Source organism: Nocardioides sp. Leaf374, from assembly GCF_916862475.1.
GTDB lineage: Bacteria > Actinomycetota > Actinomycetes > Propionibacteriales > Nocardioidaceae > Nocardioides > Nocardioides kribbensis.
This window is the reverse complement of the sequence record NZ_CAKASO010000033.1, coordinates 1-49,446: the sequence shown is the minus strand read 5'-3', so window position 1 is coordinate 49,446 and position 49,446 is coordinate 1. Positions and strand designations below refer to the sequence as shown.

At 69.1% G+C, this 49,446-nt stretch carries 38 protein-coding genes; 16 read left to right on the top strand and 22 right to left on the bottom strand.

The genetic code is table 11. The features are described from left to right. Positions 1 to 24: 24 nt before the first annotated feature. The 5 genes from LPA27_RS14395 to LPA27_RS14375 all read right to left on the bottom strand — a co-directional run bounded on the left by LPA27_RS14395 (position 25) and on the right by LPA27_RS14375 (position 5,230). Positions 25 to 192, bottom strand: a complete 168-nt coding sequence (locus LPA27_RS14395) for a hypothetical protein (RefSeq protein ID WP_193664439.1) — start codon at positions 190 to 192, stop codon at positions 25 to 27. Positions 193 to 260: 68 nt separating this feature from the next. Beyond that, positions 261 to 2,495 (bottom strand): MMPL family transporter, encoded by a 2,235-nt coding sequence (locus LPA27_RS14390; protein WP_228942886.1) that lies wholly within the window; start codon positions 2,493 to 2,495, stop codon positions 261 to 263. Positions 2,496 to 2,578: 83 nt separating this feature from the next. Next, positions 2,579 to 3,412 carry a sulfite exporter TauE/SafE family protein gene (locus LPA27_RS14385; RefSeq protein WP_228942885.1) on the bottom strand — a complete coding sequence of 278 codons (834 nt, stop codon included), beginning with the start codon at positions 3,410 to 3,412 and terminating at the stop codon, positions 2,579 to 2,581. 40 nt (positions 3,413 to 3,452) lie between these two features. Next, entirely contained in the window at positions 3,453 to 4,919 is a 1,467-nt protein-coding gene (locus LPA27_RS14380; RefSeq protein WP_228942884.1) for an MBL fold metallo-hydrolase, read from the bottom strand. A 5-nt stretch (positions 4,920 to 4,924) separates the two neighbouring features. After that, entirely contained in the window at positions 4,925 to 5,230 is a 306-nt protein-coding gene (locus tag LPA27_RS14375) for a rhodanese-like domain-containing protein (RefSeq protein ID WP_228942883.1), read from the bottom strand. Between the two features lie 137 nt (positions 5,231 to 5,367). On the opposite strand from LPA27_RS14375, the gene LPA27_RS14370 reads away from it, so the two are divergent. The 6 genes from LPA27_RS14370 (at position 5,368) to LPA27_RS14345 (ending at position 12,789) form a co-directional block, all read left to right on the top strand. Beyond that, entirely contained in the window at positions 5,368 to 5,778 is a 411-nt protein-coding gene (locus tag LPA27_RS14370; protein ID WP_228942882.1) for a DUF302 domain-containing protein, read from the top strand. After that, positions 5,778 to 6,041, top strand: coding sequence for a metal-sensitive transcriptional regulator (locus LPA27_RS14365; RefSeq protein ID WP_056862644.1), 264 nt, complete (start codon positions 5,778 to 5,780; stop codon positions 6,039 to 6,041). The genes LPA27_RS14370 and LPA27_RS14365 overlap by 1 nt, the downstream gene beginning before the upstream one ends. A 316-nt stretch (positions 6,042 to 6,357) precedes the next feature. Then, positions 6,358 to 7,920 (top strand): DUF3375 domain-containing protein, encoded by a 1,563-nt coding sequence (locus LPA27_RS14360; RefSeq protein ID WP_228942881.1) that lies wholly within the window; start codon positions 6,358 to 6,360, stop codon positions 7,918 to 7,920. Continuing rightward, positions 7,917 to 8,726 (top strand): DUF4194 domain-containing protein, encoded by an 810-nt coding sequence (locus tag LPA27_RS14355; protein ID WP_228942880.1) that lies wholly within the window; start codon positions 7,917 to 7,919, stop codon positions 8,724 to 8,726. The genes LPA27_RS14360 and LPA27_RS14355 overlap by 4 nt, the downstream gene beginning before the upstream one ends. Continuing rightward, positions 8,723 to 12,250, top strand: a complete 3,528-nt coding sequence (locus tag LPA27_RS14350) for an ATP-binding protein (protein ID WP_228942879.1) — start codon at positions 8,723 to 8,725, stop codon at positions 12,248 to 12,250. Before LPA27_RS14355 ends, LPA27_RS14350 begins: the two co-directional genes overlap by 4 nt. 2 nt (positions 12,251 to 12,252) lie before the next feature. Further along, positions 12,253 to 12,789 carry an RBBP9/YdeN family alpha/beta hydrolase gene (locus tag LPA27_RS14345; protein WP_056862645.1) on the top strand — a complete coding sequence of 179 codons (537 nt, stop codon included), beginning with the start codon at positions 12,253 to 12,255 and terminating at the stop codon, positions 12,787 to 12,789. A gap of 237 nt (positions 12,790 to 13,026) precedes the next feature. Here LPA27_RS14345 and LPA27_RS14340 read toward each other — a convergent pair whose 3' ends face one another. Then, a complete protein-coding gene (locus LPA27_RS14340; protein WP_056862646.1) occupies positions 13,027 to 13,692 on the bottom strand; it encodes an AIM24 family protein in 666 nt (221 codons plus the stop codon). A gap of 203 nt (positions 13,693 to 13,895) precedes the next feature. On the opposite strand from LPA27_RS14340, the gene LPA27_RS14335 reads away from it, so the two are divergent. Together LPA27_RS14335 and LPA27_RS14330 are read left to right on the top strand one after the other, a co-directional pair. Next, positions 13,896 to 14,270, top strand: a complete 375-nt coding sequence (locus LPA27_RS14335; RefSeq protein ID WP_228942878.1) for a YciI family protein — start codon at positions 13,896 to 13,898, stop codon at positions 14,268 to 14,270. Positions 14,271 to 14,368: 98 nt separating this feature from the next. Next, positions 14,369 to 15,367: a hypothetical protein gene (locus tag LPA27_RS14330; protein WP_228942877.1), complete on the top strand. Its 999-nt coding sequence runs from the start codon at positions 14,369 to 14,371 to the stop codon at positions 15,365 to 15,367. 77 nt (positions 15,368 to 15,444) lie between these two features. On the opposite strand, the gene LPA27_RS14325 is transcribed toward LPA27_RS14330, so the two are convergent. Then, complete coding sequence (locus LPA27_RS14325; protein ID WP_228942876.1) at positions 15,445 to 15,984, bottom strand: YaeQ family protein; 540 nt, start codon at positions 15,982 to 15,984, stop codon at positions 15,445 to 15,447. 182 nt (positions 15,985 to 16,166) lie between these two features. On the opposite strand from LPA27_RS14325, the gene LPA27_RS14320 reads away from it, so the two are divergent. Next, positions 16,167 to 17,282, top strand: coding sequence for a hypothetical protein (locus LPA27_RS14320; RefSeq protein ID WP_228942875.1), 1,116 nt, complete (start codon positions 16,167 to 16,169; stop codon positions 17,280 to 17,282). Between the two features lie 147 nt (positions 17,283 to 17,429). Here the strand turns inward: LPA27_RS14320 and LPA27_RS14315 are convergent, their stop codons facing one another. Both LPA27_RS14315 and LPA27_RS14310 read right to left on the bottom strand, forming a co-directional pair. After that, on the bottom strand, positions 17,430 to 18,251 hold the full coding sequence (locus tag LPA27_RS14315; protein ID WP_228942874.1) for an ABC transporter permease subunit: 822 nt from the start codon (positions 18,249 to 18,251) through the stop codon (positions 17,430 to 17,432). Next, positions 18,248 to 19,147, bottom strand: coding sequence for an ABC transporter ATP-binding protein (locus LPA27_RS14310; RefSeq protein ID WP_228942873.1), 900 nt, complete (start codon positions 19,145 to 19,147; stop codon positions 18,248 to 18,250). Before LPA27_RS14310 ends, LPA27_RS14315 begins: the two co-directional genes overlap by 4 nt. A 208-nt stretch (positions 19,148 to 19,355) precedes the next feature. Here LPA27_RS14310 and LPA27_RS14305 point away from each other — a divergent pair, with 208 nt between their 5' ends. The 4 genes from LPA27_RS14305 (at position 19,356) to LPA27_RS14290 (ending at position 22,006) form a co-directional block, all read left to right on the top strand. Beyond that, the gene (locus LPA27_RS14305) at positions 19,356 to 20,543 is read left to right on the top strand and encodes a sensor histidine kinase (RefSeq protein ID WP_228942872.1); all 1,188 of its coding nucleotides are present in this window, start codon (positions 19,356 to 19,358) and stop codon (positions 20,541 to 20,543) included. Further along, the gene (locus LPA27_RS14300) at positions 20,540 to 21,196 is read left to right on the top strand and encodes a response regulator (RefSeq protein WP_228942871.1); all 657 of its coding nucleotides are present in this window, start codon (positions 20,540 to 20,542) and stop codon (positions 21,194 to 21,196) included. Before LPA27_RS14305 ends, LPA27_RS14300 begins: the two co-directional genes overlap by 4 nt. 80 nt (positions 21,197 to 21,276) lie before the next feature. Next, positions 21,277 to 21,645, top strand: a complete 369-nt coding sequence (locus LPA27_RS14295; RefSeq protein WP_228942870.1) for a TetR/AcrR family transcriptional regulator — start codon at positions 21,277 to 21,279, stop codon at positions 21,643 to 21,645. A gap of 1 nt (position 21,646) precedes the next feature. Next, positions 21,647 to 22,006 carry a hypothetical protein gene (locus tag LPA27_RS14290; protein ID WP_228942869.1) on the top strand — a complete coding sequence of 120 codons (360 nt, stop codon included), beginning with the start codon at positions 21,647 to 21,649 and terminating at the stop codon, positions 22,004 to 22,006. Between the two features lie 583 nt (positions 22,007 to 22,589). Here LPA27_RS14290 and LPA27_RS14285 read toward each other — a convergent pair. From LPA27_RS14285 to LPA27_RS14250, 8 genes are all read right to left on the bottom strand, one after another. Beyond that, the gene (locus tag LPA27_RS14285) at positions 22,590 to 26,213 is read right to left on the bottom strand and encodes a hypothetical protein (RefSeq protein ID WP_228942868.1); all 3,624 of its coding nucleotides are present in this window, start codon (positions 26,211 to 26,213) and stop codon (positions 22,590 to 22,592) included. A gap of 273 nt (positions 26,214 to 26,486) precedes the next feature. Further along, complete coding sequence (locus tag LPA27_RS14280; protein ID WP_228942867.1) at positions 26,487 to 29,564, bottom strand: hypothetical protein; 3,078 nt, start codon at positions 29,562 to 29,564, stop codon at positions 26,487 to 26,489. Positions 29,565 to 29,959: 395 nt separating this feature from the next. Then, positions 29,960 to 33,019, bottom strand: a complete 3,060-nt coding sequence (locus LPA27_RS14275) for a type III restriction-modification system endonuclease (protein ID WP_228942866.1) — start codon at positions 33,017 to 33,019, stop codon at positions 29,960 to 29,962. Positions 33,020 to 33,026: 7 nt separating this feature from the next. Further along, a complete protein-coding gene (locus tag LPA27_RS14270; protein ID WP_228942865.1) occupies positions 33,027 to 34,982 on the bottom strand; it encodes a site-specific DNA-methyltransferase in 1,956 nt (651 codons plus the stop codon). A gap of 1 nt (position 34,983) precedes the next feature. Next, complete coding sequence (locus tag LPA27_RS14265; protein ID WP_228942864.1) at positions 34,984 to 36,927, bottom strand: site-specific DNA-methyltransferase; 1,944 nt, start codon at positions 36,925 to 36,927, stop codon at positions 34,984 to 34,986. A gap of 28 nt (positions 36,928 to 36,955) precedes the next feature. Then, positions 36,956 to 37,612 (bottom strand): DUF4391 domain-containing protein, encoded by a 657-nt coding sequence (locus tag LPA27_RS14260; protein WP_267477217.1) that lies wholly within the window; start codon positions 37,610 to 37,612, stop codon positions 36,956 to 36,958. Then, positions 37,612 to 40,863 carry a helicase-related protein gene (locus LPA27_RS14255; protein WP_228942862.1) on the bottom strand — a complete coding sequence of 1,084 codons (3,252 nt, stop codon included), beginning with the start codon at positions 40,861 to 40,863 and terminating at the stop codon, positions 37,612 to 37,614. The genes LPA27_RS14260 and LPA27_RS14255 overlap by 1 nt, the downstream gene beginning before the upstream one ends. Before the next feature lie 3 nt (positions 40,864 to 40,866). Further along, positions 40,867 to 41,055 (bottom strand): helix-turn-helix domain-containing protein, encoded by a 189-nt coding sequence (locus LPA27_RS14250; RefSeq protein WP_228942861.1) that lies wholly within the window; start codon positions 41,053 to 41,055, stop codon positions 40,867 to 40,869. An 80-nt stretch (positions 41,056 to 41,135) separates the two neighbouring features. Between LPA27_RS14250 and LPA27_RS14245 the strand changes: the two genes are divergently transcribed. After that, on the top strand, positions 41,136 to 41,843 hold the full coding sequence (locus LPA27_RS14245) for a hypothetical protein (protein ID WP_228942860.1): 708 nt from the start codon (positions 41,136 to 41,138) through the stop codon (positions 41,841 to 41,843). 467 nt (positions 41,844 to 42,310) lie between these two features. Here LPA27_RS14245 and glnA read toward each other — a convergent pair whose 3' ends face one another. Then, the gene (glnA, locus tag LPA27_RS14240) at positions 42,311 to 43,735 is read right to left on the bottom strand and encodes a type I glutamate--ammonia ligase (RefSeq protein WP_228942859.1); all 1,425 of its coding nucleotides are present in this window, start codon (positions 43,733 to 43,735) and stop codon (positions 42,311 to 42,313) included. 207 nt (positions 43,736 to 43,942) lie between these two features. Between glnA and LPA27_RS14235 the strand changes: the two genes are divergently transcribed. Together LPA27_RS14235 and LPA27_RS14230 are read left to right on the top strand one after the other, a co-directional pair. Next, the gene (locus LPA27_RS14235) at positions 43,943 to 44,368 is read left to right on the top strand and encodes an RDD family protein (protein WP_056862684.1); all 426 of its coding nucleotides are present in this window, start codon (positions 43,943 to 43,945) and stop codon (positions 44,366 to 44,368) included. An 89-nt stretch (positions 44,369 to 44,457) separates the two neighbouring features. After that, entirely contained in the window at positions 44,458 to 45,339 is an 882-nt protein-coding gene (locus tag LPA27_RS14230; protein ID WP_228942858.1) for a DUF6612 family protein, read from the top strand. 77 nt (positions 45,340 to 45,416) lie between these two features. Here the strand turns inward: LPA27_RS14230 and LPA27_RS14225 are convergent, their stop codons facing one another. The 4 genes from LPA27_RS14225 to LPA27_RS14210 form a co-directional block, all read right to left on the bottom strand. Continuing rightward, entirely contained in the window at positions 45,417 to 46,154 is a 738-nt protein-coding gene (locus LPA27_RS14225; RefSeq protein WP_056862686.1) for a DUF4191 domain-containing protein, read from the bottom strand. A 34-nt stretch (positions 46,155 to 46,188) separates the two neighbouring features. After that, positions 46,189 to 47,130: a lipoyl synthase gene (gene lipA, locus LPA27_RS14220; RefSeq protein WP_056862687.1), complete on the bottom strand. Its 942-nt coding sequence runs from the start codon at positions 47,128 to 47,130 to the stop codon at positions 46,189 to 46,191. An 87-nt stretch (positions 47,131 to 47,217) separates the two neighbouring features. Then, the gene (locus tag LPA27_RS14215; RefSeq protein ID WP_228942857.1) at positions 47,218 to 48,210 is read right to left on the bottom strand and encodes a hypothetical protein; all 993 of its coding nucleotides are present in this window, start codon (positions 48,208 to 48,210) and stop codon (positions 47,218 to 47,220) included. After that, complete coding sequence (locus LPA27_RS14210) at positions 48,210 to 49,202, bottom strand: ABC transporter ATP-binding protein (RefSeq protein ID WP_228942856.1); 993 nt, start codon at positions 49,200 to 49,202, stop codon at positions 48,210 to 48,212. Before LPA27_RS14210 ends, LPA27_RS14215 begins: the two co-directional genes overlap by 1 nt. Between the last annotated feature and the right edge of the window lie 244 nt (positions 49,203 to 49,446).

The following is a 49,446-nucleotide window of genomic DNA, read 5'->3' as shown; positions in this document are numbered from 1 at the left end:
CGTGCCGGGCGGGGCGCCCGGTGCTCAGCGCGTGCGGCCGAAGAGCCGCCCGAGCAGGCCGGGCCGCTCCTCGCGGGGGTGGCCGGCGCACCGGTCGGCGCGTGGCACGCGGGCCATGACCTGGTCGACGTGCTGGCCGCAGCCGGCCCAGGTGGTCTTGCCGCACTGCTTGCAGGTGACTGCTCGGCACACGGTGGTGCTCCTTCGTTCGAGGTGGTGGTGGGGAGGTGCAGGTGGTGCGTGGTGTGGTCGGGAGGTGGTCAGCCGTGCGAGAACGTGATGGTGGGCAGCACCCGTCGCAGCCAGGCGGGGGTCCACCAGGCGGCGCGACCGGTCAGCCGCAGCATGACCGGCAGCAGCACGAGCCGCACGAGGAAGGCGTCGAGCAGCACCGCGACGCCGAGCACGATCCCCATCTCCTTGGGCGGCAGCGGCCCGGAGAGCGCGAAGGTGAAGAAGACCGCGACCATGACGGCGCCGGCGGCGAAGATGACGCGTCCGGAGTGGGCCAGCGAGCCGACCATCGCGTCCTTCGGGTCACCGGAGCGCTCGTAGTGCTCCTTGGCGGAGGCCAGCAGGAACACGGTGTAGTCCATGGCGATGGCGAAGATCATCGCGAAGAAGAACACCGGCGCCCAGGCGTCGAGGAAGCCCTGGCCCTCGAAGCCCAGCAGGTCGGCGCCGATGCCCTCCTGGAAGACCAGGCGGGCGACCCCGAAGGCTGCTGCGGTGGACAGCAGGCTCGCCAGGGTGCCGAGCAACGAGATGAGCGGGGCCTGCAGGGCCACGAGCAGCAGCAGGAAGCCGAGCACGAGCACGACGGCGACCACCAGGGGCGTGGACTCGTCGAGCTGGTCCTTCAGGTCGAGGTTCTCCACCGCCGCGCCGCCGACGAGCGCGCTGCCGGGCAGGTCGGCGCGCAGGCGGTCGACGGTGTCGGCGAGGGCGGGGTCGGAGGGGTCGACGGTCGGGACGGCCTGCAGGAGGACCAGACCGCTGTCGTCGGCCGCCGGCTGGGCGGGCATGGCGCCCGCGATCCCGGGGTCGGAGGCGAGCACGCGGCTCGCGGCCTCGGAGTCGGCTGCCGCGGTCACGACCTGGAGCGTGCCGGGCGCGCCGTCGCCGAAGGAGTCCTGGACCAGGTCGTAGCCGATGCGGGCGCTGGCGTCCTCCGGCAGGACCTTGATGGACGGCATCGCCGTCTTCAGGCCGAGGACCGGCGCGGCGAGGGCGAGCAGCACGATCAGCGCGCCGAGACCCCAGACGACGGGGCGCCTCCAGAGCCGCTCACCCCACGCGGCGAAGGCCGCGGAGCGGTGCTCCCCGGTCCTGACCCAGGGCAGGGACAGCTTCTTGATCCGGTGGTCGAGCGCGAACAGCACCAGCGGCAGCAGGGTGAGGGTGGCGGCCAGGACGAAGACGACCGAGAGCATGATGCCGCCGGCCATCGACCGGAACGACGGCGAGGGCACGAGCATCACCGCCGACAGCGAGACCAGGACGGTGGCGCCGGAGAGCAGCACCGCCTTGCCGGCGGTGTCCATGGTCTCCGCGACCGCCTGGCGTGCCGAGCGGCCGGCGCCCATCCGGGCGGCGCGGTAGCGCACCACGAGGAAGAGCGCGTAGTCGATGCCGAGCGCGAGGGCGAACATCATCGCGAAGTTCATCGCCCAGATCGAGACCGGGACGAGCTCGTTGATCAGCACCAGCGATCCCGCGGAGGCGACCAGCCCGGCGAGGGTCAGGATCAGGGGGAGGCCGGCGGCCACGAGGGCGCCGAAGGCGAGCACCAGGATCGCCATGGTCACCGGCCAGGAGACCATCTCGGACTTCAGCATGGCCTCGAGGTTGGCCTCGTTGAAGTCCGACCACAGCAGCGAGGAGCCGGTCGGGTTCACCTGGACGCCGTCGACGGAGAGGTCCTGGAGCTCCTCCTTGAGGTCGGTGGCCACCCGCACCATCTCGTTGGTGTCGACGCCGGCGCCGGCCAGCACGATCGCGGTCGAGCCGTCCTGGCTCAGGGTGGCGCCCGGCTGCGGGGCCACGACGTCGGCCAGACGGGGCTCGCGCTCGAGCACGGCGGTGACCCGGGTCAGGACGTCACGGCCCGCGCCCTCGGTGACGGGTCCGTCGGTGGAGTGGACGACGACCTGGATCGCGGAGGAGGCGTTGCCGCCGAAGCTCTCGCGGGCCAGCTCGCGTGCCGCGACCGACTCCGAGCCGTCGGCCTGCCAGCCGGCGCCGGAGAGGTTGTGCTCGACCTGCGGGGCGAAGGCGCCGAGGCCGACGACGAGCAGCAGCCAGACCCCGGTGACGAGGCGGGCGTGGTCGGTGACCCAGACGCCGAGGCGCCCCAGCGGCCCGGGTCGCGTCTCGGAGGCGTGGCTCGCGGCGGGGCCGGAGTGTCGGCCGGCGCGCCGGGCGGGTCGCCGGCCGGCCTCCTGGTCGGGCGGGGTGTCGGCGTCGCTGGCGCGGCGCGGGCTCGTGGTGCTCATGGTCGGTCCGTTCCTGGTGCGTCGGATGAGGGACTGGTCGGGTCGCGCGGAGCGCGTGGTGCTGCGGTCGCGATGCGGCCGGGTCACAGCAGCGCGGGGAGGGCCTGGGTCGCGGTGTAGGCGGCGACGGCCAGGACGAGGGCGGTGAAGGCGGCGGAGAGCCGACGGGTGTCGACTCGGTCGGCGAGTCGGGCTCCGACCACGGCGGTGAGGGCTGAGGCGGCGGTGAGGGTGAGCACGAGACCCCAGTCGGGGGCCGGTCCCACGCCGGCACGGGTGCCCAGCGCGGCGGCGCTGGTGATCGTGATGACGACCAGCGACGTGCCGGCGGCGTAGGGCAGGGGGAGGGCGAGGGCCAGCAGCAGGGCGGGCACGACGAGGAAGCCGCCGCCCACGCCGAGGAAGCCGGTCAGCCCGCCCACGAGGGTCGCGGTGAGCAGGACCTTCAGCGCGCGCGGGCAGGCGCAGGCGAAGGTGGGGGAGAAGGTGAGGATCGGGTCGTCCAGGGCGGGTCGCGCGGCGTGGGAGGGCCCGTCTGCGGGGCGGCGCACGAGGCGCACCGCCATCAGGGCACCCACGAGGAGCATGAGCGCGGCGAAGGCCGCGAGGAGGACGTCGTCGTCGACGTGGGCCGAGGCCTTGGCGCCGAGCACCGCCCCGCCGGTCGCCACGGCCCCGAAGGCGACCCCCCGCGCGAGCAGCACGTGGCCGGACCGGGCGGCCGCGACGGCCCCTGCCAGGGAGGTCGTCGCGACCACCACCAGTGAGCCGGTCGTGGCCTGGGCGGGCGACTGGCCGAGCAGGTAGACCAGCACCGGCACGGCAAGGATCGACCCCCCACCGCCCAGCGCGCCGAGGCTGAGCCCGATGAGGGCGCCGGCCAGGAGGGCCGCCAGCAGGGTCGTCTCGGGGGTCACGGCGCGCCCGGTCGGTCGGGTCGCCGCCCGGTCGGGCGGCTCATGCCGAGGGGCCGACGAGGTGCAGGCCCACCGCCTCGGCCTGGTCGAAGGTGTCGTCGATCGCGACGGGGCTCCGGCCGTGGGCGTCGAGGATCGACGCCGCCACCGACGCGCGGTAGCCGCCGGCGCAGTGCACCCAGACCTCTCCGGGCGGCACCTCGCCGACCCGGTCGAGCAGCTCGTGCAGCGGCACGTTGACGGCGCCGGCGACGGCGGCCGCGGCGTGCTCGTCGGCGCGGCGCACGTCGAGCACCACCACGTCGCGGTGGTGGCGCACCTGCGCGAGGTCGGCGAAGGTGGCGGTGGCGAAGCTCGCAGGGGCGCCGGTGCTCCACTGCCCGGGGTCGCCGGTGGCGTGGGCGGCGGGCCGGTCGATGCCGATGCGCACCAGCTCGCGCTGGGCGGCGGCGACGTCCGCGGCGCTCTCGCCGAGCAGGGTGAGCGGGGTGCCCCAGGGCACGAGCCAGCCGAGGTAGGTCGCGAAGCCGCCGTCGAGGCCGAAGTTCAGGGTGCCGGGGGCGTGGCCCGCGGCGAAGGCGGTGCGGTGGCGCAGGTCGACGACCCACTCGCCGGCCTCGATGCGGCGGCGCAGCTCCTCGGCGTCGGCCCGGGCGGGCGGGCTGAGGTCGGGCGCCGACGGGCCGGCGGCGTTGGCCGGGGCCATGTGGGCGTAGTAGGCCGGCCAGGCGCCGAGACCGGCGAGCAGCTCGTCGACGTAGGACTGCTCGTCCTGGGTCAGCACGGGGTTGGTGGTGCGCTCCCGGCCGATGGTCGAGGAGGTGGCGTCGGACTGGGTCGCGGAGCAGAAGGACCCGAAGCCGTGGGTGGGGAAGACCTCGGCCTCGTCGGGCAGCAGCGCGGCCAGCCGGTGCGCGGAGGCGTGCTGGTGGCGCACCAGGTCGTGGGTGTGCTCGGACCCCAGCAGGTCGGGGCGACCGGTCGCGCCGAAGAGCAGCGAGCCGCCGGAGAAGACACCGACGTCGGTGCCGGAGCCGGTGCCGAGGTCGCGCAGGGCGTAGGCGAGGTGGGTGAAGGTGTGGCCGGGCGTGGCCAGCGCGGTGAGCCGCATCCTCTCGCCCACCGCGACCACCTCGCCGTCGGCGACGGGGGTGCGCGCGAAGGCGACCTCGTCGGCGCCGTTGACGACGTACGACGCTCCGGTCGCCTCCGCGAGGGCGAGGCCGCCGGTGACGTAGTCGTTGTGCAGGTGGGTCTCGAGCACGTGGGTCAGCCGCACGCCGTGGGCGTCGAGCAGGTCGAGCACCCGGTCGATGTCGCGCTGCGGGTCGACGACGAAGGCGACCTCACCGTCGTGCACGAGGTAGCTGCGGTCGCCCAGCGTCGGGGTCTCGATCGGCACGACCGTGAGACCCGTGCCGGTCGTGGTGCCGGACGTGGTGCCGGTCGTGGAGCCGGCGGGGGAGGAGGTGGTGGGGGAGGAGGTGGTGGGGGAGGTGGCGGTCATCGGGGTCATCCCCTCTCGACCGGGCGGCCGGAGCGGATCCACGCGGTGGTGCCGCCGGTGACGTTGACCGCCTCGAGGCCCTGGGCGGTGAGCAGGTCGGTCATGGCCGCGCTGCGGTTGCCGCTGGCGCACACGACGTGCACCGGCCGCGAGCGGTCGAGCTCGCCCAGGCGCGAGGGCAGGTGGCCCATCGGGATGTTGCGGGCGCCGGGCACGCGGCCCTCGGCGTACTCGCCGGGCTCGCGGACGTCGACGACCACGGCGCCGTCGTCGATCGCGGCTGCGAGCTGGTCGATGTCGATCTGCCTCATGTCGGTCCTCTCCGGTGCAAGTGATGTATCCCCCTGGGGGGTTCGTTCGGAACGTTAGCATAACCCCCCGGGGGGTTGTAGTATCGAGATCGTCACCCCGACCCGAGCACGACGAGCAGCACGAGGAAGGCCCGCTGATGAGCGACTACACGATCCGCGTCACGACCCACCGTCCCTACGCCGAGGCGGTGGCCGCGGTGAGGGAGCAGCTCGCCGAGGTCGGCTTCGGGGTGCTCACCGAGATCGACCTCGCGGCCACGCTCAAGGCCAAGCTCGACGTCGACGTCGCGCCGCAGGTGGTCCTCGGCGCGTGCCGCCCGCAGCTGGCGCATCAGGCGCTGCAGGCCGAGCCCTCGATCGCCGCGCTGCTGCCGTGCAACGTCGTCGTACGCTCCGTCGACGACACCACCACCGTGGTCGAGGCCTTCGACCCGGCCGTCATGACGTCGTTCGTGGGGGAGCCCAGCGACGCCCTGCGCGCGGTGTCGGAGGACGCCCGCACCCGCTTGACCACCGCGCTGACCGCGCTCGAGGACGGAGCACACTGATGGACCTGCAGCCCGACGACATCAAGGCGATCATCACGCGCATGAAGCGCGCCAACGGCCACCTGGCCAGCGTCATCCGGATGATGGAGGAGGGGTCGTCCTGCGAGGACGTCCTCACCCAGCTCGCCGCGGTCAACAAGGCCCTCTCGCGGGCCGGCTACGCCATCGTCGCCACCGGCCTGCAGCAGTGCCTCGCCGACGGCGAGGGTCTCGACGGGGTCGACACCAAGAAGATGGAGAAGCTCTTCCTCGCCCTCGCCTGAGGACGACGCGCGGGGCGTCATGCGATCGGTGGATGCGCATCCACGACTCGTATGACGTCAGCGGGGGTGGCCGGCCGGCGCGGCGGGGGTGCTCGTTGGAGGGTGCCGCGCGCGTTGATGCTCGGCTCGCGCGGGGCGTCATACGACGAGTGGATGCGCATCCACGCCTCGTACGACGTCCCGCACCGCACCCGGGGGACACCGCGCCCGCGGCCGGTGCGACCCCCTCGATCCCCGGGTCGTCGGCGCCCTCTGGGATGCTTGCTCGTCGCGGCGCGAGCCGCGGCAGGCGACAGGCGGCAGCGAGAGGGCGGGGATGAGCGAGATCGCGGGGGAGCTCGCGCGCGTGCGCGGCGCGTTCGCCCAGCCGACCCTCACCCTGCTCCACCAGCGCCAGGCGCCGGTGGTCATCACGATCTTCCGCGCCGCCTTCGGCCGCGACAACAAGCCGATCCCCACCGGGCGGCTGCACACGCAGGTCGAGGAGCACCTCGCCGCGATCCGTCACGCCGACGAGGGCGAGGTGCCGGTCGGGGAGGGGCGTGAGATCTGCCAGCGCTGGATGCGCGGGCGGTGGCTGGTGCGCTCCCTCGACGAGGGCGGGCGCGAGGTCTACACGCTGACCTCCCACGCTCAGCAGGCCCTGGAGCTGGTCAAGAACCTCGCGCGCGACCGCGCCACCCTCAGCGAGCACCGCATCGCGACGCTGCTCGGCACGGTGCGCCGCTTCAACGCCGAGGCCAACCCCGACCGCACCTCGCGGGTGGAGCTGCTCAACGCCGAGATCGCCCGGCTCCAGGCCGAGCGAGACCGTCTCGTCGACGGCGCCGAGCTGGTGGGCGTGAGCGAGGACTACATGCAGGAGGGCTTCACCGAGCTGCTCTCGCTGGTCTCCGCGCTGCCCAGCGACTTCGCGCGCGTCGAGGAGCGCTTCGCCACCATCCGCAGCGAGATCCTGGCCGCCTTCCGCGCCGAGGACCGCCCGGCCGGCGAGGTCATCGACGACTACCTCGCCCGTGCCGACGCCCTGATGACCGCCACCCACGAGGGCCGCGCCTTCGAGGGCGCCTTCGCGCTGCTGCGCGACGAGGAGCTGGTCGGCCGGCTGCGCGACGACCTCACCGCGCTGCTGGAGCACCCCGTCGCCGACGGCGTGCTCGGCGACGCCGACCGCGCCGAGCTGCGCGGCACGGTGCGCCTGGTGCGCGAGGGCCTCGACCGCGTGCTGGCCCAGCGCGCCCGGGTGACGGCCACGCTGCGTGACTACATCGTCTCCCGCGACGTCGAGCGCGACCGCGAGCTGGAGCAGACGCTGCGCCAGGTCGAGTCGGAGCTGGCCACCTGGATGGCCACCACCGGGCCCCGCGCCACCCTCGAGCTGGCCCTGCTGCCCAGCCGGGCCGGCGTCGAGCACCTGCGCGAGCGCTTCTACGACCCCGCCGACGACGTCCTGCCCGACCGCATCGCCACCGCCGGCCCCGACGAGGCGCCGGCGGTCTCCCTCGACGCGCTGCGCGCCCAGGGCGGCCCCCAGCTCGGGTCGCTGCGCGAGCGCCTCGACCTCGCCCTGGCCTCCACCCACCCGCCCGACTCCCTGGGCGAGCTCTTCGCCGGCCTCGAGCCCTCGCTGCGCCGCCCGGTCGAGATCCTCGGGCTGCTCCACCTCGCCGCCGACCACGGCTGGGAGGCCGAGCAGGAGCTGGAGACCTACGCCGCCGTGCGCGCCGACGGCTCCACCCGCACCTTCACCGCCCCCCGCACCCCGCTGCGCGGCTCCCCGCCGGGCGCCGACGCCGGCACCGGCAGCGGCACCGCAGGCCCCACCGCCGGCGCCGAGCCCCCCGACCCGCAGCACCGACCCGAGAGCGAGGCCCGATGACCGACGTCGACACCGCCGACCTGCGCCGCGACCCCGACCTCGCGCCCGAGCCCGCCCACGACTCCGGCCACGACTCCAGCGGCGACGGCGACGGCGACCTGGCCGCCCACCTCGACGTGCGGGTGCCCGACGGGGGGTCGGTCTCGCTCTTCGAGGGCGACGAGGGCGGCCTCGAGCTGGCCCAGCGCCACGTGCTGGTCACGCTGCTCAAGCAGCGCTTCGTCAGCGCCCGCACCCACCCGCGCGACTGGCGGGTGCTGGTGGAGCACGAGCGGGTGCTGCGCTCGCGGCTCAACGACCTCTTCCTCGAGCTGGCGGTCGACCGCGAGCGCGAGGTGGCCTGGAAGCGGCAGGCGACCTCCGAGACGGGCGCCCGCTTCCCGACGCTGCTCTACGACGCGGCCTGGTCGCGTGAGGAGACCATCGTGCTGGTGCACCTGCGCGACCGGCTGCGGGCCGGCCTGGCCGCGGGCGACGCGCGCGTCTACGTCGACCGCGACGACCTGGTCGCCCACGTCGCGACCTTCCGTCCCGCGCACGTGACCGACGAGGCCGCGGAGGAGAAGCGGGCTCGCAACGCGGTGCTGGCCGTCGCGCGCACCGGCCTGCTGATCCCCACCGCGGCCGAGGAGCGGTTCGAGGTCAGCGAGGCCGTCGAGGCGCTGCTGCCGCTCGAGCTGCTCCAGGAGCTGCTGGAGGCGCTGCGGCGCGCCAACGGCTCCGACGTACCGGCTGCGCCGGAGGCGCCGGTCGACCTCTTCGGCGAGGTCGCGCCCGAGCACGACGCGAGCGAGGAGCAGGCATGAGCGTGCACGAGAGCGACCGGCTCGACGGCCCGGTCCCCGACGAGCCCACCGACGAGCCCACCGACGAGATGGCCGACGAGATGGCCGACGAGACCGGCGAGGGCCTCTTCGACCGCGGCGTCGTCGCGACGCCCAAGGACGACACCATGCAGTGGCGCGCCAGCCTGCTGCAGCTGGTCAACTGGGGCGGCTTCTCGGGGCTGACCACCATCCCGCTGCGCGGCGACGCCACGATGATCTCGGGGGCCTCGGGCGTGGGCAAGAGCACCGTGCTCGACGCCTACACCGCGCTGATGATGCCCTCCGACGCGAAGTTCAACGGCGCCTCCAACGACGCCGTGGCCGGTCGCGCGCGCGGCGCGGGCCAGCGCAACCTGCTGTCCTACCTGCGCGGCGCCGTCGACGTCGTCGACGACCCCCGCACCGGCCGGCCGGTCGAGCGGCTGCTGCGCGGCCAGGGCGGCGACACGTGGGGCGCGGTGGCGATGACCTTCGTCAACGACCGCGGCGGGCGCTTCACGGTGCTGCGCACCTACTACGTGCCGAGGCGTGCCACCCGCTCCGCCGACGTGCAGATGCAGCTGGTCACCCACGACTCCGGGCTGGAGCTGACCAGCCTCGAGGTCGCGGTGCCCGAGCGCTTCCACGCCACGACGCTGAAGAAGCTCTTCCCCGGCATCCGGGTGCACCGCACCTACGCCGAGTTCTCCGCCGTGCTCCACGCCCGCCTCGGCATCGGCGCCAACGGCGACGGCGCCAAGGCGCTGCGCCTGCTGGCGCGCATCCAGGCCGGCAACCAGGTGCGCAGCGTCGACGAGCTCTACAAGGACATGGTGCTCGAGAGGCCCGCCACCTACGCTGCCGCCGACCGCGCCATCGAGCACTTCGACGACCTCGAGGCCGCCTACACCGCCATGCGCACCGAGGAGGCCAAGCTCGAGCTGCTCGGCCCCATCACCGGGCTGGAGGAGCGCCGCCGCGGCGCCACCCGACGCCTCGCCGAGCTCGACTCCTACGGCGTGACCCGCTCCGGTGACACTCCGCTGCGCCGCTGGCTGCTCCAGACCCACCTGCGCCTGATCGAGACCGCCACCGACGCCAACCGCCGCGACCGCACCACCACCGCCGGGGAGCTGGCCGCCGCGGCGCGCGACGAGCGCCGCCTGGTCGCCGACCTCGACGCCGCCCGCGAGGCCCACCAGGACGCCGGCGGCTCCGCGCTGGAGTCGATCGCCCTGGGCCTGGAGCAGGAGCAGTCCGTACGCCAGGAGCGCCAGGCCCGCCGCGACGCCCTGGAGGAGCGGCTGCTGCCGCTGCTCGCCGCGGCCGACTCCGAGGCCCGCGACCTCGAGGCGTCGCTGCGGTCGGCGGAGTCCTTCAGCGTGCTCCAGCTCCACGCCCGCCAGTGGCTCTCGGGGTGGGACCGTCACCAGCAGCAGACCCGCCGCGAGCGCGACGCCGCCCGCGACCGGCGCTACCCGCTGAGCAAGCGGCAGTCGGAGCTGCGTGCCGAGCGCGCCTCGCTGGAGAGCCGCGCCGGGCGCGTGCCGGCCCAGCTCCACGAGCTGCGCGCCGACGTCGCCCGCGCCAGCGGGCTGAGCCCCGAGGAGCTGCCCTTCGTGGCCGAGCTGCTCGACGTCGCGCCCGACGAGGCGCGCTGGCGCACCGCGGTCGAGACCGTGCTGGGCGCCAGCGCCCGGGTGCTGCTGGTGCCCCTCGATCGGCTCCAGCACTTCTCCTCGGCCATCGACGGGCTGCGCCTGCGCGGGCGGCTGAGCTTCGAGGGCGCCCCGCTCGACCTGCCCGACCTCGGCCCCGCCGACCCCGAGCGGGTCGCGGGCAAGCTGGTCTTCCGCTCCTCGCCCTTCTCCGGGTGGGTGCAGGCCCACGTCTCCGAGCCCTCGCGCAACGCGCTGTGCGTTGAGGACGCCGCCGACCTCGCCGGCCCCGGCCTGCGGGTGACCCTGGCCGGGCAGACCCGCAGCGGTCGCCGCGGCAGCCACGGGCGCTCGGAGGCCCGCAGCATCATCGGCTTCTCCAACGACGAGGCCGTGGCCGAGGTCGACGCCGAGCTCGCCGCGGTGGAGCGCGACCTCGGCGCGCTCGACGCCGAGCTGGTCGAGCTCGACCGGCGCAGCAGCGTGCTGGAGCTGCAGCGCTCGTCGTACGACGCCGTGGTGACCGCCCGCTTCGCCGACCTCGACGTCGAGGGCAGCCAGGAGCGCATCGACGACCTGGAGCGCCGGCGCGCGGAGATCCTCGGCGCCGACGACCAGCTGCGCGCCACCGAGTCGCAGGTCGAGGCGCTGGCCGCGCGGCTGGAGGACACGCGCCGGCGGCGCTTCGCCCTCGAGCAGCGCCAGCGCACCCTCGAGGAGGTGCACGGTCGCCTCGTCGACGACGAGGACCTGGTCAAGGACCGCCTCGAGACCATCCTGGCCTCCGGCGCGGTCGACCTCACCGACGCCCAGTCGGGCGCCCTGGCCGCCGACTTCGCCGCGGCCGCCGCCCCGGCCGACCCCGAGGACCTCGACCGCTTCGCCGAGACCTCCCAGCGCCTGGCCGAGCGGCTGCGCGCGGCCGTGGCCGACACCGAGACCGAGATCGCGCGGGTCGAGGACGAGCTGAGCGCGGTCTTCCGGCTCTACGTCGCGCGCTGGGAGTCGCCCAACCTCGGCACGTCGGTGGCCTCCTACCCCGACTTCGCCCGCATCCTGGCCGACATCCGCGGCACCGGACTGGCCGAGCGCCGCACCGAGTGGCGCCGCCGGCTCACCGAGTGGAGCGGGCAGGACCTCGTGCCCCTGGTCGGGGCGATGGCGGCCTCGATCGAGGACATCGAGGACCGCCTCGAGCCGATCAACGCGATCCTGCGGCGCCTGGAGTTCGGCGGGGCCGGCGACCGGCTGCGCATCCGGCTGCGCCGGCTCAGCCCCGCCCACGTGCAGGTCTTCCTCAAGGACCTCCGCGCGCTCTCGGCCGCCTCCCCGGCCCGGCTGGAGGAGGCCGACCTCGAGCGCCGCTTCACCGACCTGAGCCGCTTCATGGACCAGCTGCGCCCGCCCGCGCAGTCGGGGGAGCGCGCCGGCGAGCCGACCGACCGCGACCGGCTGCTCGACGTGCGCCGTCACGTCGAGGTGAGCGCCGAGCGCTACGACTCCGCCACCGGCGAGCTGCGCGCGACCTACCGCACGCTGGGGGAGAAGAGCGGCGGGGAGAGTCAGGAGCTGGTGGCCTTCATCGTCGGCTCGGCGCTGCGCTTCCGCCTCGGCGACGAGATGCGCTCGCGGCCCCGCTTCGCCCCGGTCTTCCTCGACGAGGGCTTCGTCAAGGCCGACTCCGACTTCGCCGGCCGCGCCGTGCGGGCGTGGAAGGGCCTGGGCTTCCAGCTCGTCGTCGGTGTGCCGCTCGACAAGGTCACCGGCCTGGAGCCGCACATGGACGAGCTGCTGGCCATCACCAAGAGCCCCGAGACCCACCAGTCGTGGATCACCCCGATCACCACCGCCCCGGAGCAGGTGTGAGCGTGGGGCGCAGGGCCATCATCTTCCACGGCACGGGCGCACATCCCGGGGTGGTGTGGCTGCCGTGGCTGCGCCAGCGGCTGAGCGACCGCGGCTACGAGGTGGAGGCGCCGCACTACCCGACCCTCAACCAGGAGCCCCTCGCCACGTTCCTGCCGACGGTGCTGTCGCGTCACACGTTCGACGCCGACACCGTGCTCGTCGGCCACTCGGGCGGCGCCGCACTGCTGCTGGCGATCCTGGAGCACCTCGACACGAGGGTCGACCAGGCCCTCCTGGTGGCGGGCTACTGCACCCGACCCGGCTCGGCTGAGGAGCCGGTGCTGCAGGAGGCCTACGACTGGGAGCGCATCCGGGCCAACGTCCGCGACCTCTACCTCATCAACTCCCGCGTCGACCCCTACGGCTGCGACGCGGAGCAGGGCCGCGCCATGCTGGAGCGGCTCGGCGGCACCCAGATCGTCCGCGACGACGGACACTTCGGTGACGTCGATCAGCCGTATGAGTCCTTCGAGCTCCTCGACCGGTTGATCGACTGACGGCCCGCGTCCCCGACCCGCTGTCGGCTCGACGCTCGAGGCAGGGGCTGTCTAGGCTCCTGCCCTCGCCTCACCCCTGGGGCGGACGGGCTACGGCAGGTCTCGATCCTGTGTGGCGACCGTGATCCGTGAACAGTGGTCCGACCACATCGGCAGGGGTTGCCCGGCGGGCCCGGTCGCTGACCGGGCCCGCCGAGGTCCGACAGCGTCGGCTGCGTGACGCTGTCGGGCCCGGTCTCAGTGGGTGTGCGGCGCGACCGTGCGGCCCTCGCTGGCCTGCACGACGACGAAGCCCTGGCCGCTGAAGGCCAGCTGGAAGGCCTCCCCGGAGCCGCGGCCGATGAGGGCGCCGGCGCCCGCGGTGCGGCGTACGGACGTGCTGAGCGAGGACGACCACGCCACGGCCGACTGGATGTCGGCGAAGGTCGGGGCGTCGACGTTGAGCACCACGGGCTCGCCGTGGGTGCTGATGGCGACCGTGCCGGTGCCGGTGAAGGTGGTGTTGAAGACGCCGCCGGCCATCATCGAGGCGCCCTCGACGCGCTTGATGTCCCAGGTCAGGGAGCTGTCGAAGGCCAGCACGTTGCTGCCGTTGACGGTCAGCGAGTCGTTGTCGAGGGTGACCAGGTGGATCTCGGAGGCGTCGTCGGCGAAGAAGACGTCGCCGCGGCCGGTGACCTTCATCAGCGGCATGCCCTCTCCGGTGATGGCCTTCTTGAGGAACTTCCCCATGCCGCCCGCGCCCTGGTAGGCGAAGTCGACCTGCCCCTGGTAGGCCACCATCGCGCCCTGTCGCGCCATCACCTCGCCGTCGAGGGCCACCTTGAGCATCCGGGGGTTCTGCAGCGTGAAGCGCTCCGCGCTCTCGGACTCGAGGTTGGTGCCGAACAGGTTGCTGCGCATGGGTGCTCCTTCGTGTCGTGGGGTGTCGCTCGCAGGCTACGGGCCGCCGGCGCGGGGCGGGGGCGACTCACGACGGATCGCTGCGAAGACGTGCCAAGACGTGGCACAGGGACGTGGCGCCGGCGCCGCGCAGGTGTGAGGCTCGTAGGACCGAGGCCGCTCCCGCCCCGGCCGCGCCCGGCCCCGCCAGAGAGGAACGACAGATGCCGCACTACCTCATCTTCTTCAACCAGCAGTGGGTCGGCGACCACGACGAGGCGTGGTACCAGACCCGCGTCGAGCCCTCGACCGCCGTCGTGCGCGACATGAGGGAGCAGGGCGTCCTCGTCTTCGCCGGCGGCCTTGAGGAGGACCTCGCGGAGGCCGCGGGCGCCGACGCCACCAGTGGCACCCCGGTCGTCACCGACGGACCCTTCACCACCACCGAGGAGTGGCTGGGCGGCCTGACCATCATCGACGTGCCCGACGACGAGGCCGCCCGCCGGTGGGCCGCTAGGGTCGCCGAGGGCTGCGGCTGGCCCCAGGAGGTACGCCGCTTCAAGGGCGGCTCGATGCGCGGGGCCGCGCCGGGGGAGTGAAGCCAGGCGGTGGCCCTCGATCTGGCAGCGCCTGGTGCCACTGCTCCGGGACACCGTCGTGCGCCGACTCAGTGGAGGCCGAACGCTAGCCTTCGCCCATGGACGACCAGAGGCTCATCGGGCGCCTGAATGCCGTGCCGGCGCGCGAGGTGTGGCGTCACGAGGCGCTCGACTTCACGCCGTGGCTGCTCGACAACGCCGACGTGCTTTCCGAGGTGCTCGGTCTCGACCTCGAGCTCGACGCGGCCGAACATGCCGTCGGCGACTTCAGCCTCGACCTGATCGGCCGCGACCGGCTGTCGGGCGACCTGGTCATCGTCGAGAACCAGCTCGAGCCCAGCGACCACACGCACCTCGGCCAGATCATGACCTACGCGGGCGGCACCGACGCCGCGCACGTCGTCTGGGTGGCGCCGTCGTTCCGGCCGGAGCACCGACGTGCCCTCGAGTGGCTGAACGAGCGCACGGACGAGGCGACGAGGTTCTTCGCGGTCGAGGTGAAGGTCGTGCGGATCGGGGACTCTCCCTACGCCCCGCTGCTCTCCCTGGCCGTCCAGCCCAACGACTGGGGCAAGCAGGTCCGCACCAGGGCTGTGCAGCGATCGGGGACCACGTGGTCACCAGAGGACCTCATGCCTGCTGCGCGGGCGGAGGCGACGCCAGCGGTGGCGGACGCCATCGGTGCGTTGATCGAGGCTCACAACCGCCTGGGTCCTGATGCCGGCCTGTACTACGGCGCTGCGCAGGCACCGTCGGTGACGGCCACGATGGTCGCCGGCTCCTTGCGCACCCAGCCGTGGAGCATCTTCACGCACCGAGGGGTCGTCTGGACGCTCAACCTCGACTGGATCCACAAGCAGGGGCGAGTGCTGTCAGCGGACTTCATGGAGTCACTCGCCGCCGAGCTCGGCGACCTGCCGGGCTTGGCTGCGGCGTTCGAGTCCGGGCGGTCGGTCGGTTGGCGGCGACGGCCGACCATCGCCGCGGACCCTCTCTTCACACACCCGGGTGCTGTGGAGCGGATCGCCTCCGCCATGGACCGGCTCTTCCGTGAGCTGCAGGCCACGGCAGCGCCGCTGTCGCTCGGTCCTTCGTAGCTCCGTCTGGGTCGCTGCGGCGCATTGACGCACGCTGAAGATCGCGCATCAGGACCGGCAACGGGACGTCGCCCCCGCTAACTGATCGGGTGGTCGTGCACGGCCGAGGAGAGGTGCACGCCGTTCAGCTCCAGGTAGAGCTGCCGCTCCGTGACGGTGAGCGTCATCGTGTTGCGGCGCTCCATCGTGTCCACAGCTGCATCGATGAACCCGGGATCGAAGTTGTGCAGCACGATCTCGGCGGCGCGGTGGATCCTCGCCCCGGCCCACTGCGCGAGCACCTTGGCCGGGTCGCGGTGCGTGTAGATCGTCGTGCGCTCGGCGGCCTTGCTGCCCGTGTGAAGCCGCGCGGCATCCGGTGCGCCGACCTCGATCCAGGCGAGCAGCTTCCCGCTCAGGTCCCGCACCAGCACCGCCGGGGCGTCGGTCGCCGAGATGCCCTCGCTGAATGCGATGCCCTCTTCGTGCTCGAGACAGTAGGCGAGCACGCGCGTCACGAGGTACGCCTCGGTCTCTGACGGATGCCGCGCCGCACGCAGCGTGAACTGCTCATAGACCCCGCGATCCGTGTCGGCCAACTCGACCTCGAACGTGTGCATCGTCGCGCCGGCCGCCATGGGGCTCAGCCTAGTCCGGGAACGGGGGCCTCCCGCGCCGTCATCACCGTCGCCTGGTCGCGGTGGAATGGGCTAGGGCCACGGGCCACCAACTCATGCAGAAATCTGTACACGCGCAGCGTGTGCATTCGCCCCTCGCAACTCATCGACCGATGTCGCCGGCGACTGCTACAACGGACTTCATGACGAGGACCCAAGCCATTCACTCGCTGACGTGGCTGCTCGACCACACGCTGCCGCTGAACCGCAAGGAGCGGTACTACACCGGCACCGTCCTGCCCGGCATCGTTTGCGCCGACGACATGACCCACCTGCACCGACTCGCCGACCTTATGGGCTTCCCCGGAGTCGACGTCAGCGGCGACCCGGCCGACTGCGGACTAGTGTTTTTCACCGAGTACGGCCTCGCCGAGTCCGTCTTCGGTCCCGCCCGCGACAGGTTTGAGCAGCTCCCGACCGACCGTGACACCCCCGACGTCGTATTTTTAACCACCCAGCCGACGCCCGTGCTGTTCGCACTCGAAGCGAAGCTCTACGACAGGCCCTCGGGTTTCGACCTCCGCGCCCAGCTCGACCGTCAAGCGGGCCTCCTCGCTGAACTCGCGTCGCGGCTCGCCGGCTGGCTGGAAGTCCCCACGGTCCCGGTCGCACACTGCGCGCTTCTGCCCGAACCACAGGCCGACGTCGACCTCGGCGGCTCATACCCTGTCCTCACGTGGCGGCAGCTCCATGCCGCGTACGCCGACGTGGCTGCCGCCTACTGGCTCGCCATTCTCAACGAAGCACTGACGCGCTATGACGACCTCGTTACGCGCTTCAAGCCGAACGACGACGCGCGCCTCACCGGCGCCGATATTGCCGCTGGGCACCATGCCGGCACGCTCGGCTACGCCGCCATGGGCCGGACCGGGGGTCTTACTGGCAGTCAGATCCGCATCGACATCGACTCTGGGGCCTGGCATGACGTCCAATACCAGGTCGCCAGGGTGCACCCGGGCAACCGCAATTGGTTCACCATCGCCGAATTCCTCGAGCTCGCCGGAATGCAGAGCGAGCCCACACCCGAGGAAGCCCATGAACGGTTCACAACGGCCGTGGCTCGAGCACGAAGCGTGGGAACGCGCGTCTTCGGCGACGCATCCATCCTTGACCAGCTCGACCAAGGCACCGAACTACTCCGCGCTGCGCCGCCGGCCGAGCTCCTACGCGTCGCCGCGCTCTTCGAGACCGCATCCGACGCCGCTATGGAAGCCCGACGCGGATCGGACGAACTCTGGATCCGACTCAATCAGGGATGAGCGCACGGCCCACACCCGTCGTGCGTTAGGGGCGGAGAGACGCACCTTCGCGAGGTTTATCTCTTGGCCGTCAGTGGGGTTCTAGCGACCGCGGGTGATCGGTAATGAGCTCGCGTAAAGGACCCGGGAGACCGCGCGCTCGATTGCCTACTTCACCTCCGACCGCCGAAGCGATACCAGCCCGACGGCGAGAGGCAGCACGATCCACAGCGCGGTGGTCGAGGCCAGCATCGCCCACTCCTCGGCCGTGTCCGTGGCGCCCTCGAAGAGCTGCACCTGCGTGTAGTTCCAGTCGATCCACGGCTGCAGGTCAAGGAACCACTCCCGCACCAGCCCGAGCAGCTCGAGCACCCCGGGCAGAACGAGGGAGACCACGAAGTAGCCGACGATCGCCGCGGCAGAGGCTCGCAGGACGACGCCGAGGGTGAAGCCGATGGCCATGCCGACCAGGTTGCCGAGCACGATCTGGGGCGCGGCGGCGAGCGAGACGTCCCAGACGGTGTTGACGCCGGCGAGCGCGGAGCCGACCAGGTTGCCGACGGCGCCCACGGCGAAGGCGAGCGCCATCGAGACGAGCCCGACCACGAGGGTCGCGAGGGCCTTGGCGCCGATGACGCGTGAGCGGTGGGGCACGAGGGTGAAGGTGGTGAGCCCGCTGCGCTGGCTCCACTCGCTGGTTACCGCGAGGATCGCGATCATCGGCAGGATCACCGACATGGGCAGGCCGATCGCGGTCGCGAAGCTGTCGTAGGTGACGGCGTCGTCGGGGGCGAAGACGACGACCGCCCCGGTGGCGAGCACCGCCAGGACGCCGATGCCGACCAGCAGCCAGAAGCCCGAGCGGGTGTCGAACATCTTGCGCAGCTCGATCACCACGAGCCGCCTGGTCGCGACCGGGCGCGAAGTCCTGCGGCCCGGCATGGCTCCTGGGGCGGTCGGGGTGGTGGGGGTGACGGTCGTGGCGCTCATGCCGCGACTCCGTCGCGTTGGGTGGCGGCGGTGAGAGAGAGGAACATGTCCTCGAGCCCGGCGCCCTCGGCGGAGCGGAGCTCGGTGAGGGCGATGCCGGCGGCCAGGGCCACGGCCCCGACCTGGGCGGGGTCGGCGTCGGTGCGCACCGAGCCGTCGCCGGCGAGCGTGCTGGGCAGTCCGGCCAGCACCAGCGCGTGGGCCAGCTCGCGCGGCGCCGCCGAGCGGGCCAGCGTGCCGGCCGCGGCGAGCAGCTCCTCCTTGGTGCCGGAGGCGACGATCCTGCCCCCGCCGATCACGACCAGGTCGTCGGCGATGACCTCGATCTCGTGCAGCAGGTGCGACGACAGCAGCACCGTGCCGCCGCGGCCGGCGAAGTCGGTCAGCAGGTCGCGCATCCACCGGATGCCCGCGGGGTCGAGCCCGTTGGCGGGCTCGTCGAGGATCAGCACCCGGGGGTCGCCAAGCAGCGCGGCCGCGATGCCGAGGCGCTGGCGCATGCCGAGGGAGTAGTGGCGCACGCGCCGCCTGGCCTCGGCGGGGCTTAGGCTCACCAGCTCCAGCATCTCCGCGACCCGCGAGCCGGGCAGGCCCATGGTGGCGGCGGCGATCGCGAGGATCTCGCGTCCGGTGCGACCGGCGTGCTGCGCGGAGGCGTCGAGCAGCACGCCCACCTCGCGGCCGGGGTTGGGCAGGTCGGCGAAGCGGACGCCGTCGATCGTGGCCGACCCGGAGGTCGGCGCGGTCAGGCCCACCACGACCCGCAGGGTGGTGGACTTGCCGGCCCCGTTGGGCCCGAGGAAGCCGGTGACACGGCCGGGCCGGGCGGTGAAGGAGACGTCGTCGACGGCGGTGACGCCGGCGTAGGTCCTGGTCAGCGACTCAACGGTGATCATCTGCTCGACCCTCACGGTCTGGTGCAGCGGGCATGGTGGCCTCCTGGGACGGTCCGCGCCGGGTGCGCAGGACCAGAGCCCCACCGTGGCGGCGCGCGGGGTCGTGGGGCATCGGCCGTGAGGCCGCGCGTACGTCGTGCCTTCGGCCGAGCGCCGGGTCAGACTTTCGGCCGGTCCCCGCGCGGCGCCGGATCCCTAGGCTGGGCCGGTGAGCAACCCGCTGCGCTCCCTGCTGGAGGAGCCCCGTCCCTCGGCCCCGCCGGCCCGCGTCCGGCGTGACAGGGCGCTCCTGGCGTTCGTGGTGGTCTGCGTGCTGCTGGAGGGTGCGCTGCGCGCCGACCTGGCGACGCCGGTGCTCTCGGTGCTGGTGACGCTCGGGCTCGCGCCGCTGCTGCTGTGGCGACGCACCCACCCCTTCGCGGTGGTGGCGGCGACCTTCGGCACGATCGCGGTCGTCGACCTCGGCCTGCTCGCCGTCGGAGCCCCGGTGCTCGACGTCTACTCGATGCTCTACGTCCTGGTGCTGCCCTACGCGCTCCTGCGGTGGGGCTCGGGGCGCGAGGCGGTGGCTGGTCTGGGCGTCATCCTGGTGCCGGCCACGATGGCGGCGGTGGTCAGCTGGACCGGTCTCGCCGACGCGGTCGGGGGCTACGCCGTGCTGGTCTCCTCGGTCGTGCTGGGCTGGGCCGTGCGCTCCCAGCACGGCGCCCGGGAGCGGCGGCTCGCGCAGGCGAAGTCGGAGGAGCGGGTGCTGCTGGCGCGCGAGCTGCACGACACCGTGGCCCACCACGTCTCGGCCATCGCCGTGCAGGCCCAGGCCGGGCGCGCGCTCGCCGCGACGAGCCCCTCCGCGCCGCTGGAGGCGCTGCGGGTGATCGAGGTGGAGGCCTCGCGCACGCTGGCGGAGATGCGGGCCATGGTGGGTGTGCTGCGCAGCGACGTGCCGGTGGCCTACGCGCCGCAGCCCGGCGTCGCCGACCTCGCGCGGCTGGCCGGGGCCTCGCCCGCCGGCCCGCGGGTGGAGGTCGGCGTCTTCGGTGACGTCGCCGGCCTGCCGGCGGCGATCGACGCCGCGGTCTACCGGATCGCGCAGGAGGCGGTGACCAACGCCCTGCGCCACGCCCGCCACGCCACGCGGGTCGACGTACGCCTCACCGGCGACGCCTCGACGCTCACCCTCCTCGTGCGAGACGACGGCGACCCCAGCACGACCGACCTCAGCACCGCCGACCCCCGCACGACCGACCCCGGCGCCGCCGACGCCGCCCCGGCGGGCTTCGGCATCGCCGGCATGACCGAGCGCGCCCTGCTCCTCGGCGGCACCTGCCAGGCGGGCCCCTGCCCGGACCGCGGCTGGGCCGTCACTGCCAGCCTGCCGCGACGGGTGCCGGCGTGAGCATCCGCGTGCTGGTCGCCGACGACCAGGACCTCGTGCGCACCGGACTGCGCCTGATCCTCGGCACGCTGGAGGGCATCGAGGTCGTGGGGGAGGCGCGCGACGGTCAGGAGGCCGTACGGCTGGCCCGCGAGCTGCGCCCCGACGTGTGCCTGATGGACATCAGGATGCCCGTGCTCGACGGGGTCGAGGCGACCCGCCTGCTGGCCGGGCCGGGTGTCGAGGACCCGGTCGCGGTGGTCGTCATCACCACCTTCGACCTCGACGAGTACGTGCACGGCGCGCTGGCGGCCGGCGCCTCCGGCTTCCTGCTCAAGGACGCCGGACCCGAGCTGCTCGGCGAGGCCGTGCGCGCCGCCACCCGCGGCGACGCCCTCATCTCGCCCAGCATCACCCGCCGGCTGCTGGCGACCTTCGCCGGCACGGGCCGCACGGCGTCTCCCGCCCAGCCGCTCGACGCGCTCACCGAGCGCGAGGAGGAGGTGCTGCTCACCGTCGCCCGGGGCCGCACCAACGCCGAGATCGCCCGCGAGCTCCACATCAGCCTGAGCACCGTGAAGACCCACCTCGGCAGTCTCATGGCCAAACTCGGCGCCCGCAACCGCGTCGAGCTCGCGCTGTGGGCCCACGAGACCGGACGGGTGCGCGACTGAGCCCCACGCGCCCGGCTGCGGCTAGGTCACCCACCACGAGAATTGTGGAACGATCGGTCATCAATCGGTATCGTGGCGGTGTGGGACGCAACCGCCTCTTCGACGAGGCCGACGTGGTGCAACGGGCCACCCACGCCTTTCTGGTCGCTGGCTACGAGGGGACGTCGGTCGGGGAGCTCGTCACGGCCACCGGACTCCACCGCGGCAGCCTCTACCAGGCTTTCGGCAGCAAGCGCGGACTCTTCCTCGCCTGCCTGCGCCACGTCGCCACGGACCGGAGCGGCGACGTGGCCATGGACCTCGTGCTCGTCGCGCTGCTCGAGCTAGCTCCTCGGGATCCCGAGGTCCGTGGCCTGCTCGCGGACCACCTGGACCGACGCGGCGTCACTGCCCACGACCTGGGCGCGAGACTCCTCGCCCGGGCCCTCATCCACCCATCGGAGGACTGACGTGCAGAACAACCTCACCCTCGACAGCAACCGTCTGGTCGTCGAGCCGATCGGGCTGAACAAGCTCTGGGGACTGCGACGCCGGATCGTGGTGCCCACCGATCAGGTGCGCGGGGCGACGTACGACCCTGAGGCCACCCATGCGGGCAAGGGGCTGCGCCTCCCGGGTCTCGCGCTTCCCGGGACGAAGTGGGTCGGTACCTTCCGGAAGGACGGGCAGAAGAGCTACTGGAACGTCCGCGCCGGGGGGCAGACCATCGTCGTGGAGCTCGGTGCGCAAGCGCCGTTCACCCGGCTCTTCCTCACGGTCGACGATGCCCGTGCCGTGGTGGACCGCATCAACGCTGTGGCTTCTGCCTGACACTTGTGCCCCGCCGACGAGCCTCGCGCGCGCCGGACGAGTGCTCCGCCGTCGCGTGCCGAGACCGTGGCAGGCGTCGACCTCGCCCGGGGTCGGCGTGGGGCGACCGGTGCCCTCAGGCAGGCAGGTCGGCGCGTGAGAAGGTCCCCGATCCGCACTTTCGCGGATCAGGGGCCTCCCTGGTGCTGACGACGGGGCTCAGATGTCGTAGTAGCACCGAAACTGCGCTCGTGCTGGTAGCCAATCCATACGGTTTCCGCAGGTAGGAGCCGCATTCTCGCAGATTTCGGGGTCAAGCCTGCCGGTGTCCGAGCGGTCTTTGGAGACGGCGTTCGGGGGAAACTCGGGGGAACGGTATGAAGGCCCGGGCGCCTGCCATGGTCGCCGGCGACCTCGGGGATCGGCGGGTCGGGCTGCTTGCTGCTGCAGAGCCGTGATGCGGTCGAACATCTGGGTGAACTGGGCAGCGTCGTCAATGACTGTCGTCTCCATCTCCGGGGCGATTGCGTGAGTCCGTTCTACAGCGGCGCGGCAATCTTCGACCTCGATGAGCTGCGGCTGCTCGGTAGTCGCCTCCGTCGGTTCAGTGCCAGTCCTCTTCTGCCTCCTCCCGGAGGACGACGGCGAGCCTGCTCCTCAGCGAATCGAGGACGCCGTCACACCAGTGACGCACGCCGGCGACGCCGAGATGCGCTTCCTTCCAGCCTTCGACGAGCATGATCTGCCGATTGATCCGGTCGGACTCGTGGCCCGTCCACGAGCCGCTGGTGAACTCGCCATACAGCGATGATTCGATTCGCCGGTCCTCTGGGAAGGCCGATAGCAAGTAGATCGCTACCTCGTGCATCTCGGGTGCCCCTCCGGCGGTCGAGACCGAAGCGACCGCTCGTGCCCGGTCGAGATCGTCGCCGACCCAGGCGCGGACGTCGTCCACATCGACCAGGCCGCCGAACCAGCCGTCAACCCCCATCGTGAGCTTCCAGGACCCGGCCTGAACGGCAGCCATCACCATGGCCCACACCTCAGGACCGCCTGATTGGACGGCGACCTTGAGGACCGCGCCTTCGTCGGGCGTGTAGAGGCGTAGGACGTCCTGGTTGACAAGCTCCAGTGCGAGCCGCGCCATCTCAGCCGGGTGCGCGCGAGCCGCACGGATGCCGAGTTGGCCCCAAGCCCAGGACTGGCTGCCGAGCGCGGGGAAGGCTGAGCGCAGGCGCAAGAGGGGCAACCAGGTTCTCCCCAGGTCCGAGTCATTGCCTTCCCGGCGATGCAGCGACAGGTTGATGAAGTCCAGCAGCGCGTTGTAGTCCTGCTGGCTCTCCACGCGCGGGACCAGTTCATCGAGCCACCGTGCGAGGTCCGCAGGTGCCATGTCGCGGCGCAACCCGACGAAGTTCTGGACCGCCTCCGCGACCGGCCGGTCCGCCGAGAGCGCATTGGCCCGCAGAAGGGCGGCCTCGGTCGTCGGACCGCGCCCGGTGAGAGCGAGGCGCACGCCAGCGGGCAGCGCTCGGCCGGCGCCCTCGTCGAGGAAGTCGTCGTAGGCGCGTTCGGCGCCCAACTCGACGCGCCCCCACAGATAGCCCACCAGAGCCGACGCACGATCGTCGGCCGCCAGGCGCGCGAGCCGCTCCTCCGCGATCGGGCGATCGCCCGTGAGCCTCGCCAACGTCTTGCCGAACTCGAACGCCGCAGGAATCTCGTCGCCGCCCTCGAGGAGGCCGAAGATCGCAGCGACGGGGTCGCCGAGACGGCCCGTGATCTCCAGGATCCGGTCTTGGAAGTCGTCGGCCTCGAAATCCCAGCCGTGCATGCGCGACACGACCCACAGCTCCTCATCCGGCGTGGGGTCCGGCAAGACCCGTCGCATCGCCTCCAAGCCCGCGCGTTGAGCTGCCGTGTCGACCTCGTCCACGTCGTCGGTCTCAGCCGAGTACTTCTCGACGCGCCCGAACATGTCGCCGAGGTTCTCGAGCTCGAGACGCGCACGCCGCAGTGCGGACCCGTTGAGCCCGACGAGCAGGTTCGTGAGGTGGTCGCGCAGTTGCGCGTGCTCGAGGATCGGGTGAATGGTGGAAATCAGGGCGTCAATTGCAGAGGTGGCCACGTCGTGGTTCTCGTCGTGGGCAAGCGCGGCGAGGAAGTCGAGCGCGGTGGTGCGGTAGGTGTCGACTTCGTCCCAGGTCTCGGGCTGTCCTCGCCCCTCGACGAGCACGCCGCCCTGGAGCTCACCGGCGACCATGATCGACTCGTGGGAGCTCAGCGCCTGCCCGCTGGCCCGAACGGCGAGGGAGCGGACGCGTGCGTCGTCGCTGGCGACGGCCCGACCAAGGTAAGCCAGGCGCTGTGCTGGTTTGGCCGCGGTGGCGGGGAGCATCAAGCCGAATAGCTCGACCCAGTTGCCGGTGGCGTTGTTCGACCAGGTCTCGTTCTCGGCCAGCGCGAGACGCAGCAGTGCGTCGGACGCCTCGTCGAAGGTGTAGCTATGCCACGCGAGCTTGCCCAGCGTCCAGACCAAGCTCCGACGGATCGACGTTTGGCTTCGCAGCTCGTCCTCGTCCGCCTCGGCCAGCATGGTCGCGATCTTGCGACTGACCTCTCGAGGTGCCATGACGGCGAGCTCGGTCAGGAGGTCGGCGGACCCGGCCTGCTCTATCACCTGCAACGACGCGAACGGACCGTCGCCCTCCAGGAGACGCACGACGGCGGAGTGGGTCGGCTCGAACTCGCCAATGTCGGCGGCCCGCCGGAACAAGCGAGTGCTCATGCTCGGCGTTAGCTGGGGGAGCAAGTCGCGCACGATCCGGTCGCTGTACTCCTCCCACGCGGCGGTTGCCAGATGCACCGCCATCGGATGTGGCGTGACGGCGCGGTAGCGACCATGAGTGCTGAGCAAGCCGGCCTGGCTGAGGCTGCGCGCGGCTGACCGCAGATCGTTCGTCGTGAACCCGAAGGTCTGGGCGACCAGCTCCAGCTCGTTGGCGAGGTCACCGTCGTACCCGATCCTGGAGAACAGCGCCAGCACGCCACAGGCTAAAAAATCCGAGCCCGTCGGCAAGGACTGGCTGACGAACTGCTTGATCGCCTCGGGGGTGACCAGATCCGCGGTGCGCGCGTCCGGATTTTCCGACACCGTTTGCGCCAGGAACAGGGCGAACCCGATGTTGCCCCCCGCGGTCTCGACGAGCACGCGTCGCAGCTCGGGGCCGAGGGTCGGCTGGTTGCGGGCGATGAGAGCGTCCATTGCCTCACCGTTGAAGGGCTCCAGGTCGAAGGTCGGGGCCAGCAGCCCGCCCTGCAGGTCCGGCTCACCGATCGTTATCAAACGGAGGGGACTGTCCAAAGGAATCATCTCGGCCAGGGACTTGTGCTGGTCGCGAGTGAACTCGTCCACGACCACGATGGCGGTGCGACCCTGGGCCACCAGGTGCGCCAGCGTCGCGTACGGGGTGGCATCGGCCTTCAGGTAGACAACGAGATTCTCCATGCCCGAGTCCCGGAAGGTCTCCAGAGTCAACCGGGTCTTGCCGAGGCCGCTGACGCCGGTGAGGCGGAGGTCGACCGTCCGCCCTCCGACGACCAGGACGCGGATGGACTCCTGGATGGCGGTGCGCTCTTCGGACTCGACGAAGGTCGCCGTGTGCCGGTTAGAGGCGGCCCAGCCCTCGAACGTCTGGGTTCCGTGGCCGTTGCCTCCAAGACCGGGCCAGACTGCGAGCGCCGGGAAGGATTCGGCCCAGGCGGCGAGTGAGTCGGCGTGGAGCACCTGTATCGACTCGCTGTCGACCTCGAGGCCGAGCGTCGTTGCTTCCTCGAGGAGCGCCGCGCGGCGCTTGTCCAGCTTTCGAGGAGTCAATGACGCGCCCAGAACTAGGCGGTACTGGCCGCCGCTCCGAAGGATCTCCTGTGCAAACGCGGCGCCTCGAAGCTCCGCCGCACACGCAGCGGGTTTCAGGTCGCCGGCCTTGAACTGCCAGGCGCTGTGCCCGAGCGGGAACCACCGGGTGGCGATCTCGGAGGTCAGCTCGGCGTCGACGCCCTCGTCACTGATGTTGTCGCGATAGCTGGTGCGGAGCGACGCTCCGGCGAGCCCGGCGGCCTGGACCTCCGACGCCAAGAGCCTGTTGACGAACGGGGTGAAGGCGTTGCCAAGGCCCGCCACGCCGTCGGGGGAGACGCTGAACGGCCCGAAGTCCGGAAAGGGCATCAATGACCCCCGTCTCGTGAATCGGAGAGCGTCGCGGCTACGAGCACGGCCGGGCACTTCAGCATGGACAGGAAACCTACAGCCTCGGGTCTCCTGGGGGATGAAACCGTCGACCGACATGAACCCGAGCCGGGCGCGAGACCGACCGTCTTTCGGTGTCCCCCAGCGAAACCTTCGGCCGACCGCCGGCGTGCCACTGACCCGCCCGGCGTCCCATCCGAAGCCAGCCAAGCAGAGCTGAAGTGGGCAAGGTTTGCAGCCCCGGACGACGCGTCACAAGGAGAACGGGTGGTCGTGGTCCACGTCGTCGTCGGCCCAGCCGTACCTGTCGCGTAGCAGCTTCAACACGGCGTCCGCGGGCTGCGGTTCGGGACGAACGCGAAGGTCCCACCAGGTCTGCGCGCTGGACGCGACGGTAGTCAGCATGGCGGCACGCAGCGCGCCGACCGTGAACCGGCGTGCTGCGATGGGGTCACCCTGAGGTTCCGGTTCCATGAACTGCTCAACCAGCGCTTGGGCCTCGGCCGGTGACGCCGGCATGGTGAAGCGGTGTCGCGCATTCTTTGCGACGACGTGGACGGCGATGAGCAGCTGCCAGTCCTTCCAGCCCTCGGCGCGCAACTCAGTGAGGACTTCGCTGAAGCCGGCATCGCTCCGCAGCGCGTCGAGAGTGGGGCGCATGCGTGGCGGCAGGTCGTCGTAGCGGTGCTGGATCTCGGTGAGGCTGTGCTCGTGGGTGTACCCCGGGCCGGGGGAGGTGGGTGCCCCCAGTTCAGGGTGGGCTTCCCTGGTGGCGTCGGTTGCCGAGGTCAGAGGCTCTGCGCTATGGGGGCGAGCGTCGAAGTTCTCCTCGGCGACGACCGAGTGCCACAAGGTGTCGTAGGGGACACCGAAGGCAAGGTTGGTCAACAGGTTGTCCTCGAGGGCTTCTACGACGAGGTCTTGCAGGTCCTGCTCTGCGCGGGTGGAGACGCCGACGATGGCCGCCGTCACGACGGCCAAGGTGTCGCGGGCGAGGTCACTGGCCGCCTCCTGACTGATGGTGGCCATGGCCGGCAGTGACACGCGCAGGCGGGCGTCGTGGGGCGTGGAGTCCATGTCAGCGACATCGAGATTGGCGCCGGCCGGGAGGGCAGTGACGTACAGCGTTCGTTCCATGGGCAGCAGCCCCAGGTCGTGTCCGGCGAGGCTCGCCAGGACGATTTGCAGGGCTGCGGCGACGCGTTCACCGACGGCGACGTCTGCGTACTGGTTGCGGAACCGCACGGACCAGGTCGTGCCGAGGCAGTCGAATCTGACCTGGCGGATGGCGGTGGTGTCGTTGAAGGGAGGCCGCCCCAGGTCTTCGACCGCCCGAGCGAGGTGCTCGTCGAGGTCGATGTCCTCGAACCAGGCAGGCGCGCCGCCGCTGGCGACCGCAAAAAGGTCGTCGACCGCCTCGCCGATTCCTCCGACGGCCATGAGGCTCTCGATGTGGCTCTCGTACGGTTCACCGATCGACCGCGCCAGCGCACGGATCTGGGTGAGCTCGAAGAACGCGCCGGACAGCCAGCCGTGTTCGTCGAGGTTCATCGGCTGTTCCGCGAGCAGCCGATGCGACACCAGCGCATCTACGTTCAGGTGAGTGGCGCTGCACCATGAACCTTGGTGGTAGTCGGCGTACGCGGCGTACGACAGCCCGACGGAGTGGCGTGCGGGGCCGGTGCCAGAAACGAGGTAGGACGCGGCGAGGGCGTACTGCTTCGAGGCCATGTACAACCCCAGGTCGCGGTACGAGATCGACGTGGCCAGCGTCGCCTCGACGAGCTCGTGGTGTGCCTCCCCGCTGAACAGCCCGTTGCGGGCTTGGTGTAGGTACTTCAGCGCCGGCACCAGCCTGTCGGCAGAGACCAGCGTCTGTACTCGGTCCAAGGCAGTGTTGGCGGCGGCGGCGTCACCGTTGGTGGTGGCGATGCGGGCGTCGATGGCCGCGACGACGTCGTCGTAGTGCGGGGCGTCGATGAGGGAAGGGGAGTAGAGGTTCAATACCTGGGCGATCATGTCCACCGGGAACAGGGGCGCATCATCCATGACCTGGGTCAGCTGGTGGAACGCCTCTAGCGCGCCGGTCGGGTCGACGAGGGGTACGTCGATCCGTCCCAACTCGCCGACGTGGAAGGCTTCCATGCGCTCGTGTGCGCTCACATCAGTGGTGTCGTCGTCGATGGCGTACTCGGCGCCAGCTTCCTCGGCGGCGACGCCGTCGGGTTGAAGCCGCAGCCAGCCGAGGGTGTCGAGCAGCACGCACGTCGCGCCGGGTGGAGGGTCGAGCTCAAGGAGCTCAGCGGCGCGCGCCTGCAGCCCAGAGTTCCATGCCCGCAACGCGTGAACGGAGTGGGACGTCAGGCCGCGCCCGGCGGCGCCGACGACGTACATCAGGACCAAGGCGGCGTCCGAGAGGTGCTGACCGTCCCCGGCCGATAATGCGTCCTCGAAGTACTCGGCTGCCCGATCGTCGACCGGGGTGAGGTCGCCCAGCCCCCGTACGTGCGCGACGATCAGCTCGTAGAGAGCCCGTCGGCGCAGCAGCTCGGGGCGGTCCTCATCGAGAGCGCTTTCGAGACGGTCGAGCCAGAACGAGATGTCCGCGCGGCCCTGACGGTAGTAGGTCGCGAAGTGCAGACAACCAGCGAGGTCGATCAGCCGGCCCATCGTGTCCACCGAATCGGTGTCAGAGCGCCACCGGGCGAGATCCTCCTCGTACCAGCCGGGCCGGTCCTCGGGCGCCGGAAGGATGCGGGCAGGTAGGTGCAGGTAGCTCTCGGCGATCCAGTAGCTAGCGTTCTCGGCGAGCTGCTCTGTAATCGCTGCGCCGTCGAACACGATCAGCCTCACTTGGTGCTCGGCGCGTGCCCACTCTTCGAGGGTGTGCCGGTGCGCAACCGGCATGTCGGCCTCGCAGTAGTACACGACGTGGTCGACGTCCGTCCCCGAGTCGAGGATTTTCGTGACGTCAGCGCGGACCTTGCCCCGCACGTCGTCCTGCTGGAGCGTGCACGCGAACGCCACCATCGCACGGTCCGGGATGCCGAGCCGCCGCCCGGCTGGCCGGACCTGGCCAGGCAGTTGCGTCGGGAACGTCTCGAAGTCGCGGCCCTGGTCGCCGCCGCTGGCCACCGGTCCCGTTGCCGGCAGCAGGTTCCGCGTCGCGGTCGCACGTGCGAGCGTCCTCGTCGTGGTCTCAAACTCGTGCTGGCCGTTGCGGGCACGCAACTGAGACAGGGCAAACCTGACCTCGTGACGCACCTGCTCGACGTTGTCGCTCACCGCGCCGTCACCCGCATCGGCCTCGGTGCCCCCGCGTTCGGTCATGTCGTGAAGGTACGTGGCGCCTCCGACATGACGAGCCTGAGCTTGCTCGTGTCCCGCGGGACGACGGCCAAGGCACGTCGTCCAACCGACCCGGGAGGTGAGACCCATCACGTCTCGAGTGGGGTTGATTGCTCAGCTGGACTTGACCTGCGGATCGATCTTCTTCGAAATGCTGCTCATCCTCATGGACTCAAACAGGAGCGGCATCAAACCTGGGGCGCTTCATCAACACCCCCGGCTCACGAGCACGGGCCACAGCCACCACATCGTCGCGGAACTCTTGCGGGTAGGGAGCAGGCATAGCGACATCCTCTCTTCCGGCGCCGAGCACCAGAAGTCAGTTGTCACCTACACCTGCATCACGCCCCTGCTTCTCGGCCGCAGGCGAGCCCCCGTCAGCCAGCCACCAACTGCATCAGAGTGGTGTAGTCGGTGACAACGTCGTACTTCACATTCCCCCCTGACGTGTTGAGCCGGGCGAAGAACTTGCGCGCACAGTCGATCTTGGCCTCCTCGACGCCCTTGAGCTGAAGGGTCGACATTGAGCCCTTGGTCTCAGCGACGAAGCAGACGTGCTTGACGGTGCCATCCGTGAAGGCGATCGCCCAGTCAGGGTTGTAGTCGCCAACGGGCGTGGGGATGAAGAACCCGCGCGGGAGCTTCGCGTAGACGGCCACCTCGGAGCTGGTGTCGAGCTCCGTTACGAAATCACGCTCGACCTTTGAGTCGGTTACGACGTAGTCGTACACGCTCTTTGTGAGCTTCTGGCCGGCCTTGGCGAAGTCCTTTGCGGTCTGATTCTGCGTAAAGATCGCCGCGTCGAATCGGTCGTCGAGGGTGTCGTAGCTTAGGTGCTCGACGATGACGGTTGCCTTTTGCTCGTTGATGAGGCGCGCCGCTTCAGTGATGAACTGCTCGGGATTGAGGCGGAACTTGGCGAAGACGTCCGCCCGGATCTGGGTCAGGATCGCTGCTGCTGTCTTCCTGGTGAGCTGAGTCTTCTCTGTGATCTCGCCGAGGAGGTCGTACTTCACCTGGCTTCCCGCTGTGACTGTCTCGGTCTGGGTCGTCGTGCGCGACACCGTGAAGCCGCCGCCCGAGCTCAGGTCCTCGACCTCCATCTGCTCTCGCTGCTGCCCGGACTGAACGACGTACTGCATCGCGGCGACGTTGAGGTGCTTGTCGATTGCGCGGATGCACTTGGTGATCAACTCGGTCGAGTCGAACTCGACTTGATAGACCGCCTTGTGGTTGATCCTGCCCCAGAGGGCTTGGAACTCCTTCTTGTGGAAGTTCTCCTCATTGAGTGGGATCCGTTTTGGCTTCCTGTCGTTGGTGATCGCCGGGACATCGATGTAGAGCATGTCCACCAGTGGCCAGACGAAGTCAATGACCGACTTGAGCACCCCGGAGGTCGGCTCCGGCAGCGTGCCAGCTTCGCGGGCCGTCTTGTAGGCATCCGAGACGGTGTCGTCCTCATTGAGGTAGTCGTTCCTAACCAGGTACTTGTACAGCGCCTCAGCAACCTGCGACTCGACAACCACTTCGCCAGACTCGGTCTTGATTGTCTTCCCGACGAAGAACTTGACGCTGGCCTTGCGCGGGCGGGCCGCGAGCGACTCTGCGATTTCCTTCTGAAGGCCGGTGACGAAGTCGGTGTATGACTCGTCGGTTACGACCGTCAACTCGTTGATCTCGTGAACCGTGACGGGATTGTCCATCCTTTCTCCATGCTGGTCGACCGACAGTCGGAGGCCCCGTCCGATCTCCTGTCGACGCGAGATCGTGTTGTCGCTCTTCTTCAGCATCCCCATGATGAAGACGTTGGGGTTGTCCCAACCTTCACGCAGGGCCGAGTGCGAGAACAGGAACCGCACGGGCTCGGTGAAGGACAGCAAGCGCTCCTTGTCCTTCAGGATCAGGTCGTATGCGTCTGCATCGGTCGACTGTCCGGCGTCGTCCCCTCGGGCGGCGACCTTGGGGTCAATTAGACGCGCGGTCTTCTTGTCGATAGAGAAGTACCCCTGATGCACCTTCCGGACCGGATCGCGGTTCAGGTAGTCGCGGTAGGCGGATGTCGCTTCGTCGAGTTCCAGTTCGCTCGTGACGTCTTCGACGATGAGGGTGTATTCCTCCTCGAAGACTCTGGCGTAGTCGCCGAGAGTGTCCTCACGGTCGTAGTCGCGGTATTTTGCGACCTCGTCGATGAAGAAGAGCGACAGAACCTTCACGCCTTGGGTGAAGAGCTGGCGCTCCTTGTCGATGTGAGCGCGGATCACCTCGCGGATCTGGATCCGCCGCTTGGTCTCCTCGGTCGCGTCACGATCGGCGAGCTGTCCGGCAACGACGACATCTCCGTTACTGAGGGTGAGGGTGTCGTCCACCGCACTGATGTCGGTGACAAAGAGATCCTTGTAAGCCTCCATCTCATTGGATAGGTCGTGGAGACGACTGCCGCGCTGGAGACGCTTGATCTGGCGCTTGATCACGCCGCCTGCGGTGGCCACTTCCATCTCCACGCGGGCCGTGGGGAGTTGGCCCTTCTTGACCTCGATGGCATCCAGGTAGAGGTACGCGGAGAGCCCGTTGAGGCCCCTAACGGTGATGCCGCGAACGGCGATCTTCTTGACGAGCTTCTGGTTGTACGCATCCAGCGCGTCCAGCCGATGCACCTTGGTGTGCTCGACCTTGTGGGTGGCGGAGTACCGCAGAATGGCCAGCGCGTTGAATCGGGACAGGGCCTCCAGGGACTTCGCAGCGCCGATCTTCTGCGGCTCGTCAATGATGACGATGGGCCGATTGGCGCTGATCACGTCGATGGGCCGACGTGACTGGAAGTCGTCAAGGACGTCGTAGATGCGACGGTTGTCCTTCCCGGTGGCATTGAAGGCTTGGATGTTGATGATCATGACCTGCACGCCTGCATCGGAGCTGAAGCGCTCGATCTCATGCAGCTGGGAAGAGTTGTAGATGAACGAGCGAGGCTTGCGGCCGTAGATCTCCTGGAAGTGCTCAGCCGTGATGTCGAAGGTCTTCTTGACACCTTCGCGGATCGCGACAGAGGGCACGACGATGATGAACTTCGACCATCCGTACCGCTTGTTCAGCTCCATGATCGTCTTGATGTAGACGTAGGTCTTCCCGGTGCCGGTTTCCATCTCGATGTCGAGGTTGGGCGAGTCAGGCGCAGCCTTGCTGTCAGCGACCTTCGTGGATAGTGGCAGGTTCCGCGACTGCTGAACGTGATGGAGGTTGGTGAGCAGTTGGGCGGGGGTTAAAAGGATCTCTGCGTTGCGGAGCCCTGCGTCGGCGGACGCGTCATCAAGGCGCGCCAAGCGGCGTCCTGGATCGATTCGGTACGAGACGCCATCTACCTTCGGCTGACCGGCAAAGACGTTCACGACTGCGTCGACGGCGTCCGTCTGGTACTGCTGAACCTTGAACTGAAGCTTCATGAGTGGGTCACATCGTCGCGATCGTCGTGTTGGGGCTCAGCTGCTTGAGCAGCTGTTCGGCGTTGATCCGCGCGGCGTCAGTCTCGAACGCAGCGTCTCGAAATAGCGCATGAAGCGGTTGGGGGCCCGCGATCGACCTCAACATCTCCTGGCTCACCTTCCGCGCGAAGCAGGCGATCACGGCCCCATCAGCGACGTCGAAGATCACGGTGCCGTCAACATTGAGCTCGACAACGGGGGAGGCGGGATCGACCCCAAGGTCCAAGAGGGCGTCGAACAGCAGGTCGTCGTCGGTGCGATCTGGCTTCACGGTTGCCTGAAGCTCCAGGAGGGACTCCTGGGTCACTTCGTCCGGAGTCCTCCGAACGTCGGCGCGCGTGCTGCTGTCCAAGCGGAGCGCCCGGAAGCCGATGTCGCCAGTGAAGCCTTTTGCCTTTAGAGCCGACCCTGCGCGCCGCACACGTTCGCGGCCGATCGCCGCGATGGTGCTGAACCCTTCGGCAGCCGCGGGGGTGCCGGCACCACACGGCTCATCAAGCTGAACCATGATGAAACGCCGCTGGCCGCCGTCCGCGGCGTTCTGCCGGAGCACAGCTTCGGCCGTGGCACACGAGCCTGCAAAGAAGTCCAGCACCAGATCATCCGGCCCCGTGGCGACCGAAATTAGGGTCTCAAGCAGCCCGACCGGCTTGGGAGTGTCGAACAGGCGACCCATGCCGAGAGCTTCGAGGTCGGCCTGCCCCGTCATCGTCGATGGCCCGATGACGATGTCCTTCATGGTCATCCCGTCGACGTCCCGGATCTTGGTCCGGATCCGAAGCCTTCCGTTCGTGGTGTCGAACTCAAGATCTTCATGGTCGGCGAGGATCTTCGCCCGGCTCCAGCGCCAGGCATGCCAATTCAATCCCGGGCGTGAGTTGGGGTGGGGCATCGCGGTGATGAAGCCCGGGTACGTCGTCTCGTCATCAAGGTCGCTGACGCGGACCTCGCCGCTGTCCGAGTTGTAGTGGATGCGGAACACCATCGTCGGAGCAGTGCGCTCGTTGAACTTCGAGTTCGTGTTGTAGAGCTCATTCTTCGTGACGTAGGGCCCCTTTGCGTCCTCCTTGAGCGCATACGCGGCACCCTTGTAGACGTCGGGCATGAGCTTGCGGAACGCCGCCCCGGAGCCCCGAAACTGATTGACCGCCTGGGCGTCCCTGGCAAAGCACAAGATGTATTCGTGAGTGCCAGCTGGGCCACCGTCAGAGATCTGTCGGCCCTTCAAGTTGCTCACCCAGGTGATGGTTGCGACGAAGTTGTTAGGTCCGTACAGCTCGCTCAGGAGCATCTTGAGTTGAGCGACCTCGTTGCCGTCGATGCTGACGAAGCCGACCCCGTCCTCGGTGAGCAGCGAGCGCGCCACCTTCAAACGCGCATACATCATGCTGAGCCACGCCGAGTGGAAGCGACCGCCAGTCTCGGACGTCGCAACGAGGCGCGCGCCAGCTTCGTCGACCTGACCGGACTGCTTCAGGTAGTCGTCCCGCGAATCTGCGAAGTCGTCCGCATACAGGAAGTCGTTGCCGGTGTTGTAGGGCGGGTCGATGTAGATCATCTTCACCTGCCCAAGGAGCGGCTCCTGCAGCAGCTTGAGCGTGTCCAGGTTGTCGCCCTCGATGTAGAGGTTCCTCGTGGTGTCGAAGTCGACGGACTCAGCTCGGATCGGTCGGAGGGAGCGCGCAGTGGGAGAGTTCGAGAGGAGAAGAGCCTCCCTCTTCCCAGGCCAGTCCAGTCGATAGCGCTCTTGAGTTCCCTCAACCAGTTGGCCACTGAACTCTTGGCGAAGGACATCCCAGTCGACGGCACGCGTGGCCGCACCGTCGGCTGACCGAACCTCCGTGACAGCGTGAGGGAAGCGCTCTGCCAGATAGTCGAGGTTGTCGGAGAGAGCGTCGAACGAGGTGAGATTGAGCCTGGACAAGTCAGATCACCTTGACGTCGGTGGCAGGGGACAGTTCGCGGAAGATCTGCTCGGCGTTGATCCGTGCGGCATCAGAGGAGAAGCCCGAGTCGCGGAACACGGCGCGCAGCGGTTCCTGTTGGGCGAGTGCGCGAACCAGGTCAGGGGAGATGTCACCTTCGAAGCAGGCGACCAGTGCGCCGTCATCGACGACGAACAACTCGTGGCCTTCCAGATGCCGCACTGCAACCGGCATCGATGGGTCGAGGCCCCAGCTGAGGAAGACCTCGAACAAGATGTCTTCGCCGGTGCGGTCCGGCTTCAGACTGTTCTGGAGTTCCATTAGCGAATCTTGAGGGATCGCATCCGGTGTGCGCTCGACCGCAGCGAGGTTGGTGGTGTCCACCCGCAGGGATCGGAACCCGACGTCGAGATCGGCACCCAGCATTCCAGCCGCCTCCTTCACTTGTGCACCGGCGCGGCGCAACCGTTCACGGGCGACGCTGGCGATGGTGTCGTAGTGCGGGTGGTCAACCGCCTCGTCGAGCTGGACGAGGATGTATCGGCGACGTCCGCCATCTGCTGCGTTGAGGTCCATGACGGCGTGGCCAGTGGAGCCAGAGCCGGCAAAAAAGTCGAGGACTACTGCGTTCGGGTTGTCTCTCGTGATCGCGCCGAACCAACGGGCCAGGACGGCTGTGTCCTTGGGGTAGTCGAAGACATCGGCGCCCAGCAAATCATCGAGCTTCTTGGTGCCCGGCATGCGTGCCTGCGTGAAGGTTGGGTAGGGAACGCGGTCACCTTGCTCTGCCAGGAACCGCTTGAGGCGTGGCGAGGTTGTCTCATCAGGCCCGAAGAGAACACGTCCCTGATTGATCAGTTCGTCCATCGTCTCGCGCGAGTAGCGCCAGCCATTCGTCGGCGTCCGAATGGCCTTTCCGGTCTTCGGATGCGCCATCTCGTACATGAGGTTCGGGCGCGGGTTTGGGCTCGTCATGTTGTCCGCTTGGAAAACGCGACCTTCGCCGTCGATCTGGTCATATCGGAAGACAGCTGGCTCCAATTCAGCCTTGATCGCCCTGACTCCACGCCGAAAGATCGACGTTGCCTTCGCGGGGTCTCCCCCCGCCTGCTGCCAGGCCTGGCGAGCGACCGCTTCAACTTTCTCAATCCCAGGTTTGGGCTCTTTCCAGCGCGTGTCGAGAGAACGAAGCAGACGCTCGTTCTTGGCGTAGATGAGCATGTAGTCCACGCCACCCGCGGTGTAGCGCGCGTCGTTCTTTCCGCTGCCCTGCCACGTCACATTCGCGATGAAGTTCTCAGAGCCGAAGACCTGGTCGAGGACCAGGCGGAGGTTGCCATGCTCGTGGTCACCGATCGCGGCGATGATGACCCCGTCGTCGGTCAGCAAGCCACGCGCCAACTTCAGCCGGGAGTACATCATGCTGAGCCAGGCGGAGTGGAAGCGGCCGTTTGCCTCCGTGTTGGTGACAAGGCGGTCACCCGTTTCCGACTTCTGACCGGAGCGGGCAAGGTAGTCGGCGCTCGACTCAGCGAAGTCGTCCTCGTAGACGAAGTCGTTCCCGGTGTTGTACGGCGGGTCGATGTAGATGAGCTTGACCTTGCCGAGATACGACTCCTGAAGGAGCTTCAGCGCGTCGAGGTTGTCGCCTTCGATGAAGAGGTTCTTTGTGGCGTCGAAGTCGACGGACTCGTCGCGCATCGGGCGCAAGGTCTTGGCGATTGGAGCGTTCGCTGTGAAGGCCGCTGCACGCTTACCCGGCCAGTCGAGCTGGTAGCGCTCCTGAGGCCCTTCGACGACGTGATCCGAGAGCTCCTGCCGAAGCAGGTCGAAGTCGATCGCCTTGGACGGGTTACCTTCCGCATCCAGGGTCTCCGTGACGACCGATGGGAACACCTCAGCGAGCCTGTCGATGTTGGCCTGCGTCAGGTCCGGGGACGTCATTCGTAGCTTCTCCACTGCTGCCCTGTCTCTACTTTAACTCGTCTAGTTCTGCTTGCTTCGCCTTGAGCTCGCGTCGGATGTCGATCTTGCGGTTGAGCTGCGGCTCGGTGCGCAGCCGCCGTGTCAACGTTCCGATCTCACGCTCCAGCTGGGTGGCGCGGGCCATTCTCTCGATGGCCCCCGACAGTTCCTCGCCCGGGCGTCCGGTGACGGCCAAGAGCGAAGTCAGGATCGCTTCGTAGAGGCCCTGGAGGTTTAGCGCAGGCGGAAGGTCGCGACGCTCGTTTGTCGTCGCTTGCCAGTCGCTGCGGAAGTATGAACTGAGCTTCGGCCCCCGGAGCCCGGACCCCTTGCGAGCCGCTGCTACCTGGACCTCTCCAGACGGTCGGGTCAGCTCGAAGATGATCGGCGATGGAATGGCCGTGTCGATTGCTTTCAGCACGCTGTCCGTCAGTTCCGTGCTCTTGAGATCGACCTCGAACACCTGGAACTCTTCGACTTGCTCGGCAGGAGCAAGACGAACCGACTCCTCACCGATCTTGTAGGCCCACCGGACCCGCAAGACGTCATCGACAAATTGCTGCTTGAGTTTCGCACTCGCCCCCGCTTCGGCGTACAGGCGCTCCTTCGGGACATTGCGGTCCACACGGCCACGGTCAGGCCATCTGTACAGCGCAGCGGTCATTAACCCGCACCCCCGGTTGGGACGATGGCGATGAAGGCAACGAGCTCGAAGTCGTCGAGGCCGGTGAACGTCTGCGTAAGGGCGGTCGTCTTGCCACCTGAGAAGAGGCTGTCGATGTCACGCTCCTCAGTGACGTCGATGAGCGATCGAATGGCTTGCGTGAGGAGGTCTGAGTACGCCGACATGTCAGTGCCCTCGTGGGTCGCTGCGTTGAAGACGTGGTATGCGGCAGGCACAGGCTCGGACACTCCGTGGCAACTGCTCCTGATCAGGTCAAGCACATGCTTGACCTCGGTGTGGTCGGTGATGACCCGACCATCCTCGTCGAGGTAGACCAAGTAGTAGGGGTGGAGTCGGTTGTGACGGTTGATGTCGACCGACTGGTCGACGTTGCGCAGGGCGAAGATGGCCCCTGGCTTGAGCCCCTTCGCGGGGTCGGCTGGTACGGCGGCGTGGAGGCCTTTGGGAGCCGACCCGAGATCGCCGTACTCCTGGACGTACGCAAGGAGGTCCATGCGGAAGTCGTTGAGCCCCAGGTCCGTGATGGACACCCCGGTGCGAACGTCCTCGAGTTCGATGACCTCGTCCTGGAGCTTGCGAAGTTGCTCCCGCCGAAAGGCGGTCTCGCTGCTCTCCTGAGTCAGGACGTTGTCATCTGCAGTGGCCGCGAGGTCGGCGATCACCATGCGGTTCTCGACGCGCTCCTTGAGGTTGATGTACTCATCGAGGGAGATGTCGGGCCAGAAGTTGACGAGTTGGATTGTGGCGTTGGTGGACCCGATGCGGTCGATGCGCCCGAAGCGCTGGACGATGCGCACGGGATTCCAGTGGATGTCGTAGTTGATCAGGTAGTCGCAGTCCTGCAGGTTCTGTCCCTCGGAGATGCAGTCAGTGCCGATCAGCACGTCGATCTCGCGGGTCTCCTTCGGCATCACCAGCGCCTTGTCCTTCGACCTCGGCGAGAAGAGCGTAAGGATCTCCTGGAAGTCGAATCCCTTCCCAAGCGAGGTGCCGTTGGACGTACCCGTGACCACGCCTAGCTCAAGACCAGCCCGGGTTAGGACGGGTGTGAGCTCGCGATAGAGATAGTTGGCCGTATCCGCGAACGCCGAGAAGATGAGGACCTTTCTGTTTCCTTCATTAAGGGGCTCCCGGACCTTCGCCTCGACCTGACTGATGAGACGTTGGAGCTTCGCATCGTGTCGAGGACTGATCCTCTCCATCTCCTCGATGAGCTCCTGCAACGTCTCACGGTCGTTCCAGAGGTCGCGGCGCCACGAGACCGTGTCCATGTCGGCGAGTTCGACTTGGAACTTGCGCCCCACGCTGCCGGACTCGGGGATCGCGAAGTCGTCGTCCTCTGCTCCGATGTCTCCGAACGCCGTAGCGGGGTCTTCGAGGGCCTTGTCATGGTTGTCGAGTGCTGTTAGGGCGGCGTCAACGGCACCGTGAACCTTCCTGAGCGTTATCCGAAAGGCCTCGACTGAGCTTTCCAGGCGCTTGAGCAGGTTGACGGTCATGAGCTTTTGGATGCCCCGCTCGCGGCCGGCGTGGTCGAGGTTGCCGCGCGCGGTTCCACCGCTGACGTTGTAGAGATCGACGTACTTCTGCAGTTTGCTCGGGAAGACGTATGCCAGCGGCGCATACACCGCCAGGGTCAGCACCTGGAGCTGCTCGAAGATCTCGTTGAACGCCGGGGCGTTGTCCAAGTCGGTGAGCGGCTCGCGCAGCGACAGGGGCGGCCGACGGCTGGGAAAGACTCCGATGTCCGCTGTGTCGTAGAACGCCTGAATGTGCTTCCGCGACCGTGCGATGGTGACTGCGTCAAGGAGCTCAAAGAAGTCGAAGTCCAACATCGAGAGAATCGAGTTAGTGGTGCGCTCCTCCGGCGGCAGGGTCGACCACTTGGTGAAAGCCAGCTGCGCCTGCCGGAAGGCCTGCTCGACACTGGTCGCAATGTCGAGCTTCGAGGACAAGTTGTCTGACTCGCCTTCATACGCGAGTGCGAGCTGGTTCTTCAGGTCCAGGAATCGGTTGTTGACCGGCGTTGCTGACAGCATCAGCACCTTCGTCTTCACGCCCTGTTGAATGACCTGACGCATGAGTCGTTGGTAGCGAGACTCCTTCTCCTCCGCGTAGTCGGCATTGCGGAAGTTGTGAGACTCGTCGATGACGACCAGGTCGTAGTTGCCCCAGTTGAGCCGGTCGAGGCGGATCTGGCCAGCGTACCCGCTCGAGCGACTCAAGTCAGTATGGGCGAGAACGTCGAAATTGAGCCGGTCCTTGGCGAGGATGTTCGTGGTCAGATTGGTGTTGTACGTCGTCCAGTTGTCTTCAAGCTTCTTGGGCGCGAGGACCAGCACCGACTTGTTCCGGAGCTCGTAGTACTTGATGACCGCGAGAGCTGTGAAGGTCTTTCCGAGGCCCACGCTGTCGGCCAGGATGCACCCGTTGAAGGTCTCCAACTTATTGATGATGCCGGTCGCCGCGTCCCTCTGGAAGTTGTAGAGCCGGTTCCAGATCTCGGTGTCCTTATAGCCCGTCAGGTCGTTGGGCAAAACGTCCTCACTCACCTCGTCCAAGAACTCGGCGAAGAGGTTGTAGAGGATCAGGAAGTAGATCCGCTCGGGGCTGTTCTCTGCGTAGACCGATGCGATGTGCTCGTGAACGAGATCTGTGACGTCCTGGACCTGTTGGGGGCTGCTCCAGACCACATCGAACGTCTGAAGATACGCGGCAGTCAGCGGCGCCTCATCGATCTTGTTGACGAGGTTCGAAACGGCATCACCCCGCTCGTAGCCCAAATCGGAGCTGGTGAAGCCCTGCAACGGCATGTACGCGACTCGGTCGTCGACCACCGCGAACTGCTGCATCGGCGCTCCGGTCGTGTTCGACTTGAACCTGACCTTCGCCTTGATCCACTCGGCGCACTCCCGTGCGATTGCCCGCTGAGTCAGCCTGTTGCGCAACCGAATTTCGAACTCGGAGCCATACAGGCTTGACTCGCGCTTGGCCTGCGGGATGTAGAACTCGCGGCGCTCCTTCTTGAGCTTGTCGGTGGCCTGGCGGGCCACGAACGTCGGTGCGGTGAAGATGAACTCCAGGGCCTCGACGTGCTCCAGTTCCTTGCGCAGCGCCTCGAACGCATAGATCGAGAATGCCGAGGCTGCGATCCTGACCTTCGAGCCTCGTCCGATCGTGGCCCTAAGGTCGTCGCCAAGCAGGCGGTTGACGTTGTCGAGGATCTCCATCGGTCACTCTGCTCCGGCCGTGTCGGCGCTGCCGGCCCGGACCCACGCATCCACTTCGGAAACCTGGAACTTCCATAGGCGTCCGACCCGGTGAGCAGGCATGCCCTTCGTTGCGATCCAGCTGTAGACGCTGTCCTTCGTGACGCCGAGATGTTCGGCGATCGCGTCAGCAGACACCCAGGGCTCGGTCACAGGGCTCACGTTAACGGGATCAAGCCGGGTCTTTGCCGGTTTGGGGCAACCGCGCACCGTCAGTGCGCCAAACTCGGGCCATGGCCGCCCCTTCGTTCTCATTAGCCGCCCCGCCGCTGCAGACATCGCTCGACCGCTTCGTCGCGATGCTGCGCATGCCACGCGACCTGCTCGCCATCCATCCGCGGTCGAAAGGCAACTCGGGCAAGGCCGCAGCGCTCAACCCCGCCTTGGTGCTTGGGACGATCTCGGCCTTTGAGGGTTTCGTCGAGGACTTCATCGCGGTGGGTCTCGCCAAGCAGGGCGCAACGATGGGGGAGATTGCGAACGAGATCGGCAAGTGGAACAACCCTGACCTTCGAGATTTCTCGACTCGCGTCGAGGCCGTGTTCGGCGGACCAGGCAAGAGCGTTGCAGGTCGCAAGATCCGCATGAACATCAACACGCGCGCCGGTCACAGCACGTGGGCCGAACGAGAGGTCGACTGGGCTGACGTTCTGCTGGACGCGTCGTCGTGGATGCAGGTGCGCCATGCTCTGACTCACGGCCTCGTTCCCTCGTGGAGCGACGTCCGGTGGCCACCGCCCTTGAGGAAGGACCCGAAGCGGCCACCCGCCTCCCGGGTTCTGCGCAAGTCCGGCAATGGCCATACTCTCGTACTGCAGAACGCCCTGAACTGCTGCCGCATTTACACTTTGGGGGCACAGCACATTGCAGACAGCGCCGCTGCCTGGCTCGGTGAAACGCTGGACTGGTCGAAATTTCCCGAGTTCAAGCTCAAGAAGTAACGGTCCCGCCCCATGGAGTTCCGTTCGCAGGCCCGTCCCGTTCGCGGCGGGGATCCTCGAGCGCAGCTCCGAAGGAGCCTTGCGATGGTTTGTGGCCGTCGGTGCCTGCTGGCCGGAGGGCTCGGATTGGGCTCGGTTTGATTCGCAACCTCCCGCAAAGGCGTCCTGCCGTTGTGAAGGCGAAACAGCTGCATCGTCGTAGGTCAGCGGCCAGTTTGGTCCGACGTGAGCGGCCAATCGCAAGCGATCGCACTCGCGCTCAGGCCCCTCGACCTGTTCCCGAAGACGCACCACGTTGAGTGTGCCGCACTCGTCCGGGTGCTCGCGCCCTGATGCTCCCCGACGTGGGTGCACTGGGTACGCACAAGGATGAGAAACGGCGCCTGACGCTGGAAGACGTTGAGAGACGTTTTCGCAGGTCCGACGCCGTTTCAGGCATCTAGCCGCAGGTCAGCTAGACCCCCGACTTAAATGTCGTAGTAGAGCTCGAACTCGTGCGGGTGCGGGCGCATCTGCACGGGCATGATCTCGTTCTGGCGCTTGTAGTCGATCCAGGTCTCGATCAGGTCGGGCGTGAACACGTTGCCGGCCGTCAGGAACTCGTGGTCGGCCTCGAGGGAGTCGAGGACGGCGTTGAGCGAGGTCGGGACCTGGTCGATGTCGGCCATCTCGTCCGGCGGCAGCTCGTAGATGTCCTTGTCGATGGGCGACGGCGGCTCCATCTTGTTCTTGATGCCGTCGAGGCCGGCCAGCAGCAGCGCCGAGAAGGCGAGGTAGGGGTTGGCCGACGGGTCGGGGCAGCGGAACTCGATGCGCTTGGCCTTGGGGTTGGACCCTGTGATCGGGATGCGCACGCAGGCCGAGCGGTTGCGCTGGGAGTAGACCAGCGAGATCGGGGCCTCGAAGCCGGGCACCAGGCGGTGGTAGGAGTTCACCGTGGGGTTGGTGAAGGCCAGCAGCGAGGGCGCGTGCTTGAGGATGCCGCCGATGTAGTGGCGGGCCATGTCGGAGAGGCCGCCGTAGCCGGTCTCGTCGTAGAACAGGGGCGAGCCCTCGTTCCAGATCGACTGGTGCACGTGCATGCCCGAGCCGTTGTCGCCGAAGATCGGCTTGGGCATGAAGGTCGCGGTCTTGCCGTTGCGCCAGGCGGTGTTCTTGATGATGTACTTGAACTTCATCACGTCGTCGGCGGCCTTGAGCAGCTCGTCGAACTTGTAGTTGATCTCGGCCTGGCCGGCGGTGCCGACCTCGTGGTGGGCGCGCTCGACCTGCAGGCCCGACTTCTCCAGCTCGATGACCATCTCGTCGCGCAGCTCGCCGAAGTGGTCGGTGGGGGCCACGGGGAAGTAGCCGCCCTTGTACTTCACCTTGTAGCCGCGGTTGTCGTTCTCGAACGAGTCACCGGTGTTCCAGGCGCCGGCCGAGGAGTTGATCTCGTAGTAGCCGGCGTTGGCCTTGGTCTCGAAGCGCACGTTGTCGAAGACGTAGAACTCCGCCTCGGGGGCGAAGAACGCGGTGTCGCCGATGCCGGTGGTCTGCAGGTAGGCCATCGCCTTGCGCGCGATGTTGCGCGGGTCGCGGGAGTAGGCCTCGCCGGTGAGCGGGTCGTGGATGAAGAAGTTCACGACCAGGGTCTTGGAAGACCGGAAGGGGTCGATGTAGGCCGTGGTCGGGTCCGGGAACAGCGACATGTCGGACTCGTGGATGGCCTGGAAGCCGCGGATCGAGGAGCCGTCGAAGGACAGGCCGTCCTCGAAGACGGACTGGTCGAACGACGACACCGGCACGGTGAAGTGCTGCATGACACCGGGCAGGTCGCAGAAGCGCACGTCGACCATCTCGACGCGCTCGTCCTTGATATAGGCGAGCAGCTCGTCGCTGTTCTGGAACATTCGTCCTCCTTGGCTGTCCATCTCGTGGGGCAGCCGGCGGTCTGGGAGTGGACAGCCCGGTGCGACGTTGCGCCGGACGGATGCGGCCCACCCTAGGGAGATAGGCGTTTCCTGACCGTATCGGTTGTATGTCGTGCATGTAACAGCAGGCACGCTCAGTGGTCAGGCTCCGGCGGCGGTGCAGGAGCCGCTGGCTAGCCTGGGGGAGTGACCAGCGCCGCCACCGGACCCGCCCCCGCCGTCGACACCGCGACCTGGCCGCGGCGGATGCTCGCGCTGCTGGTCGACTGGGCCGCCTCCACCCTGGTCGTCGTCCTCTTCGTCGGCTTCGAGGACTACTTCGAGGTCGGCAGCAACCTGCAGTCGTGGACCCTGCTGGTCTACGTCGTCGAGGCCACCGTGCTGACCGCCACCGTCGGCGGCTCCTTCGGCCAGGTCGCCACCCGGCTGCGCGTGGTCTCCCTGCCGTACGGCGCACCCGTGCCCCTGCTGCGCAGCCTGGTGCGCCACGTGATGGTCATCCTCGTCATCCCGCCGCTGGTCTTCCGCCCCGACGGGCGCGGCCTGCACGACGTCGTCGCGGGCTCGGCCACCATCACCCTGCAGACCTACCGCGGGATGCTCGCGCGCTGAGCCCGGATCGTGACCTCCGGGGAGGTTTGCCGGGCGCCGGTCGTTGGGACTCTCGAGACAGACCCCCACGACGACACGAAGGGCACCCCATGTCACGCACCACCACCTGGAGCCGCACCCTGCGCCGCTCCGCCGCCGCCGCGGTCGTCCCGCTGGCCCTCGTCTCGCTGAGCGCCTGCGGCAGCGACGAGTCCGCCGACGACACCAGCTCCAGCAGCGCCGACACCGGCAGCGACACCGGCAGCGACTCCGGCTCCGAGAGCGACTCGGGCTCGGAGGGCTCGACCGAGGAGACCCTCGCCGAGGGCGACGAGGTGCCCGCCGACGAGATGGCCGACATCCTCTCCGCCTCCTTCGAGGACGCCACGACCGCCACCTTCACCATGGAGACCGGCGGCTCCGCGGCCATGCAGGCCGAGGGCGAGGCCGACTTCTCCGAGAACCCGTACTCCATGGAGATGCAGATGAACGCCGGCGGCCAGGACCTCACCATGGTCCTGGAGGACAACGTCATCTACATGCAGGGCATCGCCGGCGACGGCTGGGTCAAGATGGACCTCAGCGACCCCAACAACCCCTTCGGCTCGCTGATGACCGAGCAGATGGACCCGCGCACGATGTTCGACTCGATGGAGAAGGGCATCCAGTCCGCCACCTTCGTCGGCACCGAGGACGTCGAGGGCGAGAGCCTCGACCACTACTCCATCGTGCTCGACGGCAAGGCGCTGCTGGAGAACCTCGACCCCGAGATGGCCGGGCTCGCCGAGTCGCAGATGCCCGACACGATCGCCTACGAGATCTTCCTCGACGGCGAGGGCCTCTTCCGTCGCGCCGAGGTCGACATGGGCGCCACCGGCCCCATGACGATGACCTACGACAACTGGGGCGACCCGGTCGACATCGAGGCCCCGCCGGCCAGCGAGGTGCAGTCGATGGAGGACCTGATGGGCTCCATGGGCGGCATGAGCTGAGCCCCACCACCCAGCACGACGACGAAGGGCGCCTCCCCGGCCGGGGAGGCGCCCTTCGTCGTACCTGGTGCAGCGGGTCAGCGGCCGCGCATGTTCTGCCGCATGCCCTTCATGTTGGTCGGCACCGGCCCCTTGGGCAGCGGTACGGCGGAGCGGTTGGCGTCGAGCGCCTTGAGCCGGTTGAGGATGTCGGTGATCTCGGCCGGCTTCACCTGGCGGCCCAGCTTCTGGACGTGCTTGACCAGCTTCGGCAGCGGCACCTGGCCCTCCTCGCGGCCGCAGACGACCTCGTGGATCGGGGCGCCGCCGGCGACGCGCTCGTGCTTGCGGCGCTCGGCGGTGAGCAGCTGGCGGGTGCGGTGGGCGTTGCCCTCACCGATGAGCACGATGCCCGGAGGGCCCACGACGCGGTGCACGACGTCCTGCTGGCGGGTGAACGCGACCGCCGGGGTGGTCGTCCAGCCGCGGCGCAGCATGCGCAGGGCGGCCGCGGCGGCGCCGGGCTGACCCTCCATCTGCCCGTAGGCCGAGCTCTGGGCGCGGCGGCCGAAGACGATCAGCGCGGCCAGCGAGCCGAAGAGCAGCGCACCGATGGTGGAGAGCACCCAGGCGAGGGCGCCGGAGCCGGGCAGGATCCAGAAGATCGCGAAGCCGACGGCGGCGGCGACCACGAAGGCCAGCAGCAGCCACAGCCCGATCTTGGGGTCGGTGCGCTTGGTGATCTTGTAGGTCTCGGCGAACTGCTTGCGCCGGCTCATCGCCTCCGGCGCTGCGGGTGCGCCGGACTTCGCGGCGGCGTCCTTCTTCTTGGCCATGCGGGCGTGCTGCTCCCAGTCGTGTCGGTCGTGCTCAGGCCGAGGCGCCGGAGCGGGCCTCGATGGCCTGACGGTACAGGCGCCCGGCGCGGTAGGACGAACGCACCAGCGGGCCCGAGAGCGCGCCGGCGAAGCCGATCTCCTCGGCCTCGGCCTGGAGCTCGACGAACTCCTGCGGCTTGACCCAGCGCTCCACGGGGTGGTGGCGCACCGAGGGGCGCAGGTACTGCGTGATCGTGATGAGGTCGCAGCCCGCCTCGTGCAGGTCGCGCAGCGCCTGCGAGACCTCCTCGCGGGTCTCGCCCATGCCCAGGATGAGGTTGGACTTGGTGACCAGGCCGAAGGCGCGGGCCTGGGTGATGACGTCGAGGGAGCGCTCGTAGCGGAAGGCCGGGCGGATCCGCTTGAAGATGCGCGGCACGGTCTCGACGTTGTGGGCCAGCACCTCGGGGCGCGACTCGAAGACCTCGGCCAGCAAGTCGGGCTTGCCGTTGAAGTCGGGGATGAGGTTCTCGACGCCGGTGCCGGGGTTCATGTCGTGGATGGCGCGCACGGTCTCGGCGTAGAGCCAGGCGCCGCCGTCGGGCAGGTCGTCGCGCGCGACCCCGGTGATGGTGGCGTACTTCAGCTGCATCTTCTGCACCGACTCCGCCACGCGGCGGGGCTCGTCGCGGTCGAGGGCCTCGGGCTTGCCGGTGTCGATCTGGCAGAAGTCGCAGCGGCGCGTGCACTGGTCGCCGCCGATGAGGAAGGTGGCCTCGCGGTCCTCCCAGCACTCGAAGATGTTGGGGCAGCCGGCCTCCTGGCACACCGTGTGGAGGCCCTCGGACTTCACCAGGCCCATCAGCTCGGTGTACTCCGGGCCCATCTTGGCCCGGGTCTTGATCCACTCGGGCTTGCGCTCGATGGGGGTCTCGGCGTTGCGGACCTCGAGTCGGAGGAGCTTGCGGCCGTCAGGAGCAGGAGCAGTCGTCACCCCTTGACTCTACGCCGGTGGGCCAGGTCACGAGGAGTCGGCGAGCCCGGGCCGGCGCCGGCCGCCCGGGTCGGGGAGCGGGCCGGGTCAGGGCACGTCGCGGCGGCGGAACGACACCACGGAGGCCGCGCCCAGCGCGAGCAGCACGACGCCGACGTAGGAGCCGCCCTGCACGGCGCCGATGCGCTGGGTGGCGTCGCAGTCGAGGCGGGGTCGGGCCATGCCGGTGAGGCAGGCGGGCTCGAGGTCGGAGTCGTCGTAGTAGACGACCTCGTTGGTGATGGCGGCCAGCACGTTGAGCTGGGGCTGCCAGCGCTGGGTCTCCTGGCCGCCGAGGACCCCGATGAGGGTGCCGCCGAGCACGGTGAGGGCGAAGACGACGCCGAGCGTGGCCACCGTGCTGCGCAGCAGCATGGTCAGCGCGTAGCCGCCGAACGCCGCGCCCGCGGCGACCAGGCCCGTGCGCAGGCACTGCTCGAGCCCGTCGAGCAGCACGCCGTCGCCGGTGCTCAGGTCGCGGGAGGAGGCGATCGCCATCAGCGCCAGCCAGCACGCCAGACTCACCAGCAGCGCGACGAGGAGCCCGACCGCGCCGACGGCGAGCGCCTTGGCCGCCCAGACGCGCCCGCGGCGGGCCTCGAAGAGCAGCTGGTTGCTCATCGACCCCGTGTTCCAGTCGTGGCCCACGAAGGTCGTGCCGAGCATGACCATCAGCAGCACCAGCACCGAGGCGACGACGACCATCGCCCCGCCCTCCAGCGATTCGGACAGGTCGAGCGGGCTGCGCCCGGCGTACGACGACACCACCTCGAGGCGGCAGGCCTCGGGGAGCTCGGCGGCCGCGACGTCCTCGAGGCCGTAGAACTGCGGCTCGCGGCCGCAGGAGCGCACCTCCTGCCGCAGGAACCGGCCGCCGTAGTCGGCCTCGGCCGAGGCCAGGTCGGCCTCGGAGAGGGGGCGGGTGCCCCACGCGGTGGCGCCGACCACGACCGCCGGCACCAGCACGGCGGCCGCGAGCAGCAGCACGACCGCGCGGCGCCAGCGCAGGCGGGTGAGCTCGACCGTCAGCAGGGCGCCCATCAGCGGCCTCCCAGGGTGTCGTCGGCGGTGAGGGCGAGGAAGTAGGACTCGAGGTCCTGGCGCACCGGGGTGAGCTCGCTCAGCCACACCCCGGCCTCGGCCAGGGCGCGGGTGACGCGGGCGGGGTCGTCGGTCTCGACGGTGAGGGCGTGGTCGGGCTCGGAGCCCGGGTGGTCGGGGTGGTGATCGGCGCGGTGGTCGCCTGGGTGGTCGGCGGGGTCCTCGGCGGGGCCGGTGACGGCCAGGCCGGCCTCGCGCAGCACGCGGGCGGCGAGGACGGGGTCGGGCGTGACCACGCGGTGGGCGGCGGCGCCGGCGAGGAGGTCGTCGACGGTGCCGCTGGCCAGCAGCCGGCCGTTGCCGATGATGGTGGCCGAGGTGCACACCTGCTGCACCTCGGCGAGGATGTGGGAGCTCAGCAGCACCGTGACGCCGGCGGCGCCGAGGTCGCGGACGGTGTCGCGCACCTCGCGGATGCCGGCCGGGTCGAGGCCGTTGGTGGGCTCGTCGAGGATGAGCAGGTCGGGGTCCTTGAGCAGGGTGGCGGCGATGGCCAGGCGCTGCTTCATGCCCAGGGAATAGGAGCGGTAGCGGTCGGCGTCGCGGCCGGTCAGCCCGACGGTCTCCACCGCGGCGTCGACGCGCGCGTCGGGGGCGCTGATGGAGCGGGCCAGGAGGAGGAGGTTCTGCCGACCGGTGAGGTGGGGGGAGAACTTCGGCGACTCCACCACCGCGCCCACGCGGCCGATGACGCTCGGCAGGCGCTGCGGCACCTCCTCGCCGAAGAGGCGCATCGAGCCGGAGGTGGCCCGTGAGAGCCCCAGCAGCATGCGGATCGTCGTCGTCTTGCCCGACCCGTTGGGGCCCAGGAAGCCGTGGACCCCGCCGGCGGGCACCGCCAGGTCGAGGCCCTGCACGGCCACCCGCCTGCCGCCGCGGCGCGACGCGTACTCCTTGCGCAGGCCGCTGGTCTCGATCACGAGCGCGCTCACCGGTGTCCTCGATCCTCCCGACGTCACGGCGCCGGTCGGGTGATCAAAGCAGCCGCCCGCCGGCGGTGCGCGGGGGCGCGCCGTACGGGGTCTTTACCCGCGGGGGGGGGGGGGGGGGGGGGGGGGGGGGGGGGCGGGGGGGGGGGGGGGGGGGGGGGGGGGGGGGGGGGGCCGGTGACGGGCCCGGTCACTGGTTGGGCCGGGGCTCGCTGACCGCCTCGTCCTGGGCGCCGTCGGCGGGGTC

Excerpts from the sequence above, each read along its gene's own strand:
- LPA27_RS14390 (WP_228942886.1), bottom strand. The coding sequence starts at position 2,495 with ATGAGCACCACGAGCCCGCGCCGCGCCAGCGACGCCGACACCCCGCCC.
- LPA27_RS14380 (WP_228942884.1), bottom strand. The coding sequence starts at position 4,919 with ATGACCGCCACCTCCCCCACCACCTCCTCCCCCACCACCTCCTCCCCC.
- LPA27_RS14375 (WP_228942883.1), bottom strand. The coding sequence starts at position 5,230 with ATGAGGCAGATCGACATCGACCAGCTCGCAGCCGCGATCGACGACGGC.
- LPA27_RS14370 (WP_228942882.1), top strand. The coding sequence starts at position 5,368 with ATGAGCGACTACACGATCCGCGTCACGACCCACCGTCCCTACGCCGAG.
- LPA27_RS14365 (WP_056862644.1), top strand. The coding sequence starts at position 5,778 with ATGGACCTGCAGCCCGACGACATCAAGGCGATCATCACGCGCATGAAG.
- LPA27_RS14360 (WP_228942881.1), top strand. The coding sequence starts at position 6,358 with ATGAGCGAGATCGCGGGGGAGCTCGCGCGCGTGCGCGGCGCGTTCGCC.
- LPA27_RS14355 (WP_228942880.1), top strand. The coding sequence starts at position 7,917 with ATGACCGACGTCGACACCGCCGACCTGCGCCGCGACCCCGACCTCGCG.
- LPA27_RS14350 (WP_228942879.1), top strand. The coding sequence starts at position 8,723 with ATGAGCGTGCACGAGAGCGACCGGCTCGACGGCCCGGTCCCCGACGAG.
- LPA27_RS14340 (WP_056862646.1), bottom strand. The coding sequence starts at position 13,692 with ATGCGCAGCAACCTGTTCGGCACCAACCTCGAGTCCGAGAGCGCGGAG.
- LPA27_RS14335 (WP_228942878.1), top strand. The coding sequence starts at position 13,896 with ATGCCGCACTACCTCATCTTCTTCAACCAGCAGTGGGTCGGCGACCAC.
- LPA27_RS14330 (WP_228942877.1), top strand. The coding sequence starts at position 14,369 with ATGGACGACCAGAGGCTCATCGGGCGCCTGAATGCCGTGCCGGCGCGC.
- LPA27_RS14325 (WP_228942876.1), bottom strand. The coding sequence starts at position 15,984 with ATGGCGGCCGGCGCGACGATGCACACGTTCGAGGTCGAGTTGGCCGAC.
- LPA27_RS14320 (WP_228942875.1), top strand. The coding sequence starts at position 16,167 with ATGACGAGGACCCAAGCCATTCACTCGCTGACGTGGCTGCTCGACCAC.
- LPA27_RS14315 (WP_228942874.1), bottom strand. The coding sequence starts at position 18,251 with ATGAGCGCCACGACCGTCACCCCCACCACCCCGACCGCCCCAGGAGCC.
- LPA27_RS14310 (WP_228942873.1), bottom strand. The coding sequence starts at position 19,147 with ATGATCACCGTTGAGTCGCTGACCAGGACCTACGCCGGCGTCACCGCC.
- LPA27_RS14285 (WP_228942868.1), bottom strand. The coding sequence starts at position 26,213 with ATGCCCTTTCCGGACTTCGGGCCGTTCAGCGTCTCCCCCGACGGCGTG.
- LPA27_RS14280 (WP_228942867.1), bottom strand. The coding sequence starts at position 29,564 with ATGACCGAACGCGGGGGCACCGAGGCCGATGCGGGTGACGGCGCGGTG.
- LPA27_RS14275 (WP_228942866.1), bottom strand. The coding sequence starts at position 33,019 with ATGAAGCTTCAGTTCAAGGTTCAGCAGTACCAGACGGACGCCGTCGAC.
- LPA27_RS14265 (WP_228942864.1), bottom strand. The coding sequence starts at position 36,927 with ATGACGTCCCCGGACCTGACGCAGGCCAACATCGACAGGCTCGCTGAG.
- LPA27_RS14260 (WP_267477217.1), bottom strand. The coding sequence starts at position 37,612 with ATGACCGCTGCGCTGTACAGATGGCCTGACCGTGGCCGTGTGGACCGC.
- LPA27_RS14255 (WP_228942862.1), bottom strand. The coding sequence starts at position 40,863 with ATGGAGATCCTCGACAACGTCAACCGCCTGCTTGGCGACGACCTTAGG.
- LPA27_RS14245 (WP_228942860.1), top strand. The coding sequence starts at position 41,136 with ATGGCCGCCCCTTCGTTCTCATTAGCCGCCCCGCCGCTGCAGACATCG.
- glnA (WP_228942859.1), bottom strand. The coding sequence starts at position 43,735 with ATGTTCCAGAACAGCGACGAGCTGCTCGCCTATATCAAGGACGAGCGC.
- LPA27_RS14230 (WP_228942858.1), top strand. The coding sequence starts at position 44,458 with ATGTCACGCACCACCACCTGGAGCCGCACCCTGCGCCGCTCCGCCGCC.
- LPA27_RS14225 (WP_056862686.1), bottom strand. The coding sequence starts at position 46,154 with ATGGCCAAGAAGAAGGACGCCGCCGCGAAGTCCGGCGCACCCGCAGCG.
- LPA27_RS14215 (WP_228942857.1), bottom strand. The coding sequence starts at position 48,210 with ATGGGCGCCCTGCTGACGGTCGAGCTCACCCGCCTGCGCTGGCGCCGC.